Genomic DNA, 55944 nt, shown 5'->3' with positions numbered 1-55944 from the left:
TCCGTTGCCGTCCCGTTCGGTGACAGTTGTGTAGCCGCGGTCGAACACGTACTCCAGGTCCCGGTCAGGGATGCCCGGCCCGTCGTCTTCGACGTAGAAGCCGCGGTCATCAGCGAGTGCCCCGACGGTGACCGTCACAGCGTCGTCGCTGTGGACGACCGCATTGTCGAACAACTGGTTCAACAGCATCCGGAGTCGCTCCGGTTCGGCATAGACCTGCATCTCCTCGACAGTGAGGGCGTCCGCTGGGGCGTCGATAAACTCCCAGCACTCCTCGGCAATTGTCGCCAGTTCGAGTTCTGTCTGTGCCTCGAGTTCGCGGCCGGCCTTGACGAACAATAGTCCTTGGTCAGCCAGTGCTTCGAGTTGTGTCAGCGCCGACTCAACGTGGTCGATATGCTCGCTGTCACACTCCGTGCGGACCAGGTCGAGGCGCCCGGCAGCGATATTGATTGGATTGCCGAAGTCGTGAGACACCAGTGAGCGAAGTTGTTCCAGTCGCTCGCGCTCACGGGTGAGTTCTCGGGCAGTCTCTCGCTGTTCGAATCCTGTTGCGAGCAGCGCCGCTATCTCGTCGATGATCTCTGTCGACTCTGTCCCCGTGCAGTCGCCATCAGTGTAGAGATGGACCACGGCGTCGTTCTGCAGAGTCGGCAGGGGAATGACGATAGCCGTCGATGCCGGAGAAATTGCCCCGGTCTCGACGAGTTGTTGGTGTTCTGGACAATCTGCGGCCGCACAAATTTGTGGCGCGTCCGCGCTCAGCGCCTGTCGGGTAAGTCCATCCTCGACGCTGACCTGGTCAGGAAGCGAGTCCGACGCCGTCCGAATACGAATCGCTGCTGGCGAGCGTGTCGGATACCCAATCCACGCCGCCGTCTGCTCCGGGACCCCAACGAGTTCCGCCGGGAGCCGCGTGGCAAGTGTCGCCGCGTCGGTATCCTCGGCAACCACGCGAGAGACAGAGCGCAGCGTATCGAGCAGCCACCGGTCACCGGAGTCATCACGTCTCTCCATGCACTGTACTCCTGTCCCGACCGGCAAAATACTAGGCCTTCGGTTACCGCGAGCCGATCATCTCGAAAACGTCGTCCAAATTCTCGCGGTCCATCTCGCCAACCTGCTCGCGCGTCTCGTTGCGGAGGCGCTCGCGCTCCTCGAGGAGGCTGGCGTACTCCTCGTGATGGTCGAGTCGAGAGTCGGTCATCTCGTCTTCGAGGGTGGCGATTTTCTGTACGACCCGGTAGAGTTCGGCCAGCTGCTCGTCGTAGTGCTGGATATCGAGCAGTCGGTCGACGACCATCCGGAGGTCAGATTCGTCGACTGGCTTGGAGATGTAGTGGTCGAACTCCATGTCGACGATGTCGAACTCCGGGGCGACTGCGGTGACCATCGCCACACGACAACCGTACTCCGCCTCGCGGATCTGTTCGAGCACCTCGTCGCCGGACATGTCCGGCATATGCCGGTCGAGCAAGACCACGTCGACGGTGTCGTCGAGTTTCTCCAGCGCCTCCGTCCCGCCGGTGGCGGTCCGGACATCGTAGCCGTCGCCAAGCCAGATTTCGAAGGCCTGGACGACCCGCTTTTCGTCGTCAACTGCGAGGACAACCGGACGGTCTGCGTCGTCTGTCATGTCCGAACCTCGAACCGTGCACCGCCGTCTTCACTCTCTGTCGCGGTCACCTCCCAGCCGTGAGCTTCTGCGATTTCCGCGACGATACTCAGCCCAAAGCCTGTGCCATCCTCGTTTGTCGTGTAGCCGTAGGTGAACAGTTCAGCTGGGTCGGCGTCCTCAAAGCCTGGTCCGTCGTCGGCGACGTAGAAGCCAGGAGCCTCGTCAAGTTCAGCGACCGAAACGGTGGCCGACTCTGAGCCGTGTTCGAGTGCATTGCGAAACAGGTTCTCGAACAACGTTCTCAGTCGCTCGGTATCAGCCGAGACTGTCGGCAGTGAGTCCGCCAGCTCCAGCGTTGCACTCTCTGACCCTGCGGTCGACCACGCCGCTTCAGCGACAGTCGACAGTGGAATCGACTCCGTCTCACCGACGGACCGTCCCTGTTTGGCGAGAGTAAGCACATCCTCGATGAGCGCCTCCATCCGGTCGTGGATATCTTCGAGTTCTTCGAGCGCTTCCTCGTCGCCGGCCCGTGCGACCGCAGTCGTTGCCTTGGCTGCCTGTAACGGGTCCCGAAGGTCGTGGCTGACGAGACTCGCAAACTGCTCCAGTCGCTCGTTTTGCCGTTCGAGTTCCCGCTGCCGTTCGACCTCCTCGGAGATATCTCGCATAATCCCAGAAAAGATTCGTTTGCCTTCGTAGGTATGTTCCTCGAACGTGATCGACAGCGGCACTTCGTGACCGTCCTTGTGCTTGGCGGGCAGCCGAATGCTGTTCCAGTCTAGCTGGCGTTCGCCCGTATCGAGATATCGGTCGACTGCATTGAAGTGCTTGCTACGAAACCGCTCGGGCATGAGTACCGTCAACTCCTCGCCGACGAGTTCCTCCGGTTCGTAGCCGAACACCCGCTCGACAGCCTGATTGGCGTACAGAACTGTGCTCTCTGTGTCGATCGAGACAATCGCGTCAGAGCCATTTTCGACCAGCGAACGAAAGAAATCAGTATCGCGGACAAGCGAGTCGAGTTCTGGCGTTGACCCACCCAGATCTTCGGACGATGCCATTTCTGGCGGATCTACTTCCGCCAAGGGTATCAGGTTTTGGGGCGACACCGCTTAGACCGACCGATACGGCCCGAGTCGCGTGCCGTCGAGCAGATACGCCTCACCGTCGGCCAGCCCGTCAGGAAGAAACGGCGAGAGAAACTCCTGGCCCTCGACATTGATCCACGTGCCGCCCGAGCGGTGGTTGAACGCTGGAAACACGACTAGGTCACCGTCTGGGGTTGCGTCCGGAACCGCTTCGGCGAAGGCCTCGGGTGCGAGTTGTCCACGGAGCCAGGCGGGTTCCATTCGACTCCCGCCGACGCTGTCTTCCAGCCTGACGACGGGGTGTTCGTGGCCCTGACAGACAATTTCGGCGTCGAGCACATCCGGCGCAGGCCAGGTGTGGCCGTGGACGAACCCAATCGGCCCGATGCGTGTTCCCTGCGAATCGGTGACTGTAATCTGGTGGTCGATATCCTCGATGAACCCCTCGATGTCGCCGTCGTGATTGCCCTTGACCAGCGTCACCGGAACAGCAAGCGCAGCAAAGAGGTCGCGTAGTTCGTCGCGTTCGCTGTCCCACGGTTCTCCGACGGCGTGGAGCAAGTCCCCGATGATGACGAGCCGGTCGGCGTCAGTTTCGGCCAGCAAATCGAGCACGCGGTCGCGGCGTTGATCAGCCTGAGAATCCAGTTCGACCCCCTCAACGCGCAGGACGCTCTCGATACCGGCGTGGTAATCAGCGATGAGTAACAGCGTCTGCTCGCCAGTGTGGGCAACAGCAGCGCGTTCGTCGGGGATCGGTTCGACCGACATCAGATCGGCTTGAGGTGGTCGTCGTCGGGCTCGTAACACTGCCCGTCCATCAGCGCGCCCTGAATCGCCTCCTCGGTCGCCTCGCTGTCGAGACCGTAGCGCTCGTCCATCGCCGCAATCAGGTCCTCGCGGGCTGCGCCAACACCGTCGTCCAGCTCCGCCATCAGGTCGACAACTGCCTCTTGTGGGTCGTCGACAGCGTCTGCCGACTCACTTTCGTCTGTGTCAGACTCTGCGTCGCTCTCGTCTGCACCCTCCACAGTCGCTGTTGTCTCACTGGCAGTCTCGGCTCCGTCGCCGGGTTCGTCCTCGGCTCCGTCGTCGGTTTCCGCGCTGTCTGCTTGGGCTGCCGTCTCGTCGGCAAGTTCCTCGGGGTCCGGCGTGTCGATATCGGCGTTGCCGGGGTCGTCGACCTCTGACCCGGACTGAAATTCGGTGCCGAATTCTTCTTCGATTTCTTCGCGAGTGTCCTCCTCCAGCTCGAACTCCTCGGGCTCGAAGTCCCCGAGTTCGTCAGCGTCGCCCTCACCTGCGGCACCGGTCTCACCCGACGCGTCAGCGGCCGAGCTATCTTCGGACGCAGGCTCCGACGAGGAGTCAACCGCTGGCGAGTCGGCCTCCGCAGACACGGCTGACTCGCTCTGCTCCTCGTCGGTCTCAGTCGTGGCTGTCGGTTCTGGCTCCGGTTCAGGGTCTGACTCCGATTCCGGCTCCAGTTCAGGGTCTGACTCTGATTCCGGCTCCGGTTCAGGGTCTGACTCCGATTCCGGCTCCGGTTCAGGGTCTGGCTCTGTGTCATCCAGTGAGTCAGGTTCTGACGCTTCAGTCCCAGACGCTGCCGTCGATGTTGATTCGACCACTTCCGTTTCGCTCGTCTCCGCCGACGGTGCCGTCTCCGTGTCCGTCTCAACGTCAGCGACTGGTGATGTGTCAACGTCTGCGTCGTCGCCGGGAAGGGTGAGTTTCGCGGCGAGGTCGGCGACGGTCATATCGCCACCCGCGTCGGGTTGTGTGTTGAACTCGACCACTTCGTCGGCCTCGCCTGCAACGACCCGGGCCGCGTCGAGTGACAGTTCGTACAGTGTATCGAGATAGGTCGGTGTGGGGTCGTAGTGCTCGATTGCGAGCGCAATCCCGTGGGCGAGTCCGTCCTCCGAGCCGCGGGCGCGCAGTTCCGCGCGAAGGTCATCGGATTCGACTGTCTGTGCCGTCGTCATCCAGCGAATCCGGTCGACAGTCTGTTCGGCTGTCTGGACGGTCCAGCGGTCTCGTGTTTCGGCATCAACCTCGCTGATCGACTCCGGCCGAATCGAGGTGAACACCTGGTCCGAATCGTCGGGCTGGAAGGTCCGTGCTTTGCCCGTGACGGCAACAAACGCTGGTGGGTCGGCCCGTTCGAGGAAGGCCTGTTCGTCGGGCTGGTACTGGCCCGCGTACAGCACGAATGCGCCCGTCGGGTCGACAACACGAGCGCGGAGCACGTCCTCACTGACCTGCTCGATTTCAGTCAGGACGCCGACGACGAACAGCCGATTCGCCCGCGCGCCGGTCGGTGTGATTACGTAGTTTGGTGCCCGCTCCTCGTCGCTCTCGGAGAAATCGTAGTCAGCACCCTCGAACTCGGCGGCGAAGACGCGGTAAGCAACCTCGCGCTGGCCTGCGCCGCTGCCCTCAGAGCCACTCATGACTTGACCTCCGAGAGCAAGCGACGAGCACGTTCAGCTGGGTCCCCAGCGTGTTCGACAAACTCCGCGGCTTCGAGGTTCGCTCCGAAGTCGTCGACGGTCAGCGACCCCCGGACGCGGTACTCACGGCCGACGACGCCATCCGCAATCTGGTCAGCAACAACCTCGCGGTCCATCGCGTCGCGGGCGTGCTCTTTCGCCGCCTCAAGTCCACCGCCGTATACCTCCGCAGTCAGGTCGTCGTCGAGGATGACCGTCACGGTGCCAGTGCCATCGTCGAGGATTGCTTTCGTGCGAAGGTCATCTTCGCCCTCGACTGCGCCGTGGCTGCGACACTCCCCGTTTTGAGTGACGCGGCCACACTGCGGGCAGCGCTCGATGAGGCCGGAGCCATCGCGAATTTCGACGACGTTGCCGACCAGTTCCACGTCGTAGAGCCCACCGCTCTCGATAGCCTCTCGAATCGAGTGCCGAGGTGCTGTCTCGGAAATTTCGATATCGCGCGACAGCGACGTGACCGTCGAGAACTCTGAGATGTTGACCGAGGGGACACCGCGGAACTCCCGAACGAAGGCGTCTTCGATCCGAATGGTCTCGCCGGCCGCCACCTCATTTCGTGGTTCCCAGTCAGTGAAGGGAAGTTTCCCCGTCTCGTCGGCAAGTTCGCCACTCAGAATCTCTGTCTCACCGTCGCGGCCGTCGATGGTTTTCGACTCGGAGTCGAGAATTTCTGCTTCGACAGTGATACCGCGGTCGCCCGGCGTGAGTTCCGCCAGCGTCACCTCACCGCCCACGTCGAAGGGGACTTCGAGCGTCGAGTCGTCACGTTCGACTGTCGTCGACTCTCCGAGGTTCAGTTCGGGTTTGTCGTCCCACTCGCGGACGCCAGCGTTGCCGATTGTGAGCGTGTCGCCGGCCTCGAACCCGAACTCCTCCCACGAGGTGTAGGAGATTTTCCCCGTCTCGTCGGCCACTTCGCCTTCGAGAATGACGTGTTCCTCGTCGTTGTACTGAATCGAGCGTTTCCCTCTGGTCAGGACGCGGACCGTCACGGAGACGTTGCTGTCGCCAGTCGAAATCTCCTCGATGGTTTTCGTGGTGACTCCGCTTGCGCTGCTGTCGCTGCCATCGCCGTACTTCCGGCGAAGACTCTGTTTGGCTTCTTCGACCGGAACGCTGTAGGACAGCAGGTTGTCGAGATCGTCTCTGACCTCCTCTTTGTCAACGCCGAGGTCGGAGGCGAGTTCCTCGGCATGTGCTTCGAGCTCCATATCTCCCGGTTCGGCCCCCACTCCTAAAATCGTTCGTCCTCCCCCAGGACCGAACATAATCGGGACAGAGGTTTCGGTAGCTGGTCTGCTGTGTGAGAATATGTACCCGGAACTGGACCTCCAAGACGAGTCCGTCGATGCGTACTACGAACAGATTGTCGACGCAGTTCAGGCGTCTTCAGGACTCACCATTCTGGCCGACGAAGACCCAACAATCAGTCTTCGACGGTACGAAATTGAACATCGCCAGCAGTTACGGTGGGAGGTCGACACCGATGGAAGCGACTGGCAGGTCACTGTTGAAACGGCCGGCGAGATGGACGAATCACGCCCTGATTTTGATGTCCGGTCGATCCCACCACAACGCCGGCACACGGTGCTGACTGAAGCCTTCGACGCATTGACGCCGGATAGCGGCTTCGTACTGGTCAACGACCACGACCCCAAGCCGTTGTATCACGAACTGCGGTCAATATACGGCGACGTGGTCGACTGGGAGTACAACAGCCGCGGCGGCGAGGAGGGCTGGCGCGTCGAAATCACCAAAACGGCCGTCGGTGATGAGACTGACAGCGACGTGTATACGAAATTCGACGTCCGAGAGATTCCAAAGCCCGAGCGCCACCCGACAATTCACCACCGGTATGGTATGCTGCCCGAGGGTGAAGTGATGGAAATCGTCGCTCCACACGAGCCCCGACCACTGAAAGGGGAGTTCGACGAACAGTACGGCGACTCCTTCAGCTGGGAGGTTGTTGAAACGGAGCCGAACATGTGCCGCGTCCAGATCACGAAAGGCGGCGAGGACTCTCCTGACATCGAGGTGGCACGCGAACTCGATGTCCGCGACCTGCCGCCGGCACAGCGCCACGAACAGATCTTCGAGGCGTACGACGAACTCGACGAGCAAACCGGTTTCGTGCTGGTCAACGACCACGACCCAAAACCACTGTACCACCAGTTCGAGGCCGAGGCTGGCCCGGAATTCTACTGGGAGTACAAAAAAGAACAGCCCGGCGAGTTCCGCGTACTAATCGGCAAAGCTGAGGATGGGGTAGCGAGCGCCCCCGAAGAGACACAGGGAGCGCCGTTCTGAGTGCCAGAGACTTGGTCGTGAGAAACTGAGCCAATACGTTTATTTCGCCGCCTGAACGAGTTCAGAAGGAATGCTACAGTGTCCCCACTGTGGCTCCCCAGCCGACAGCCCGAAGTGTCCAAACTGCGGGCAGTCCTTCGAGGCCCTCCCCGACCCAGCGCGCACTACCCCAGAAAACGGTGCTGAGACACCGCCAGCAGCCGACGAACCGGACAAGATATCCAACGGTGAACGCCCCGACCAGCCTGCAGCCGAAGAGTCGCCAGAGACTGACGGGGTGAGACTCAGCCGCCGAGCACTACTCGGCGGGGCCGGTGCATCCCTTGCTGTCCTCGGTGCTAGCGGCGCTGGCTGGTGGTATCTCCAGGACGGCGGCGAGGGGAACCAGGTCGTGAAGTCCTACGTCAACTCGATAGCTGCGAACGACTGGGCGAGAATCGCCAACCTGTATCACGATGACGCGCCGCTGATGAAACAGATCGAAGAGGACGCGGACTTCGACAGCTACGAGGGATATCTCAGGCAACGAGAGAGACTGGAACGGTGGGAAACGCTCGACCCGACATTCCGAAACACTGTCGAAATCTTTCACATAACCGACGTCACCCGGGAATCACAGGAAAAACTCCGGCTGGGGATCGAAGGGAGCGCTGTGGAGACAATCGACGAATACAGGCGCGTCGTCGCGTTCGCTTCGGTATCAGTCGACGTGCTCAGAGACGACCAAGAGGACATCGCAAAGTACTACGACAACGGCACTGAGAAGATGGCATTTCCGTGTACCGTTGTCCTCGCAGACGGAAGTTGGCAGCTATGGACCGGTCGCCTGTCGCCATTGTGAGTATCCAATCGGTCCCAACGATTATCTACGGCTGGTCCCCGAACGCAGATAATGGCTGCACTAGAAGAGATTCGTGTCTACCCCGTCAAGGGACTCGACGGAATTAGTCTCGACCGCGCGGAGATAACCGAGGGTGGCACCCTCGCCTACGACCGGGAGTTCGCACTGTTCGAGGACGGAGAGATAATCAACGCGAAAGACAGCGAGAAGTTCCACGAACTCTCGACAGTCTTCGAGCCGGAAACCAGAGCGCTCCACGTGAGCGCACCGAACGGTTCGGAGTTGTCCTTCGCGCTGGGAGACGAGGCCGAGCAACAGCGCGCACAGGAGTGGTTCAGCGAGTACTTCGGGATGGAGCTGCGACTTCGGCGAAACACCGACCTCGGCTACGTCGACCGGCGACGGATGGGCCCGTCGGTCATCAGCACGGCAACGCTCGAGGCGGTGGCGTCGTGGTTCGAGGACCTCTCTGTAGCGGGAGCACGGCGACGATTGCGAGCGAACGTCGAGGTGTCTGGCGTCGAACCATTCTGGGAAGACCGCTTCGTCGGCGAGGACGCCCCCGCATTCACCGTTGGGAGCGTCCAATTCGAGGGTGTCACGCCGTGTGCGCGCTGTGTCGTCCCACAGCGAGACCCCGACACCGGCGAACCACTCGAGCAGTTCCGACAGCGATTCATCGAGAAGCGCCGTGAGACCTTCCCCGACTTCGCCGACGAGTCGGCGTTCGAGCACTTCTATACGCTGATGCTCATCAGCCAGATTCCCGAGGCCGAGCGGTCGAAGCCGCTGGTCGTCGGCGATACTGTCGAGCGAGTGACAGCGTAGCGGCCGCGCACCCGCAGTTTTTCGTACGGGGGCCTCGATAGGGAAGACGATGACAGCAGAGGACACAGATTACTTCGACCGACTGGTCGATGTCGACGCACTGGCCGAGTTTTTGACCGACAAGCTCGGGCCGACGGAGGACTACGACGTTTACCGCCACGAAGAGGGGCACTCGAACGAGACGCTGTTCGTCGAATGGGGGGGCAGAGAGCTCGTCATCCGGCGGCCGCCGCCCGGCGAGACTGCGGATACGGCCCACGATGTGCTCCGAGAGTACAAGGTCATCGACGCCTTGCAGGAGACGGACGTACCCGTCCCGCCAACAGTCGCCGCCACGGACGACCACAGCATCATCGGCAGTGATTTCTATGTGATGGACCGGCTTCGGGGGGAAGTACTGCGCGACGCAGAACCTGAGACGTTCGCCAACGAAGACGACCGGCACCGAGTCGGGACCGAACTCGTCGACACGCTGGCCTCGATTCACGAACTCGACTACGAAGCTGTTGGACTGTGCGAGTTTGGTCGGCCGGAGGGATACACGCAACGACAGGTCGACCGCTGGGGCAAACAGCTCTCGTGGGCCTTCGAGGTAACCACCGACGAGCGGGAGGTGCCCGTCCTCAGAGAAGTTGGCGACTGGCTTCAGGAGAACTGTCCCGAGGAGCACCCACAGACGCTGGTCCACGGCGACTTCAAACTCGACAACGTGATGTTCAGTTCCGAGTCGCCAGTCGACCTGATTGCGGTCTTCGACTGGGAGATGTCCACGCTCGGTGACCCACGGGCAGACCTGGGCTGGATGCTCTCCTATTGGCGCGAGCAGAGCGACCAGACGACCGACCGCGAGGAGTTTGTCAGCACGTTCATGACACACCCCGACTACCCGAGTCGAACGGAACTCGTCGAGCGGTGGGAAGACCAGACTGGCTACGAGTTCGTCCACGAGCGGTTCTATCGCGCGCTCGCGGTGTACAAACTCGCGGGTCTCGGTGAGATGTTCTTCCGGCGGTATCTCGAAGGCAACTCTGACGACCCGATGTATCCACGCATGGAACAGCAAGTCCCAGAACTCGCAGACCGTGCGCTCCGAATTATCGAAGGCGAAGAGCCGCTGTAAACACAGACTCAGGCAGGGTTTTCACGAGAAACTGACCAGTTCGAAGCGACTTGGCGGCCGGGCTGGGTGAAGTCGTCATGAAACAGGTCCAAAGGTACAAGCCCGATGGCGTCTCACTGTTTGCATATGCATACCCGGACAGCAGTCGTCCTCGCGGCCGGAAAAGGAACGCGGCTGCAACCGTTAACCCAGAACCGGCCCAAACCGATGCTTCCGGCGGCAAATCGCCCGATACTGGAACACGTTCTCGACGCACTCGTCGACGCGGGAATCGAACGAATTGTCCTCGTCGTCGGCTACCGCCGCGAACGAGTCCAGAGCTACGTCGGCCCGAGCTACCGCGACACGCCTGTCGAATACGTCGTTCAGGACAAACAGTTAGGCAGCGGTCACGCATTGCTCCAGGCAGAGTCGGAAATCACCGAGCCGATGCTGGTTGTCAACGGTGACCGCCTCATCGAACCGGCCGCAATCGAGGCCGTCGAGACTGCGTTCGCTGACTCTGACCGGCCCGCTGCGATGGCGGTGATCGAACGTGACGAAGCCAGTCGGTACGGCGTCGTGTCGCTCGATGGCGACGAAGTGGCCGAGTTAGTTGAGAAGCCAGAGACACAGGGCCATGGACTGATCAATGCTGGCATCTACGCCTTTGAAGAGAGCATTTTCGACGAGATTAGCGCCACCACCAGACAGTCCGGCGAACTGGCGCTGACAGATACGATTCAGCGACTCGTGGAGCGTCGGGATGTGACCGGCGTGCCAATCGACGGGCTCTGGGTCGACGCAACCTATCCGTGGGACCTGCTTTCGGTCGCACAGGAGGTGCTCAGCCGTGGACAGACGAGTGAACCAGAGACCAAGCCGGGCGTGTGGGTAGACGACGACGTCAGTATCCACGAGGACGCAACGCTGCAGTCGCCGGTGGTAGTCGGTCCAGACTGTGAGATTGCCGCCGGTGCCGTTGTCGGCCCAAATGTTGCACTCTCACGCAACGTCACTATCGGCCCGAACGCAACCGTCGAGCGGTCAGTCCTCGACGAAGACAGTCGTGTCGGCCACGGGTCGACGGTCATCGATTCTGTGCTTGGTCAAGATACACACCTCGGTGCTGGCACAGTTATTCCCGGCGGCACAGGCGATGTCCGCGTCGGGAACCAGGTCCACGAAGAGCAACATCTCGGTGCTGTGCTCGCAGACCGTGTCAAAGTCGCCGGCGGCGTCTCCTTCGAGACTGGTGCCCTCGTCGGAACAAAAGCGAAAATCCGAACGGGTGCACACGTCCGGGGCCACATTCCAATCGGCGCGGAGGTGGTTCGGTAATGTGTGGCATTATCGGCTGTGTTGGCCGGGGCGACGAGACGCTCGAGACGCTCGTCCACGGCCTCGAGAGTCTGGAGTACCGCGGCTACGACTCCGCTGGGGTCGCGCTCGGTGGCGATAGCTTCGGTGTGTGCAAGACCAGCGGCGAAATTGAACAGCTCCGCGCAGCGCTCGCTGAGCAGTCACTGTCGGGCTCGGTCGGTATCGGACACACTCGCTGGAGTACCCACGGGCCCCCAACCGACGAGAACGCTCACCCACACCAGGACTGTACGGGCGAGGTTGCCGTTGTGCACAACGGCATCATCGAGAACTACCAAGAGTTGCGCGACGACCTGACAGCGGCGGGCCACACCTTCAAGAGCGAGACCGACACCGAGGTTGTCCCTCACCTGATCGAAGACGAACTGGCCAGTGGCGCTGCCCCCGAGGCTGCAGTCAGGACAGCAGTCTCACAGCTCGAAGGAAGCTACGCTATCGCCGCGATTGTCGACGGCACTGACGCACTGTTTGCGGCGCGAAACGACTCGCCGCTGGTGATTGGTGTCGGCCTCGACGCGGAAGGTACCGGAAGCACCAACCTCGCCAACGGCCCCTATTTCATCGCCAGCGATGTCCCGGCATTCCGGAAGTATACCGCGCAAGTGATCTACCTCGAAGACGGTGAGTTCGCCCGACTGGACGGCAGTCTCACCGTGACCGGTGCTGACGGCCAGCCTGTCGAGAAGGCTGTCGAGACAATCGAGTGGGACCCTGAAGAGACGGGCAAGAGTGGCTACGACCACTACATGCTCAAAGAGATTAACGAGCAGCCTCGGGCACTCAGGCAGTGTCTCCGCGGCCGCGTCGACGAACTTGCGAGCACGGTCGACGTGGAATCGATTGGCGACCTCGACCCGTCAGGAATCCAGTTTGTCGCCTGCGGAACCTCGTATCACGCCGCGCTGTACGGGAGCCAGCTGTTCGAGCAAGCTGGCGTCCCGTCCCAGGCGTATCTCGCCAGCGAGTACGCCAGCTCACCACCGCCGATTGGCGACGACCTCGTCGTGGGAATTACCCAGAGCGGCGAGACAGCAGATACCCTCTCGGCACTCCGAGAGGCAAAACAGCGCGGCGCGGAAACACTGACCGTGACGAACACCGTCGGGTCGACTGCCACGCGGGAGTGTGACCACGCGCTGTACATCCGCTCTGGCCCGGAGATTGGGGTCGCAGCAACCAAGACCTTCGCTGGTCAGCTCGCGGCGCTCAATCTCTTTACGCTCGCCACCGTCGAGGACAGCCAGCGCCGCTCGTCGGTCATCCCCGCACTACGGGACCTACCCGGCGATATGCAGAGTGTGCTCGACAACTCGACAGCCGCCGAGGTAGCCGAAGAGTACGCAACCGCCGAGTCGTTTTTCTTCATCGGCCGACGCTACCAGTACCCCGTCGCGCTCGAAGGAGCACTGAAGCTCAAAGAGATCAGCTACGAGCACGCCGAAGGGTTCGCCGCAGGCGAACTCAAACACGGCCCGCTGGCGCTGGTCACCGACCAGACGCCGGTGTTCGCGCTGGTCGTCGGTGACGGCCCCATTGCCCGCAAGACTGTCGGTAACATCAAAGAAGTACAGGCCCGGGACGCGCCGGTCGTTGCCGTGACTGACGGCCAGAGCAACGCGGCCACCTACGCGGACCACGTGCTCGAAATTCCAGAGACGAACCCGCGGGCGGCGGCGCTGCTCACGAACGTACAACTGCAGTTAGTTGCGTATCACGTCGCCGACAACCTCGGCCGACCGATCGACAAACCGCGAAATCTCGCAAAAAGTGTGACTGTCGAGTAGGGCAGATTAGCTCGTGGCTCGGATGTGAGCCGGCTTCGCGATGACGGTCTTTTCCTTGCCGCCGTCGGTGATTTCGACTTTGTAAGCCTGGCCCTGTTCGCCGAGGACGGTCCCGACTTCGCCGTTGAATCGCGGGTGGAACCGGCCTTCCTGGACGCTCGGGTCCAGCGAGAGGTGCACGGTGTCGCCGGCGTCGAACTCCTCGACGGCCTGCTGTGGCGGGGAGGTGCCCTGGTCTCGTGGGTCGTTCTGAAGTTTGTGCCGGGTGCCCTGCTGTGGTCCATTTGAGTTTGGCATTCGTAGGGCCTTCTAATCCAGTCGGCGTTATAAAACGTGCGTTCCGTCCTTCGGCAGTGTTCGATGGGTTCAAGTAAGGTGACTGGATATCTGGAGGTGCGGGCTCGTAGATCAGTGGTAGATCATCCCCCTGGCACGGGGAAGGCCTCGGGTTCAAATCCCGACGAGTCCACTTCCTCACTTCGTTCGGTCGTTCCCTCGTCGACCTTCGCAAACGCGTAGCGTTTGCTCAGTCCCGACGAGTCCGCTGGAGCGAGCTTTTGCGAGCGAGAATGGTCAAGGCCGGGATTTGAATCACGCAAGACGAGCGTAGCGAGTCTTGCAATCAGGTTCAAATCCCGAGAGACACCGTCGGCGTCTCTCGACCTTCCCAAAACCTGCGGTTTTGCTCAGTCCCGACGAGTCCACTTCCCCACTTCGTTCGGTCGTTCCCTCGTCGACCCTCGAAAACGCTGCGCGTTTGCTCAGTCCCGACGAGTCCATCGGAGCGAACTTCACCATTGCTGTATCGCAGTGGTGAACAAACAGTTTCTCGGATGCACACGCTAGGGGCTCTGGAATCGAGCATATTCAAAAGTAAATATCGGCTAGGGTAGTTGTTATACTGGTCCCTGCAACGGTAGGGCATGAATTTACGCCAGACAATCAATTCCGTGCAAGCACACGAAAAAGAGCTGGCGCTTTTCAACATCGATGCTGACGAGCGGATAGACGAAGAACTGCGATCGTTCTTCCGGACGCAAAATGTCCGAATAACCACCGCACAGACTGCGTCGGGCTGTCCCGAAGAGATTGCAGTCTTGGCTGCTGGCGAGACAGTGCTCGCAGTTGTCGAGGTCGAGACACTCCGCGAACTCGTCGACGGAGCGGGGGCACAGTCACGTCGGCTCGGAGTCACAGATACGGCCTACAGCGAGGTGCTCTCACATCTCAAAGAGACGACGTTCACCTCGTGTGAGACAGCCGATATGCTCTATGCTTCCCGCGAAATCGAGGACCGCGCCCGGCGAAACGGAACAGGCACAGTCCACGCCGGCTTCCAGCGGTGCTCGACTATCGTGTCCCAGCAGGCAATCTACGAGGACCTGAGCCGAACAGGAGTCAGCGTGCACGCGTACGGCGTCCCCGACGTGACACCCCCAGAACTCGCCGGTGGTCAGGTGCACGCAGTCGGCGGCGAAATCGCCGACCTGTGGTTTGTCGTCTACGACGGCGGCAGTGAGGAAAGCCAAAAGAGCGCGCTACTCGCCGAAGAAGACAGTGCGGGGAGGTTCTACGGCTTCTGGACCTACGACAGCGCAATCGTCGATAGCGTCTGTCAGTACCTCACCGAGACGTATCTCGGTGGGAACGGACAATTTCCACAGTTCAGGGCCTGAGCAATCGACAACAGAGACCAGGTGAGAGCGCAAACCGCCGATGTCTATTTAATTCAGTGATAAATTATCTGAACTGATAATTCGGTCGGTGTCTCTATATACAAGGTTAGGGCTATCAGTCGTATGGAGAACGAGCCAGATCGTACTAAACAATCCGCTAAGGCATATGAGACCGTCGAGTGGGAGGATATCTCCGAGAAAGAGCAGGCTCAGTCGTCGGAGTACGGGCGGGAAGACTTCGGAAAGGGGGAGATGAACAAGCAGTTAGACGTCGACGGGTTACTGCAGGAAATCGACCTCGATTCGGCAGAGATAGCGTGGCGGAAGGATTTCATCGGGTTCGATAGCGAGGACGTCCAGCGACTCCAGAACTATCAGGGTGCATTCGCGGCGAACGCCGACCAGGTAGCTGAAGACTTTTACGAGAATATCACGGACCACGAGCAGACTGTCGAGATAATCGGGCGTTCGCCGAAGGGGCTCGAACAGCTCAAACGAACGCAGTCGGCGTATCTCGTTACCCTCGCCGAGGGCGACTACGGCGCAGACTACTTCCGAGACCGGGCACGCATCGGCAAGATTCACGATATGCTCGAGATGCCGATGAAGCACTACCTCGGGCAGTACAGTGTCTACTACGACCTGATTCTCCCACTGGTCGGTGACCGACTCGTCGATTCGATGACCGACAGGGTCGTCGACACCGTTGCGGAGGAGCAGTCCGAAGCAGACCAGGAGAGTGCTGGCGGGGACGTATCACGCTCGGAAATCGAAGCAGCCGTCGAGGAGGAGGTCACCGACACGATCGAGGATATGCTGTCGATTCTCCGGATCATCAATCTGGATATGCAGGTCGTCACCGACACGTACATCCACTCGTACAGCCAGCAACTCGAGGACGAGATCGGCCGCAACGAGGAGCTAATGACCGGTGTCGAGGCCGAGCTTCGCGACCCCATTCAGGACCTGCAGACCACCTCGAGCGACGTCGCAGAGAGTGCAACCAAGATCAGTGACGCGGCACAGGAGCAGTCCGAGCGGGTCGAGGAAATCTCCTCGGAGGTCTCGAACCTCTCTGCGACTGTCGAAGAGGTCGCGTCGACTGCCGACCAGGTCGAGAGTGCGAGCCAGCGGGCAGAGTCGACCGCCGAAGAGGGGAAAGATGCCGCCGAGGATGCTGCGAGCGTCATGAACGACATCGGTGGCGCAGTCGACGAGGTGACCGACGACGTCGACGCACTGCAAGACCGCGTGCAGCAGATCGACGAGTTCGTCGACGCCATCGACAACATCGCCGACCAGACGAACATGCTCGCATTGAACGCCTCTATCGAGGCCGCCCGCGCGGGAGAGGCGGGCGACGGGTTCGGCGTCGTTGCCGACGAAATCAAGGCCCTCGCGGAGGAGTCACAGCACCACGCCAGTGACATCGAGACGATGGTCGAAGAGATTCAAAACGAGACCGAAGCGACGGTCGAAAACCTCTCCCAGACCACGACCCAGATTGACCGCGGAACAGAGCGCGTGCAGGACGCGATGGGCAACCTGACCGAGATTGTCGAGGCAATCTCGGAGACAGCCAACGGTATCAGCGAGGTGTCGGAGGCGACCGACGACCAGGCGGCCGCAGCCGAGGAGATTGCCTCGATGGTCGACGAAGTCGTCGGACAGACCGACCGCGTCGCAGACGAAATCGAAGACCTGGCCGCCGCCAACCAGGAGCAGGCCGCGATGGTGACCGAAGTCGAAACCTCCGCCGCACAGCTCTCCAGCACGGAGGCCAAGACAGACGGCGGGGCGAGCGTCGGCTCCGACGGCGTCTCGATTCCCGGCGACTTGCCAGACAACATCCCCGACTTCGTCATCGAGATGCTGTCCGAGGAGCAACTCCACAAAGTTGCTCGCGGAGAGATCAAGCCCGACGACGTGCTGTAACGTCGGTGGTGAACCGAGAACTCCCTCCAGGTGATTGTTGGCAACACTGCTGACCCGCCGTGAGCGCGTTGTCTCGTCCCAGTAGCTGGAACAACAGAGGAACCTGAGCACTGCAGACGGTATCGAGGGGGGAGTCGGGTATTCGTTCTCCGAACGTGGTTCCAGTCCCCTGACGTTCACACTCGGTCGTCTCGACGTCCTTCGGTACAATTATCCCCGCGCTTGCCTACATATAGAGTATGACAGCACCCATTAGCGAACAACTCCCGGCTGAGGAACTACGGGAGGATGGACAGCGAAAGATGGAGTGGGCACGCCAGCACATGCCGATTCTCAAATCACTGCGTGCGGATTTCGAGGCGAACCAGCCCTTCGCGGGCGAGCGCATCGGAATGGCGATGCACGTCGAAGCGAAAACGGCGGTTCTCGCGGAGACACTCGCCGCCGGCGGTGCGGAGGTAGCCATCACTGGCTGTAATCCACTCTCGACACACGACGACGTGAGCGTTGCACTCGACGCCATCGACGGCGTCACGTCCTACGCCAAACGCGGCGTCGACGACGACGAGTACTACGACGCGATGGAAGCAGTCATCGACCACGAACCGACAATCACCGTCGACGACGGCGGTGACCTCGTCTTCGCAATCCACGAGGACCACCCCGAACTGATCGACACGATTCTGGGCGGGTGTGAGGAGACCACCACGGGTGTCCACCGACTGCGCGCGATGGACGCAGACGGCGCGCTCGACTACCCGATGTTTGCGGTCAACGACACGCCGATGAAACGACTGTTCGACAACGTCCACGGCACGGGCGAGTCCTCACTGGCCTCGATCGCGATGACGACGAACCTCTCGTGGGCCGGCAAGACAGTTGTCGTCGCTGGCTTTGGTCACTGTGGGAAAGGTGTCGCGAAGAAGGCCTCGGGCCAGAACGCGGACGTTATCGTCACCGAAATCGAGCCACGGCGGGCGCTCGAAGCCCACATGGAAGGCTACGACGTGATGCCAATGCAAGAGGCCGCCGCCGAGGGTGACGTATTCATCACGACGACCGGCAACCGAGATATCATCGTCGACGAGCACTTCGACGTGATGGACGACGGAGTCGTCCTCTCGAACGCCGGCCATTTCGATGTCGAGGTCGACCTGAAGGCGCTCGAAGCGAAGGCTGTCGACAGCTACGAAGCCCGTGAGGGAATGCAGGCCTACGAGATGGACGATGGCCGGCGGATTCACGTCCTCGCTGAGGGTCGACTGGTCAATCTCGCCGCGCCCGTCTCGCTGGGTCACCCGGTCGAAGTGATGGACCAGAGCTTCGGGATTCAGGCAGTCTGTGTGCGCGAACTGCTGGAAAGTAGCGACGAGTACGCGGCTGGCCTCCACGAAGTCCCAGACGAACTGGACCGGGAGGTTGCAGAGATCAAACTCGACGCCGAGGGCGTCGAGTTCGACGAGCTAACCGACGAGCAAAGCGAGTATATGGACTCCTGGCAGCACGGAACGTAACCACCTGCCGTGTCTTTTTGTAGGTCGGGACCAGAGTGTGAGACATGACACTTACGCTGTACCGACTGGAGGGCTGCCCGTTCTGTGAACTCGTCGTGGACAAACTGGATGACCTCGGACTGGAGTTCGAGAGCGTCTGGGTCGAAGGATTGCACTCACGGCGCGACGAAGTCAAGCGAGTCTCCGGCCAGCGCGCCGTTCCAGTGCTCATCGACGAAAATCAGGGCGTGACGATGGCCGAGTCCGAGCGCATCAACGAGTATCTGGAAGCGAGTTACGAGTAACCTACTCGCCGCGGGCGTCGTCGATTTCTTCGTCGCTGAGACTGTGTGGGTCGAGTCCAGGGTCTTCGACGCTCGGTGCACCGATTGCGAGAACAGTTCCCCCGTCTTCGCTGGTGCAGCGGTGGCCGTGGCCGATCATCGTCGAGGCGACCCACGCAGTCCCCGGCCCTGCCTCGATGAACTCTGCCTCGCCGGAGCGGCCGAGTTTCAGCGAAAACTCGCCCTCAAGCACGTAGTAGATTTCCTCCTGTTCGGAGTGGGCGTGGTACTGAATCTCCTCGTCTTCCTCGAAGTACCACAGTTTCAGCGAGACGTTCTCGGTCCCCAGCGCCTCGTCGAGCGCACGAATATCCAGGTCCGGCGGAATCTCTGCAATCTCCGAAAGGTCTGTGACCGGTACGTCCTCTGTGTCGGTGACATTGTACTCCATACGAATTGAGCCACGACGGGAGGGCCTAAATAGCTACGCTCGGCCACGACGAACAACGAAGCTTATGCCGCCTGACCCTCGGCGGTCTAGTATGAGCGATAATCGGCCGAAGCGGTCCCGACGGAAGCTACTGAAATACAGTGGTGTTGCCGTCGCAGCGGCACTTGCAGGCTGTAATGCGCCCAGCACAGACAGCGAGACAGATGGCAACGACAACCCCCCAGAAGACCCAGCAGCAGAGTTCGAGCTTGCTGGCGAAGGCTCGGTTGGGTTCCGGCCGTGGCTCAACCCGGAGTACACCCTCGAATCACCAACCGAAGGCGAGCAAAGTCAGCTCTACCAGTTCATCGACTACGGCCTGATTCCCGAGGGTGAGATGAGCCAGCAGGTACAGCGGCGAGAGAACTTTGCCGACCGGATTGGCGTCGAACCGACAAACATCCAGCGCGAACTGCTACTGGGTCCAATCGAGGGGAACCTCCCCTACAAGATACTGTTTGGGTCGTTCGACGCCACGGCACTCGCCACCACCTTCGAGAACACCGGCTTCGAGCGGACGAGCGAACCCGGCGACTTCGTCGTCTTCGACGGGCGCTTCGCAATCAGTGCCGACGCAATCATCGAACACCCAAACTGTGTCAGCCTCATCGAGCAGCACGAGGCAGGACAACAGCCCTTCGAGGGGTACGACGCGGAGATGCAGTTGCTCCTGGACTTGATTCCGGCTGGCCCGCAGGCCACAATCAGCAATCGCGGCGATATCGACGACATCGTCCTCGACGGGCTGACGATTCTCGAAGTGGCCGGACCAACTGCGACCCACGGTATTCGAACGCTCGTGTTCACCGACGAGTCCGCCGCCACACTGGAGCGTGCTCGTGAAATCGACATCGATAGCTCGGTTCGGAACACGGTGCTCAGCGAGGAAATTCACGGTCGGGTCGCGATGATCGAATCGCGGCGAGAGGAGTAGTTACAGCTGGTCGTCGAGTTGCGCCTGTGCCGCCTCGAAGTGTGTCGCCTCGACAGTAATTTCGTCGGTGTGGTCGGCCGCGGCAGATGGGTCGATTTCTGTCGCGACGTCTCGAACTGCGCGCATCGACGCCTCGCGAACGAGTGATTCGAGTTCCGCACCCGAGTAGCCCGCCGTCTGCTCGGCCAGCGCCTCGATATTGACATCCTCGCCCAGCGGCGTGTCCGCCGTGTGGACGCCGAGAATTTCGACACGGGCCGCCCGGTCAGGGTTGGGCACCTCGATATGCTGTTCGAGTCGGCCGGGCCGGACGAGCGCCGGGTCGAGGTGGTCGTAGCGGTTCGTCGCCGCGAGAACGACCAGATTCGGGTGGTCGGCCGCCCGGTCCAGTTCGGTGAGCAGTTGGGAGACAACGCGTTCAGTCACCTCGTGACCCTCCCCGCGTTTGTTCGCGACAGCGTCGATTTCGTCGAAGAAGACAATCGTGGGTGCGGTCTGTCTGGCGCGGTCGAACAATTCTCTGATTGTCTTTTCTGTTTCACCGACGTAACGGTCGAGCAGTTCTGGTCCGGCGACGCGGATGAAGTTGACGCCGCTCTCACCGGCAATCGCTTCGGCCAGCAGGGTCTTGCCGGTGCCCGGCGGGCCGTACAGCAACACACCGGAAGGCGGGTCGGTTGCGGCGGCGTCAAATAGCGGGCCGTAGGAAAGTGGCCACTCGACGGCCTCTCGAAGTTGCGCTTTCGTCTCGGCAAGCCCGCCAACGTCGGCGAACGTAGTGTCCGGTGATTCGGCGACGTACTCGCCCATTGCGGAGGGGTCGACGCCTGTGAGTGCAGCCTCGAAGTCCGCAGCCGTGACCGAGAGGGTGTCGACGGTATCGCCCTCCTCGTCGGAGTCTGAGCGTTCGATGCGGCGTAACGCCACCATCCCAGCTTCGCGGGCCAGTGAGCCGATATCAGCACCAACGAAGCCGTGGGTGCGGTCTGCGAGGGCGTCCAGGTCGACATCCTCGGCCAGCGGCATGTTTCTGGTGTGGACAGCGAGGATTTCGCGTCGGCCCTCCACGCCAGGCACACCGATTTCGATTTCGCGGTCGAAGCGCCCGCCACGGCGCAGCGCCGGGTCGATGGAGTCGACGCGGTTGGTCGCGCCAATGACGATGACTTCTTCGCGTTCTTCGAGGCCGTCAAGCAGTGTGAGTAACTGTGCGACAACCCGGTTTTCCATATCAGCGTCCTCGTCACGCGCGCCAGCGATGGAGTCGACTTCGTCGAGAAAGAGAATGGCGGGTGCGTTCTCGCGGGCACGCTCGAAGGCAGCGCGCAGTTGTTCCTCTGATTCACCCTTGTACTTCGAGACGATTTCGGGGCCATCGATAGTCTCGAAGTAGGCGTCAACTTCGTTGGCGACAGCACGGGCAATCAGCGTCTTTCCAGTCCCCGGCGGGCCGTACAGGAGCACGCCTTTGGGCGGGTCGATGCCGAGACGAGTGAACAGTTCTGGCTCCGACAGCGGCAGTTCGATCATCTCCCGCACCAACTCCAGTTCCTCGTCGAGGCCACCGATATCCTCGTAGGTCGTGTCAGCCTCTGTGTCGTCTTCGGCCTCGGCGTCGTCGGGTTCAGTCTCCGTCGGCGAGGCAATGTCCGGGTCGACGCTGACACTGGTCGAGCCGACAATGCGAACCGAGCCAGTGGGGGTGGCTTCTGTCACGACGTAGGGGCCGTATCCCTCGATTCGAACTTGCTTGCCGACGCTGACGAGACGGTCACGCAGGCGTTTTCCGAGTACCTGCTCGGCGGGCGCGTCGTCAGCATGTTCACTCGCGGGCTGGAGCGTTACCTGGCGGGCGTCCTCGACGGACGCTTTCCGGACGTGGACGCTGTCGCCAATGTTCACCCCGATACTCGCGCGGGTGTCGCCGTCGATTCGGATGACCGCTTCGGCGTCGTCGCTCGGCCAGACCTTCGCGACGGTCAGCTGGTCGGCTTCGATGATGATTGGGTCACCGCTAAGTACGCCGAGTTGGCGCTGGGTATTCGAGGAGAGGCGGGCAATGCCACGGCCAGCGTCGCGCTTGCGAGCACCCTCGACGCGGACCTCGACGGCTCCGTCACCGGCAGTCATGGCTCGGCGTAAGGCTGGCGGGCAGTTAAGCCCACCCGACTGTCTCCGGAGTAACGACTATATCAGAGACTGACAGAAATACAAGTATGGTCACGACCACGACGCGGGAGGAAACGACCTGGTACGAGTGTGAGACCTGTGGCATGTTGTTCGACGTCGAGGAGGACGCTCGCGAACACGAACGCAACTGCGACGAGGAAGACCCCTCGTATATTCAGTGATCGGCCGGCACGAGTTCGGCGGAGTGCTCGCTGAACTGGTCTTCCTCGAAGACGAACACCCGGCCCGAGAGGTCGCTCTCGACGACGATTTCGTCGCGCAACCCGCCGCCACGAACCGTGACGCCGGGAAACAGCGTCGTCTGCTCGTCGGCGTCGAGAAGGACGCGGCCCACGCCAGTGCCCTCGAGGATAGCCGCGTCCGTTCGGCGCTCGTTGACGTACAGCAGGACACCGCTCGTTTCGGACTCGTCGACGACGAGGACGTGCGTATCTTTTCCCGGCGTCGTCTGGTAGGGCGACTCCGCCACCGTCGGCACGCCACGATAGAGAATCTCTCTGCCGTCAGTGTACTCGACAGCAACACCCTCGTCGAGCAGTTCGACCGACAGCGTATCCGGCGCAACCTCCTCGAACCCATCCATACCTCGAAGTTGCCCGCCGACGGTAAAAACGACGCTGGTCTGGTGAGCGCGTGACCAGCCCACAATCATCACAGGTAAGTGCTGTCGTGTGAGAGAGTGAGACAGGATGGACGGGCAGGCAAAAGCACCAGCTGCGGGGACGGTCCTGAACGCGCTTGCGACCGGAACCGGTGCAGCCTTTGCAATCGAGGAGTACACGACCGCAACCGTCGAACTCGACGACGCGACCGGCGTAACAGGGCACATCGACGGTGTCGACGACGGCGATACACGGCTCATCGAGCGCTGTGTCGAACTCGTCGCTGAGCGCTTTGGCGACGGTCAGGGTGGCTACGTCGAGACGGCGAGTGACGTGCCGATGGCCTCCGGCCTGAAATCGTCGAGCGCCGCTGCGAACGCGACGGTGATGGCAACGCTTGCGGCCCTCGGTGCGACCGAGAGAGTCAGCCGAGAGGACGCTGCTCGAATTGGTGTCGAGGCGGCGCGAGACGTTGGCGTCACTGTCACCGGAGCGTTCGACGACGCGAGCGCGAGTATGCTCGGCGGCCTGACCGTCACGAACAACGACGAGGACGAACTGCTCGCGCGAGACACGCCAGACTGGGACGTGCTCGTCTGGACGCCACCAGAACAGTCCTTCAGCGCTGACGCCGATGTCGAGCGCTGCCGACAGATTGCGCCCATCGCGGAGGTGGTGGCTGACCTGGCTCTCGACGGGCAGTATCACGAGGCGATGAGTATCAACGGACTGGCCTTCTGTGCGGCGCTTGGCTTTCCAACTGAGCCGATGATGGAAGCGATGGACGCCGCGGGCGTCTCGCTGTCCGGCACCGGCCCGAGTTTCGTCGCCGTCGGCACGAGCGACCAACTTGCGCCCGTCCGTGACCGCTGGGAGCGCCGCGAGGGGACAGTCTGGCTGACACACACACAAACGGAGGGAACACTGACAGATGTCTAACAACGACGACACGCTCGAGGGAGGTATCGACCCACAGAACATGAGTCTCGACGAACTCCGCACCGAAATCCGCGGGATTGACCGCGAAATTGTGGAGCTAATCGCCCGGCGGACCTACGTCGCCGACACTATCGCAGAGGTCAAAGACGAACAGGGACTGCCGACGACCGACGAACAACAGGAACAGCAGGTCATGAACCGTGCTGGCGAGAACGCCGAGCAGTTTGATGTGGACGCCAACCTCGTGAAGGCGATTTTCCGCCTGCTGATCGAACTGAACAAGGTCGAACAGCGCGAGAACAGGTAGACGCACCTCCGTCGAGACCGTCATCTCGAGCAGGCGCTTCGAGACGACGCTGTTCCGTGGTAGCAATAAAATGGAGGAGCCGTCGTCAAGCCGTCTCGCGCGCTCCGGGCGTGAGCGTCGACAGGACAGTCGTGGCCACGTCTCGGGCAGACTGCTGTTCAACCCACGGAGCGCAGACAGTTTTCTCCACGACTCGATCAGTGGGAGAATCCCCAGTGTCGTTCGGTGTCATTGTCTGATGACAGCCCGAGAGGGACTGTTCGCCGACTCCGTTGGAGTTCGGTTGACTCCATCAGGAGTGGCGTCTCACGTCGGATAAGCCTTGGGTGAAGCAAAGGCGACAGTTCCGCCACATTTTACACTGGAGACCATAATCTCCAGAGAAGAGATGCCATCGGTGGTTCTGCTGGCCGGCGCCTTTCTCATCTCGTTTGTCGTTGCAGCGGTCACCGGTGCGAGCAGCGTCTCCGTCTCGATGGCACCGGCAATCGGGTCAAACTCTATTGGCGTGCTCCGAGGAGCGTTCGTGGTGGGGGCTGTCGGCTTCGTCGGTGCCGTCGTCCAGGGTGCGGCGGTGACACGCGGCGTGGGAACGAAGGTCGTCTCAGGACCGATCAACTTCGAGATGGGGACGGTCGCGTTGCTCGTGATTGGACTGTACGTCGGACTGGGCATCTACTTCGAGCACTCCATCCCTGTGGCGTTCTCAACGTTCGGTGCCGTTGCCGGAGTCGGGCTGGCAGCGGGATACAGCCCCTCTCTCGATTACTGGTCGCTCACGCTCACGTCGTGGGTAGCCTCGGGAATCGCTGCCATTGGGCTGGCGTACGCGATGGTGCTGCTCATACGGCGATACGTCCCCGTCTCGGACCGGATGGACCAGGCGATAGACAGGGCGGTCCTGTTCGCGGGAATCGTCTTCTCGTTCATCGGCGGCGGCAGTCAGGTCGGGCTGGCGGTCGGACCGCTGGTCGGCACGGTGAGTGAGCTCGGCTTCGGAATCTTGCCGCTGGTCGCGTTCGGTGGACTCGGAATTACGGTGGGGGCGTGGGTCAAAAGTCCAGTCATGCTCCAAGCCGTTGGCCGGCAGTACGCCAGCCTCGGCCAGCGAACCTCGCTGGCAGTCCTGCTAACTGCGATTCCGATGGTACAACTCATCGCAAATACGCTCGGCGTGCCGATATCGTACAATCACATCATCATCAACAGCATCGCCGGCTGTGGGTTCGCCGGGGCGGGAAGCGGCGTCGATACGCGCAAATACCTCGGAACGCTCACGAGCTGGGTCCTGACACTGTTCGGTTCGACCGGGACGGCGTACCTGTGCTATCTCACACTTACATACGTCTGACAGAACTGGACGTTCAGTCAGTTTAAGTCGGACTTACGCCAGGATACTACTAGGAATATTAGGGTAAACTGAAAGTGTATCCGGCCCCAACCGTGTGGTATGCGACCAACAGACACAGATTCAGACGTCGAAGTGTACGAATGTTTCGATTGTGGGCGTCGTGTAGAGGACCCGGGGACAACAGAGTGTGAAGAGTGTGGCGGGGAACTGCACAATCTCAGCAAGCCGCGAGACCTCTAATCCTCGCGCTCTCGTTTTTCCATCCGGGCAACCAGGTCGTACGGACTGTCACCCTGACGAATCCCATCGAGCAGTGCAAACGCGTCGCCCGGCGAGAGGAAGTGACTCGTCACCGCCCGGCCCAGCGACGTCGGTTCGAGGCTGTCGATGAAGTTGTATTCCAGCAGTTTCCCCAGCGCGTGTTTCGTCGGCACGTCACCGACCATCATCTCGTTGAGTCGCTTGGCTGCGCTCCCGCCGACAGTAACGTTTGCCAGCGTTTCCTCGACGGCAGCACCCTCGTCGTAGCGAGTCTGGACCGGTTCCATCTCGCCTTTGAGGAGTTTGAACGCCACCTCGTCCTCGGTCATCTCCTGGCTGCCGTGGTAGGAGCCGTCGGGTTCGATCAGCAGGTAGACCGTTCCTTTGTCGTGGTAATCCGGTCGGCCCGCCCGGCCGAGCATCTGGTGGAACTCCTGAACCGAGAGCCACTCGATACCCATCGCCAGCGAGTCGAAGATGACCTGTGACGCGGGGAAGTCGACACCCGCCGCGAGCGCTGCCGTCGTCACCACCGCGGAGAGTTCCTGGTCGGCGAACTGCTCTTCGACACGGGACCGGCGTCGGTTGTCCAGTCCGGCGTGATACGGAGCCGAGGAGTAGGTGAGTTTGCGCGAAATTTCGTGACACCGACGTCGGGAGTTGGTGAAGATAATCGTCTGCCCGCGGTAGCCCTTGCTCGATTTCTGGTCGAACGCGCGCTGTGTGAGTTTGTCCTCGACATCGAGTTTCTCCCGGCCGTCAAGGAAGGTAACGTGGCGTTCGATGGGCACAGGTCGTTCCTCGAACTCGATGAGCGTCGCCTCCAGTGCTCTGGCGAGCGTCCCGGGGTTACCGACCGTCGCCGAGAGGTAAATCCACTGCGTATCGCCGGCACTCTTCTCGCGACAGTAGTATTTCAGCCGGGAAATGAGTCCGTCGAGGCGATGGCCTCGTTCGCCCTCGCCGAGGGTGTGCACCTCGTCGATGACCACTGTTCCGATATCGCCGAGATTCTTGTGCGTTCGCAACGCGTGGTCGATACCCTCGTAGGTACCGACAATAATGTCGGCGCTGGGGTCGAAGCGTTCGCCGTCGTCGTTGACGCGGCTGGCGCCGACACGAAGGGTGACATCGGCGATGTCGCCGTACCGGTCCTGAAACTCACCGTATTTCTGGTTGGCGAGGGCGACCAGCGGGACGAGAAAGAGCATTTTCCCTTCGCCGTTGAGCACGCGGTCCAGGCCAGCCATCTCGCCGACGAGCGTCTTTCCTGTTGCTGTTGCGCTGACGACCAGTTGGTCCTGTCCCTCGGTTGCGCCGTTCTCGACAGCGAGACTCTGGACCGGCAACAGCGTATCGAAGCGGCCCTCGAGTTTCTGCTGAATGCCGGGATGTAGCGACAGCGAACTGACCGGCACGGGGTCGACATCCTCGACGGTTGGACTAATCTCGTCGAATTTCGTCAGTTCGGGGTCGAGGTCACCCTTGAGAAGGTTGATGATTCGTTCGAGGTCCTGCACCTCGAACAGCAGCGATTCGAGTCGTTCCTGGGCCGTTCCGGTAATATCGCCGTGGTAGGCAAGCTGTCGGTCGAGTTGCTCGCGGGCACAGTCCGGACAGACCGTCTCGGTTTCTGTCTCGATTGCCGTCTCGGAGGTGATCGGTGAGTAGACGCCGCTCTGGGCACAAAGCCGGCACGTCCGGACAACCTTGGCGTCGAGCTGGTAGCCGTCGAGCATCTCCTGCAGTTCGGTCCGTCCCCGCGAAGAAGTCTGCTGTGAGACGCGGATGCGGTTGGCGCGGCGGGCCAGTTCGACGAATTCGTCGGGGCTACGCAGTTCCTCACTGGCGCCGTCGACGATGCGAAGTCGGGCAGGTCGCGGGCCGGCGCTGGTCTCTTTCACTTCGAGAAAGCCGGTGAACACGCGACTACCGTCGCGTTGGACGACGACGCGGTACTGGTCGTCATCCTCGTGTAAAAATAACGTATCGACCTGGGCGACCTGCTGTGACACGTCCAACAGTAGGCGGAGGAAGTATTTGAGTTGTACGAACTGTGCTCACTCCACGAGCGTAATGGCGTCGTCGCCGGTCGGCACCGCACAGAGGAAAATACCGGGCTGGTCGCTCTCGTTTCGGTACCAGTGGACCGCACCGGCAGGAATGTGTATCGTGTCGCCAGCGGTGACAGTGTACTCCTCGTCTTCGATGCCGACAGTGTAGTTGCCTGCGATGACGTGCTGTTCGTGCTCGATGTCGTTGGTGTGTTTCGGAACGGTCCCGTCTGGTTCGAGGACGAACCGGCGCAGTGCAACGTTGGGCGCGCCGTACTCCTCGTTGACGAGGACGCCCTTCTGCATGCCGTCAGCGGCGTCGAGCGCTTCGTATTCGATATCTTTTGCCCGGCGGATCAGCGGCTTCGAGGCAGTCTCTCCCATACAGTTCTTTCGACGGCGGCTGATTAGGAGGTTTCGCCGGTCAGCCCTGCGGCGGCGTGAGGTTCTTCATCGAAAAGTCAGACTTGGGGACGTACTCGCCGGCAAGAACGGCGAGTTCGCGCGTCCGTTCGATATCAGCCAGGTTGTGCTCGAGCAGCGCCAGCCAGCGGCCCGCCTCCCACGCCTCGACGGCCGCACCGCTCTCCGCGAACGGGTCACAGTCTTCGTCGCCGATGAGTCGGTCGTACACCCCAACGAGGTCACCGACGTCGCCGGTATCGAAGCGCTGGATTGCCGCCATCGTATCCGCGTAGGGCACGTCGTCAAACGGCCACGCGACGCCATTTCTCAGACACGCCGAGCGCACGAACGGCAGGTCGAAGCCGCCGTTCCACGTCTCACCGTTGTACGCTGTCAGGTACGTTTCGTCAGCCAAGTGTTGGTCTGCGTACTCTCCGACGTGTTCCAGCAACGCTCGCTCGTCAGCAACGACGTGGAGGTGGACAGGCGCGTCCACGCACGCCTCCAACTCGGCACGGAGTTTCTGTTTGTCGGCGCTGCGACCCGCCGTGTTGAGCACCAGCCAGCTGCCGACCGAATTTCTGAAGCCGGCCACTGTGATGACAGCGTCGTCGCCCAGACCGGAGGTTTCGATGTCGAATGCAACTGGTGAAAGTCCACTCATACCAGCACCAACAGCCACAGGGGAAATACGACTGTGGGCGACGCTTCCGCGTTTCCGAGTACGGCACCGGAGCCAGCTGGCCTACTGGCTTTGCGTTCGATAGACGCGACTCGGCCCCTGTCCGTCGCTCTCGACCAGATTGTACTGTTCGAGTTTCCGGAGATACTTTCGGACAGTTCGTTTTGTCTTCGGGTCCTCGACGCGGTCGGAGTACCGCGTGCGAATCTCCTTGGGCATCAACTCGCCGTGCTCGCGCAGCACCTGATACACTGCGAGTTGGTCGTCACTCAGCCGGTCCAGACTCTTCTGGCGGAGTTGTGCCCGCGCTTCCGGGATTGCTGATTCAATATCGCCGTCACTAATCTGGGCAGAGTTGTCGTGTTCGGCTTGGCGGGCCGCCGACCGAAGGATACCGATGGCATCGCGGGCGTTGCCGCGAGCAGCCTCGGCAATACGTTCGAGTTGGGCTGTCGTCACGGCGTCCTCGACTAATCCCCACTCCGCCCGGTCGGAGAGGATTGCGACGAGTTCGTCTCGCGTGTATCTGTCGAACTCGATGGAGTCGCTGCTACGCAGGCGCGACTGCAGACGCTCGTCGAGCGGGTTGAACAGGTCGCGTTCGTGGTTGGTGACGAGAATCATCGTCACTTTTGGCGTGGCGTACAGCCGGCGCAACAGGTCCGGGTCGTCAATCTGGTCGGCCTCGTCGAAGACAATGAGATACGGTTTTTCGAGTTCGCGAAGCCGCCCCAGCAGTTCGTCCTGTGGCGTCGAGCGGTGGATGTCGTAGGTCGTTCCGAGATTTTCGAGCAGTTTGTACAGAATCCGGAAGTCGTTGGGATGGAGCCAACAGTCGACGTGGGCAGTGTGGACGTCAAGCACCTGCTCTTGCAGGCGGTCGAGGGTCGCCCGAGCGACACAGGTCTTCCCGGCCCCGGATGGCCCGGTAAGCAGGGCGTGCTGTGGCCGGTCGCCGTCGACGACTGGTTCGAGCGCCGTTGCAAGCCGGGTTGTCTCCTCGTGTCGATGGACAATCTCCCGGGGGAGATACTCGTCCTGCAACACCCGGGCGTCCTGAATCATACTCGTGTGATGTGAACGCGTCCTGATAAGCGGCGGGGCTAGGCTTCCGGGTTTCCGGGTCTGGGCTCGGACGGTCGTTAGCCGAACTGCGACAGCGATGTGTCGACGTGGTCGTGGAGGGCGGCCTCGATGTCCTCGACTCGCCAGCCACTGGGAGAGAGGACACTCTCAGCGGCCCGGAGGAGTCGCTCGCGGTAGAATGAACTGTCGACCGAGTCGACCGACTCGTGAGCGAGACGAACCCGGTCGCGGTCGTCGCGGTCATCGTCGACGACGACGTACTGCACGTCCTGTCCCGGCTGGTGGTCGAAGCCTGCCTGCCCAGAGCGTTCGAGGGCAGCGGTCGTTCGCGTCCGTCGTCGGTACTGTTGGGCTGGTTTCGACGTTCGTACAGTGATAGCGAGTCGCTCTGGCGAGACGGTTCCCGCTTCGAGACGGCGAAGCCACCGAGACAGTTCCAGACAGACAGCCTCCGGGTCTCGGGTGCGGTCGAACCGCTCGACCAGCGAGCGCTGGCAGTCCGCCACAAATTCGGATGTACTGCGCTGGCGACACTCGATTCCCCGGTACTTGTACGAGCCGTCTGTCCGCCGGCCGAAGTAGGTGGTGAGTGCTCCGGTGTCGTCGGACCGGCGCGGAACGAAGGCAATCCAGTCGTACTCGCCCTCGTACTCCAGTCGAATCTCTGTCGCTTGGGTTACGTCCGCAACAATCTGGTCGAGCGGTTGCTGGGTCGCGTCCTCGCGGGCCGTCACCCACAGGCTGTCGACAATGCCGTGAACAACGCGCCAGCCACCGTCCTCGAGTTGCGCTTTGGCGTCGAGCAGAATCTGGCGGGCAACGGCGTTGATGGCCTCGTGGCACTCGATACGGCCGAACTTCGCGTTCGAGAAGCCCTGATAGCCAAAACAAGAGACGAGAATCCACTTCAGCGCCGCCGACTGTCCGTCGAGGGCGGCGTTTCTGTCTGGTGAGTCTGCCTGTTCGAGTTGTGATTTAATCTCGTCGCGGTCGTCGATAATGGGTTGTAACACGTCGGGCAGATAGCCCGGCTCGGGACAGATGCTGTAACCGAGTCCCGGCACGTCGTCGGTGTCGTGACACGGACACCGGATGGTTTCGGGGCTAATGTTTCGCGTACAGATGATGTTCGGATACAGCGACGAGAAGTCGAGTTCGTGGACCTGCTCGTGGACGCCAACCTCGGGCGTGAAGGTGAAGCCACCACGGTCGGCTTCGTGGAGTTGGCGCATCGTTTTCGGAAACTCGTGGCGCCAGCTCTGCCACGGGACCAGCACACCGCGGGCCAGTGCCTCCCGAATCTGGATGGCTGTGAGCACGTTTCCGATAGAGGCCCACGACAGCTCCTGCAGTGGTTTCCGTGACCGTTCGACGAGGTCGAGGCAGCCAGCGAGATTCGCCTGCTCGTAGAAGAATGTGTTCGAGCGGTCGATGAGAACACGCCCCGGAACAGCGTATCGTGCCGGCGAGTGGGCAGTCTGGCCGTAGTGCTCGTACGTCGAGGCAGTCGCGAGTTGCTCGTAGCCCGGCCGCCGACCGAGGTGGAGTTGTTGCCCGTGTTCCGCCGCCGTCTCGGTCAGCGCTGGAACAAGTCCAGCCTCGGAGACGACGAGCACGTCGGGGTCGACATCAGTAAGTCGCTGTCGGAGGGTCTCGACAATAGTGGCCGCCCCCGCAACTGGCTCATCCTCAATCATCAACTCCTCGACCGGCGCTTCCGGATTTCCGGGGCCAGGGGCAGTGAGTTCGAGCGTTCGGAGCGGCCGGTCGGGAACCGGGTCGACTCCGCATTCGAGGCAGTAGCGGAACTCGGGTGAGAAATCGACGTTAAACAGCCGGTAGGTTCCCGGTCGCTCGCGGCGGCGAATCCAGCCAGCGACTGGTTGCACTCGGTCCATTGTGGTCACGTCGAGACGGCAAACAGTCTCGGCGTCGCGGCGGAACGCGGGGCGCCACGATTCACGTGACGTCTGGCAGACATCACCGCGAGCCGCGGCCGCGGCTTCGAGGTCAGCGAGCGCGTGCTCGCTGTCGGCGCTGGCGTAGATGGTTGGCGTGTACGCGTCGCGCTCGCGGCACTCTGTTCCAGATTCGGTTGCGTGCCACTCCAGTACGCGACCATCACGGAACTCAATCGTGAACGCCATCGGTTGTCTCGCGCGTCTCGACGCGCTCCCGAAGTGCGTCCAGTTCTCGCTCGTGAGCGAGCAACACCGACACGAGCAGCGGCACCATCGGGTCGGGGTGGTTGCGGTTGCTGGCGGCGTGGGCGTACTCCCGGCCGTGCTCGAACAGACGGTCGAATCGCGCCTGGGCTGGTCGCCGGAGTCCCCGGCGATACGAACTCCACTCGCCTTCGAGTGCGGTGAGTCGGTCACGGTAGGTCGGGTTAGTTCGCCCCATAGGCCACCTCCGGACTCGCCGTTTCAGTGTCGTACAGCGGTTTGCGGGCCGCGAGCACGCGCTCCCAGAACGACAGCGTCGTCTGAACCCACCCACCCTCGCGAGGGTAGACCAGCGTCTCGGTGTCGCCCGACTGGAATCGCGGGCCAAACGGCGTCGACTGACAGGCGAGCGTCTGCGACGCCGCCCGCTCGACCGGTTCGGTAAACCTATCCTCGCGTCGTGTCGTCACGAGAACTGGAATCTGGCGGCTCCGGGCGGTCGCGGCCAGCGCTGCGAGGCTTCCGAGTAACAACTCGCGGCCTTCGTCGGCGAGCAAGTCGTCGGCGCGGTAGTACCGGTCAATCTCCGGAACGACCACGAGTTCGGTTTGCTCGGCGTCAAGTGTCGGAAGCGAGCGAAGCAGAGCAAACTCCTGAAATGCTGTGAACGCTCGCGCAACACGGATGCGGTCGAGAATCCGGTCGGACGGAGCGAGGTCGACCAGCGGACTCGTCTGTGCGTGTGACCCAGGGTCGACCCAGTAGCCAGTCCCACCGGTCGAGAGGATGTGGTCGACAGCAAGCGCGTGTATTGCGTGGTCAGTCTCCTCGTCTGCAGACAGGAGCGTGAGTCCCGGTGACAACTCCGGGAGCGTCGGACTACTCGCGGTCGTCGAGTCGTGACGTGACATGTGTACCGACTCGGGAGGGGCTGGATTAAGCGAGCGGGCAGCGCTTCCGGGTTTCCGAGTTCGCTAATCTGCTGGCTCAGTCTCGTAACGCTGGATGAATCCGATCCTGCGTTCGCCGACAACGAGCAGCATTGCCAGTCCGGAGCCAACGAGCGCGAACGCCGCGAGCACGGCGAAGAAGACGCCGAAGGAGTACGAGCCAAGAACGAATCCGCCGATAGAGGTGCTCGCTGCGCCGAATCCGAACTCGCCGAGGTACGTGTAGCCGTAGGAGAGACCACGAGTCTCCGGCGGGGTATACTGGGCAACGGCAACCTGATAGAACGGCTGGATTGCAAAGAGGAAGAAACCAAGCAACACACAGAGGCCAATGATAACTCCGATTCCACCGGATGAAAGCGGAACGAAGACGAGAACGAGCGCCGCGAGGATTGCGAAGATGGCGACGAGGCCGCGTTCGACTGGAATCCGGTCGGTCAGTTTGCCGCCGACGTACTGGCCACTCATCCCGACGACGAGCAAGCCAACGAAGATGTAATCACCCGGGGAGAACCCTTCGAGTCCGGCCGCGAGCGTGATTCCACTCATCGCCGGCAGGCCCTGCAGAATCGTCGGGAGGAAGGTCAGCACACCGCGGTAGAACAATCCCTCGAAGGCAACGAGCACGAACACTACGAGAAAGGCGCTGCCGAGCAGGTGTCGGCTGTTCGTGAGAAACGCTGGAAGGGTGAGTGCCTCTTCGTCCTGTGCATCGACATCGGTATCGACAGCGGCGGTCGTATCGAAATCAGCGCTGAGTCCGTAGATGACGGCACCGAGGGCAGGCAGGGCGAGTAGCGCAGCAACGAGATGCCAGTCGAAGAAAATCAGCAGTGTCGCCGCCGCGAACGGACCGAGTGCGATACCGGCGTTACCGGCCATTCCGTGGTACGCAAAGATGGTGCCTTGTTCGGAGGCACCGGTGCTGATGAGTGCCATCCCGGCGGGGTGATAGACACTCGCGGCGATTCCCCAGCAGACCAGCGCCGCGCCGATCAGATAGATCGACGACGACGCGGCAATCCCGAGGAAGGCCACTCCCATCCCGGTGAAGCAGAGAAGCACGAGTCGTTTCGGCCCGAATCGGTCGGCCAGAATCCCGGCCGGAAGCGCGCCGATACCGAACAGTGCGTAGCCTATCGCCACCACTGTCCCGAGCAGTGCAATCGACCCATCGAAGCTATCTCGCCAGACGACGAGGAAGATCGGAATCGACATCTCGAACCAGTGGACGAGGGCGTGACCCAGCATCGTAAACCGGGCAATCGCTCGGTCGTTCGCGTTGAGAGCCATCGGCGTTACTGTCGACAAGGCCGCGGAATCACTTAGCCACACTGACTCGGACCGCGACAATATATAAATAAACTAGACGTACGTTCCTATCAATACCAAAATATATATTACGGTGTCTGATAGTTTGTATATAATATGTCCCCGCAGCAGCGCCACACACCGACGCGCAGGCGGTTTCTGCAGGTTGCCGCCGGTGCCCTCGGGTCGGCGGCAGTAGTCCAGACTGCCGAGGCCAACCAGGCCCAGGTCAGTCCGGACTGGCAGTTCGAGACCAACGGCGCAGTGTTTTCCTCCCCCACTGTCGTCAACAGTACAGTCTACATCGGCACGCAGGGCGGTAGTGTCTACGCGCTCGATACAGCGCAAGGCACCCAGCGCTGGCGATTCGATGCACCAGATTCCATCGACAGCTCTCCGTTCGTGGTTAGCTGGGGTGGCGAGTCGGGACCAGACCAGCTCGTGTTCGTCGGCTGTGAAGACCAGAATCTCTACGCACTGGACGCCACGACCGGCGATGTTGTGTGGAAGCTCACAACCGGCGGCGGAATCCAGAGTTCGCCGGCAGTCGGTGCGGAGACGGTGTTCGTCACCAGCGACAACGATGGGCTCTACGCGGTCGATACAACCACCGGCGAGGTAAGCTGGTTCACCGAGTACTCCCAAGCAAGCTACGCGTCACCGACAGTCATCGAGAATACCGTGTTCATGCGCGGGCAGTCCCTCCGCGCACTCGACCCACGGTCAGGCTGGGAGCGGTGGCGATTCGAACTCGGCAGCGGCACCTACTCCTCGCCGACAGTCGCGGATGGCACCGTCTACGTCGGCGACCGCGAGCGTAACGGTGGCCCGAACTCCGCCGGGAATCTCTACGCACTGGAGGCCGACTCTGGCCGCCTGCGGTGGACCTTCGACACAGACGAGTTCGTCGACTCCTCGCCGACAGTCGCAGATGGCTCTGTCTACGTCGGCGGCTGGAAGACCCGGTTCAGTTCGGAAGATATCGAGAGCGGGTCAGTGTTCGCGCTGGACGCCAACAGCGGCGACCGACAGTGGTCGTTCGAGACGGGTCACCGAGTGCTCTCCTCGCCAACAGTCGCCAACGGCACGCTTTACGTTGGCAGCTGGGACGAGACAGTGTACGGACTGGACGCAGCGACTGGGGAACACCTGCTTTCGTTGCAAACGAACGGCCGGGTGAGCTCGTCGCCGACGGTCGCTGACGGCACCCTCTACGTCGGCAGCAACGATGGCTCGGTCTACGCACTCTCGACAGGTGTCAGCGGAACGAGTTCCGACTCACGGGTCAAACTCGGAACGCTCGGCCATACCGGGAGTCGACGCTTGCCCAAACAGTTAGGCACAAAAAGTCGTCTCGACGGCCTCACCGCCCGGGCACTCGGCGCCGGCGGGGCGGTGGGGTTGCTCGCCGGCAGTGGACTGCTGTACCGCGGAAGCAACCGCCGAAACGCGTACGGCAACCGCAACTCGTAACGCTCAGACGTGCTCGTCGAGAAAGTCGACGACATCTGTGTAGGCCGCAATCTGGTTATCGAGTTTGGAGATACCGTGACCCTCGTCGTCGAAGATACGCTTGCGGACGGGAACGTGGTTGCTGGCCTGTTCGACAATCTGTTCGGCCTCGCCGACCGGGACTCGCGGGTCGTTCGCGCCGTGGAGCACGAACAGCGGCGCTTCGATGGCGTCAATGTTGTTCGTCGGACTGATCGATTCCAGAAACTCTCGGTCCTCGGCGAGTGAGCCGTACTCCGCCTCGCGGAGTTCCCGCCGCCACGAGCCGGTGTTTTCGAGGAACGTGACGAAGTTTGCAATCCCGACAATGTCGACGCCAGCGGCCCACCGCTGTGGGTACTCCGTCAGCGCCGCCAGCACCATGAAGCCGCCGTAGGAGCCGCCCTTGGCGACGATTCGCTCGGGGTCGACGACGTCGCGGTCGGTCAGCCACTCGACAGCGTAGTCGATGTCTTTCACCGAGTCCATCCGCTTTTCCACATCGTCGAGGTGGGTGTACTCGCGGCCGTAGCCGGACGAGCCCCGGACATTGGGTTCGAGTAACGCGTAGCCTTCCGAGAGGAAGTACTGGTTGAGTCCCGAAAATGAGGGGCGGCGCTGGCTCTCGGGGCCGCCGTGGATATCGACAATCACCGGCGCGCCCTCGTCGGGTACCGATTCGGGAACCGAGAAGAAGGCAGGAATCTCCCGGCCGTCGAACGTCTCGTAGCGGATTAGTTCTGGTTCGACAAACGTCTCTGCTGGGATGCCAGCAGTCGACGCCTCGGTCCACTTGGTGACTGCGCCGGTCGGGTCGCCGGCCAGCGCTGCCTCGTCGTCGGCGAGTTGCCGGAGCGCAGTCAGGTCCACAACGGAGACGTTTGTGTTTTCCCGGCGACCAGAGGAGGAGAGGGCGAACCGGTCGCCGTCGGGACCAAAACTGACGCCACCGGCGATGTTGCCGGGTAGTTCCGGGATGGGGAGTTCTTCGAGGCCATCGTCGGTCAGCTCTCCGAGCGTCAGGTCGGTGTAGCCGTCGACGTTGCGCGAGTAGACGAGCGTGCCAGTCTCTTCGTCGACGGCGACGCCGCCGACGTTCCACTCACCGCCTGAGCGGAGCTGTTCGAGGTCACCGGTTTCGGGGTCCATTCGAGCAAGGTAGAGTGTCTCGGAGCCGTCGTCAGTGACGAGATACAGCGCGTCGCCGTCAGGACCCCACTGCACGCTCGAATACCGGATATCGCCGTCGTGTGGTGTGAGGTGACGGCGTTCTCGTGTGTCGAGGTCGAGTACGTACACGTCCTGGTCGAAATTCGAGTACGCCTGCTGGAGCAGGAGTTCGTCGCCGTCGGGATGGAACCCGCCGACGCTCAGCCAGCCGTCGCCCTCGAAGACCAGTTCAGCCGCTTCGCCGGTCGCGTCGCGGTCCTGGACGTAGATGTCGAATACGGACTCGTCGCGGCGGTTCGAGGCGAAGGCGAACTGCTCGCCGTCGGCCCGCCAGCCACCCCAGCGGTGTTTCGCCTCGGGCATCCCCGTCAGATTGGTAATCGTTCCGTCATCGTCGAGACGAAACAACTGCATGCGCTCGTTGCCGCCCTCGTCCATCCCGAATATCAGTTCGGGGCGCTCAGGAGAGTAGCTCGCGAACGAGACAGGTTCGTCGTAGAAGGTGCGCTGGGTGGGCCACTCGCCCGGTTCGTCGAGGGTGTACACCTGCCCGACGCCGGTTGCGTCGTGTAAGAAGGCGAGTCGGCCGTCTGGCCCCAGTGACGCGCCATAGGCGCTGCGCACCGTCAGATATCGTTCGAGGTCGTAATCGCTCACGCCAGAGTCCAGCGGCGGCGGATACATAGCATTTGTGTGCAACGAGAGTGGCAACTATGTTTATCAGACATGGTGTCGAACTATCAGCTATGCCTACAATCGAACTCGACGAACAGACGGTCGAGCGCCTCGACAGCCTCCGTATCGAAGATGAGTCCTACGACGAAATCGTGACCGAACTCATCAACATCTACGAAGCCGAGGAGTTGACGCTGTTCAAGGCCGAGTAGCGTCGACAGTGTGTTCGGCCGCAACGCGGGCTGCTCGGTCGGCCAGGTCGCTGGGTTCAGCCTCGCGGATTCGTTCGAGCGGTGGTCGCGTCGCCGGTCTATCAGGCGCGAGCAGGTGACAGCCAGTGTTGATAGTCGAGTCTGGATAGGTGCCAATAGCTTGAGCGCGCTGGCTGATTGTCGACTTGTCGAGTGCGAGCAGCGGCCGGTGGACTGGCAGGTCGACAGCCGCGCCAGTGACGCCGAAGTTCGTCATAGTCTGGCTCGATTTCTGGCCAGCGGCTTCACCCGTTACGATTCCAACGGCGTCCAGTTCACCGGCGACTTCGGCTGCCACCTGCAGCATGAACCGCCGCACCGCGACCATCCGGTACATGTCGAGGTCGGCAGCTATGTCCTCGATAACCTCGCTGCCGTCAGCAACGCGGAGTCGAGTATCGAAGTTCGGGGCGTACTCGCCGAGTGTCGCGGTCGTCTCCTCTGCTCTGAGGCGGTGGTCCACGCCCCCGTACTCGCCCAGACCGATATACAGTGGATAGACTGGTGCGCCGCGTTTCATCGCCAGCCACGCCGCGACCGGTGAGTCGATGCCGCCGCTGACCAGTGCCACCAGTGGTTCCTGCGTCCCGAGCGGAAAGCCTCCCGGACCGGCCTGCTGGTCGAGATAAACGTAAGCGTCGTCTGGTCGACACTCGACGGAGAACGTCATTGCCGGGTCGTCCAACTCGACAGTCGGCTCGACAGCGGTGGGGGCAGCGTGAGCCACAGCGTCACCGCCCTCGCGTTCGAGTTCCGTGCTCGAGAATGGATGTGCCGAGGCGGGGCCAGCGCGGTCGACGCGGACGGCGTAGGGCTGGCCGCGGTAGTGTTCGCGGGCGGCGTCGGCGAGGGCGTCGGTAATCGCCCCGCGAGTTGGCGCAACGCGGCGGGCAGGGCTGGCCGAGACGACCCCAAACGTGTCGGCGGCGGCCGCGGCAACTGCCTCAATGTGGTCGGGATTCGTCTCGACGTACAGCCGCGTGTTCTCTCGGGTGACCTGCGCGTCGAGTCCGCGGTCGTCAAGAATGGCGAGCAGATTCTCCTGTAGCCGCTGTTCCATCCGGCCGCGGAGCTGGGCACTCTTAATTCCAATTTCCCCGTAGCGGACGAGGACCGTCCCGGCTCCCGGCGGGTGCATACCCGGCTTTGCCGGCGGCTGGATAAACTCGCTTCGGTCAGTTGGTGTTGCTCTTCGTGATGTCTGTCTTCGAGAGCAGACCAACAAGCTCTCCGGAGTCAGTGACGGGCACGTAGCTAATTCCCTCCTGTAGCATCGTCGACGCCGCGTCCTTGATATGCTGTGTTGGCTCGATGGTCGTCGTCACCTCAGTCACGGCCTCGTCGATATCGAGCTGTGAGGTGTCTTCGCCAGCCGCCACCTGGCTCACAATATCCGTACTCGTGACAATACCTGTCGGCTCACCGGTGACGATGACAGCCCCCATGTTCCCCGCTTCCATACGCTCGGCAGCCACAACCAGCGAGGCGTCCGGTTCGACCGTCTCGAAAGACTGTGACATGTATCGCTCAACAGTCGTATTCTGATGCTTGCTCACAGTACACAATGTGTAGGAACAATCATTATATTTTCCCCGTCGGCGGCGCTTCAGAACGTCGAGAGTTCGTTTTCGATGACTCGCTCGGTGATGTCGGTAACGTTTGCGAGTTCGTCGTCGACTGCCGCGACAATTTCCTCGCGGATGTCCCCAATCTCGACACCCTCTTCGGTGAGAACCTGCGCGTCAGCAACGTGTGGGTGGTCGATTGGCTGGCCAATCTGGCTCAGCAGGCGCATCTGGAGTTGCCTGATGCCGTCGACATCCTCGACGACAGACTGGGCGATTTCTGTCGAGAGCAGATTGTAGATTTTGCCGATGTGGTTGACCGGGTTCTTCCCGCTCGTGGCTTCCATACTCATCGGTCGGTTCGGCGTGATGAGTCCGTTCGCGCGGTTACCACGCCCGACAGAGCCGTCGTCACCCTGCTCGGCACTCGTGCCGGTCGTCGTCAGGTAGATTGAGCCCTCGTCGTAGTTGTCTGCGGTGTTGACGTAGACGGTCACGTCGCGGTCGGTGTACTGGCTGGCAAGCTCTTCGACGTGGGCTTCGACAGCTTCGACAGCCTGCTTGTAGGCCGCCAGGTCTTCGATGTGGTGGTCAACCATCGCAACTGCGACAGTTACGTCGATACGGTCGCCCTCACGTTTGCCCATCACCTTGATGTCCTGTCCAATCTCGGGGTTGTCGGCGGCGTAGCTGGTGTTCAGGTCGCGCTCGGTGTTGTAGACAATCTGTTCGGTCTCGGTCAGCGGGGCGTGGCCGACGCCGTAACTCGTGTCGTTTGCCATCGGGACGGCGGCGTCCTCACCGAAGACATCTTGCAGGTCACCGCTCCCTTCGCCGAGTTTGATGTCGACGATGATGTCCGTCCCGACATCGAGATTCGGGAACGTCTCGTCGAGATACTCACGGGCGGCCCTGAGTGCAATTGTCTCGGCCGGGATCCGCTGGCCGTCGTAGGTCTTCGTCGCGCGACCGACGATCAGCAGGTAGATCGGCTCGAGCATCTCGCCGCCGCCGAAAGCGGGTGCGGCCGTGCCGGCAACGAGTTGAGTCTCGTCGGTGTTGAAATGCAGCAGTCGTCCGAACCGGTCGAGATAGGTACGGGCCAGCGCCCGCGCTACCTCCTCGGCGACGCCGTCGCAGATGGAATCGGGATGGCCGATTCCCTTTCGTTCGACGATTTCGATGTGCTGGTCCTCGACTGCTCGGGCCGCTGCTGGCTCGACGTGAATATTCCGTTCGCTCATTATGTTGATATTCAACAGCACCGGGTCTATAACTTTCGGAAACAATCAGCCGGATTAGAATGTCCTGAGGTAATATCTATGGTCCACGTTACTCTTCAGCCAGCAACAATCCGAGATACGACGTTCGAATCTGCTCGTCGGTATCCAGTCCGAGGTCAGTCAAGACAGTCAGCACGCGGTCACGGGCGCTGTCGATGTCGTCCGCTGTTTCGAGTTCAGCCTCGACAAACTCGCCGAGTCCCTCCACTGTATCGAGGGTGACCGTAATGCCGTCGAGAGTGTATCGTTCCCGCTCTTTGTGAACGGTCGCAGCAGATTCATAACGCAACCCATCGAGAATCGAACGCAGTGCTTCTGGGTCGACAACTGCTGTCTCGGCCTCCTGTCGGGTCTTCGACTCACTGTCGACCAGCGGTCCCTTGTACGTGAGACGCGTATCGGTTGTCCCCTCCTGGTCCTCGTCAGCCCGACTCGTCGCGGAGCGTTCCTCCCGGATTCGGAGTGCCTCGTCAGTCTGTGCAAAATTCCGGTCCGGCGCGTCGTAGTAGGTGTCCTCCTGTTCGACGGCCTCGACATGTGTTGCCCCAGCAGAGTCGAGCGCATCGCGGACCGAGTCGTGGTTTGCGCGGACTTTGACCTCGACTTCGTACATACGTCAACATGCAGCCGAAGACCCATAAACGGTGCCGCAAGAGCCGTTAACCGTACTGAACGGGGCCACAACGAGCGTTAACCGCGAATCGATCGTAGGGAAACAATCGGAAATGTAGAATAGAGAACAGCCGCGAACGGACCTGAGACGGGGATATTGGAATTTTCGTAAACAGGTCGTATGCTCGGACGGGCGAAATTACCGTGAGACGCAGAAATTGAGTCGACGCGGAACTGTGGTCACTCCGCACTCTCACCGAACGCGACGAGGCCGTTACGGGTTGGGACTACGATGGCATCGTCAACGACAGCGACAGGCTGCCCGCGCGAAATACCACCCATCCCGTCAGTTTCGCCGACACCGACGGGAGAACCGTCAGCAGTGTCGAACGCAGCCAGCGCGTTTTCCGTTGGCTCGTCCGACGCGCCACCGGTGCCAGCGTAGACCGTATCACTGGCACCGACAACCGACGTTGCGAGTGTTTGAGACAGTGCAGATGCCCAGATTTCACTCCCGTCGGCGGTGTTGATAGCGACCATGCCGAACTCCGAATACCCGGTCGGATCGCCGCCTGTCGTCCGTGCGATTGCAAGCAGTCGTCCATCGACGAGGACGGGTAAGCCGTAGACGCCGGCAACCTGTGGACCGTCACCAGCGGCACTCGGCTCCGGTCGATAGCGCCACAGTTCATCCCCACTTGCTCGGTCGAGGGCGACTAATGCGGCATTATCGCCGTTGAGTGCCGCCGAGAAGCCACCTGCGACGTAGACACGCTGGTCGTCGACGACCGGAGTTCCCACAGGCGTCCTGCTGCCGGGCCGCAACGCACTCTCGGTACCAGCGTCTGTCCGCCAGCGCTCGGTGCCGTCAGCGCGGGCGAGCGCGACTACCTCGTTGCCGAGGCTGGCATAGACAGTATTCTCGGCTACCGCGACGGTGCTCGAACGAGAGACAGCACCCGGCGATACCGTCCACCGTTCGCTGCCGTCGGCGAGGGTGCGACATTCGACGCCACCGGCTGTTGGGAGATAAACGTCTGCATCGGTGGCAACTGGCGGCCCCGTGGCCACCTGTGCCGGGGTGGTTCGCCAGTCGCGCTCGCCAGTTCGGCGGAACGCTTGGAGTGTTCGACCGACCAGCAGAATCCGCTCGTCGGCGACAGCCGGGGTAACAGCGCTGCCAAGGGCAGGTCCGTCGTTGAAAGCGGTCCGCCAGACCGTCTCGCCGCTCGCAGGATCGATTGCAAACAGCGTGTTCAGTGGACTCGTCTCGTTGTTCGAGCGAAACATCGTGCCTGAGACGACAGTGTACAGGTACTGCCCATCGCTAACCACGCCGGAAATTTGACCGGTAAAAGTGGGATCGCCGTCTGCGTCTGGAAGTGATGGCTGCCAGCCCCACCGTCGTGGTAGGGTCCCGTTCGACGAACTGCTCTGAGGCGTCACCGCCGTCGGATGGTACACGTGGTTACGTGGTGTCCGACCGACAGAGCGCCACCCAGCGGCGTCGTCGGTGTCCGTTTGAGCACCGTCGTCCGGCTGCGTGTCGCCGCCGTCGAACACGTCGCTACAGCCAGCGAGGCCGACCACCGTGCTCGCCCCACCGAGCGCCAAGAACTGTCGTCGGTCCATACCGGATCAAGTAGGAGTAGAATAATATAGATTAGTGTCAGGTTATGTACGGAAACGTCTGTTTTCACGCGCGAAAACCGTTCAATCACGGTACCGTGACACACGATTTCGGCCGCCGAGCGTTGCGAAACGGTGTTCTTAAGAGTATTACGACTGACCCAAACGGTATGAGCAACGATTCCGAGGAGGAGTCATCGGAGAGCGAAGACGCACAGGAGGAGGAAGTACAGGGTCTGCAGGAGGGAGATTTCATCAAGCTCGATTACACCGCCCGAACGGTCGAGGACGACCGCCTGGTGGATACGACCGACCCTGAGGTCGCCGAAGAAGAGGGTATCGACGACGAGGATCAGGAGTTCGCGCCCCGGACGATTGTGCTGGGCGAAGGGCACATTTTCCCATCCGTCGAAGACGACATCATCGGCAAGGAAGTCGGTGACACGGGCAGCGTCGCCGTCGAAGCCGAAGAGGCATTCGGCGAGTACGACGACGATCAGGTCCGCACCATCAGCAAAGACAAGATTCCTGAAGACGACCGCTACCCTGGCGCACAGGTCCAGATCGACGGGCAGGAAGGATTCATCGAGACGATCATCGGCGGCCGCGCACGGGTCGACTTCAATCACCCGCTCGCGGGCGACGATGTCGAGTACGAGTACGAGATTGTCGGTGAGGTCGAGGACCGCGAAGAGCAGGCCCAGGGCCTGATCGACATGTTCCTCGGCATGGAGCTGAACATCTGGTTCCAGACCGACACCGTCGAAGAAGAGCAACTCGTCGAGGACGAGGATGACGAAGACGACGAGGACGACGAGGAATCCGAACCCGAGTTCGAGACGGTCGAAGTCGAGAAGGACTCGCTGTACATCGAAGCGACGCCACAGCTCACGATGAACCAGCAGTGGATGATGCAAAAACAGCAGATCGGCCAGCAGATGATGGAACTGATCGGTGTCGACCGGATCGTCATCGAGGAGATCATCGACGGCGCCGGCGGCATGGGCATGGGCGGCATGATGGGCGGTATGGGCGGCATGGGTGGCGGCGACATCGAAGAAGCACTCGAAGACGCAGACATCGACGCCGACGAACTCGCCGAAGAGATCGAATAACGAGGCGCTGTTTTATCGGTCCGGTTCGGCGACGATCCCGAGATGGTCGTCGTGGAACGGCTCCAACGATTCCGCGTACCGAACGGTGTACCCCTCAGCAAGTCGCTCTTTGACCTCTGCAAACACCGCCTCTGGGTCTCGCGTCACATCCTCGCTTCTGGCTTTCACCGAGAGCACGAGCCGCCCGTCTTCTTTCAGGAACTGCCTGTTCGCGAGCGCCACGTCAGCCTGCCCGCGGATTGCCACATCTTGAACAATTACGTCGACCGGTTCGACGACGTGAGCGTACGACTCTGGTTGTCGGGCGTCCTTCAGCAGCGGAAAGAGATTCTGTCGGTCCTCCGCAACTGTGAGTAGGTCACGCATCGGTCGCGGTGCGAATTCGACAGCGTAGGTCGGTCCTGCAAGGTCCGCAACGTGGCTGACTGTTGTCCCGCTCGCGGCACCGAGATACAGCACTGTTGAGCCCGCTTCGAGGCCGGTATCAACGCCACGGTCGAGCAAGACGGCGAGTTTCGAGCGTGAGCGGTCCCACAGCCGCCAGCCGTCAGCGGTTGGCTCGCCGTAGACTGGTTCGCCCCGTGTCGCCAGCCCGGTTTCGCCGCCGATACTCCGTTCTTCGAGGCCGTCAATCATGATCCACCACGAGTGCGGATGCGCTCGATTCGGTCGTCGAGTTCAGCCTCCAGTTCCGGGCGATACTCGCCGCTGTAGTTGTCCACTCGGGCGGCGATAGAGAGTTTACCTGCCAGCGCGCGAGCGGCCGACCCGCGCTCCTCGGGGTCCGTGCCGCGGACGTACTCGTGGGTGTAAATCACACCGTGTTTCGGCGAGGGCGCGCCGCCGCGGAGGTGAGCGAACAGCGCGTCCTCTGCGCCGAGTAGCTGCAGGGTGCCAGAGGGTTTCTTTGCGAGCGCGTCGAGACCACCAGCCAGCGCGATGAGTCGCGCGGCCAGTTCCGGGCCGGCCAGTGCAGAGAGGTTCGGTGCAACGGAGGTCGCCGTCGACTCGACGACCGCTTGCAGAGACTGGCTCTCCTCGCGGAGGTCCACAACGCGCTCGGCCAGTGAGTGCAGGCGAGCAGACATCGGGTTTGCTGGCTCGCTGTCAGCGAGGTCAGCAATCTCGGCCTCGCCCTCGAGACTGCCAGCCCACTCGGCGACGCGTTCGGCGAGTTCGTTCTCGACACGACGACAGTCATCGAGCGCGCGGACAGCGTGAATTAACTGCTGGTCGTCGGCCTGTTCGCGCTCGCGAACCGCTGCCCGGGTTGCCGTCGTCGTTGCCTCGTGTAACCGGTCGTAGTAGGCCGCCTCGGTGTCGGCGAATCCGGCAGCGACAGCCGCCGACGGCCACTCGCGTGCCTCGCCAGCGCTCCCATCGCGGATTGCCGTCGCCGCGGCCTCGGTGTCGTCCGGGTCGAGTCCCTCGAACCAGCCTGTTGGGTCGGACGCCTCATTCATGGCAGTTGGTACAACTGCGGGCCGTTTAGGTGGCGTGGTCCGGTCTCGCCGGAACAGCGGTCAGAGCGGCCCAGTGCTTGTGTACAGTCTAGAGACATGTTACCACAGCGTGTTGAAAAGACCGATCTTTTTGTAACAGAGTTTCGTAATCAGCAACAACATGGTTAATGAGATTCAGGAGCCAAGGTGGTTGGAGGCGGAACGAAACTACGAAGACCCGATGCGTGAGCGGGGGACAATTTCGGAGCTATTCGAGAAAAGTGCAGCAGCGAATCTCGATGGGGAAGCACAGATGTTCAAGGGAGGGATCTACGACCGGTCGATCGACCATCTGTTGCCCGACGCCCCGGCCGGAGAGTACGCGTCGATTTCCTACCGACAGATGCGACGGATCGTCCGCAACCTCGCGACCGGCTTTCGAGAGCTTGGTCTCGAGGCCAACGACCGGGTCGGGCTGTTCTGTAACACCCGCATGGAGTGGGCCCAGAGCGATTACGCCCTGCTCGCTGCTGGCTGTGTCGTCACGACGGTCTACACTGACTCGTCACCGAGTCAGGCAGAGTATCTGTTGAGCGACCCCGAGGCGAGCGCAGTCGTCGCCGAGAACGAGGAGATGCTCGAGAAGGTACTCGAAGTCGAGGATAGTCTCGACCTCGAATTTATGGTCGTCGTCGACGAGCCAGAGTCGAGTCACGACCGTGAAGATATCTACACACTCGGCGATGTTCACGACCTCGGCGAGGAGCACTACGACGAAGAGACCTACAAAGGATGGCTCGACGAGCGCCAACCAGAAGACCTGGCGAGTCTCGTCTACACTTCAGGAACGACTGGCCAGCCGAAAGGTGTCCGGCTAACTCACTGGAACTTCCGGTCGAACGTCCACATGATCCGGCGACGTGCTGGGCCGCGACCTGACGAACCAGACCGGCCGTGTGTCAGCAGCGACTCGCGGATGATTTCGTTCCTACCACTTGCACACGTCTTCGAGCGGACGATTGGCAGTTTCACCTCCTATGGCTCGGGAGCCACGGTCGGTTACGCCGAGAGTACCGACACTATCTCCGAGGATATCAAGAAGATTCAGCCGACGGGGGCGGCAAGCGTGCCGCGTGTCTACGAGCGTATCTTCGACAGTATGCGCGAGCAGGCCGCTGAGAGTCCGGTCAAAGAGCGCATCTTCAACTGGGGACTTGACGTCGCTATCAAGTACCAGAAGGCAGAGAATCCGGGCGCAGGGCTCCGGCTCAAACACTCCATCGCAGACAAACTCGTCTACTCGACGGTCAGAGAGGAACTCGGTGGCAATATCGAACTGATGGTCTCTGGTGGTGGCAGCCTCAGCACCGACCTCTGTCGAATCTTCAATGGTATTGGCCTCACCGTCACAGAGGGATACGGACTGACCGAGACATCGCCGGTCGTCTCGACGAACTCAGTCGACGACATCCGGCCCGGAACGCTCGGCGTCCCGGTTATCGGCGCCGAGATAACCCTCGACGAAACAGCCGTCAAACAGGAAGATGTCGACCGCGAGGTCGAGGGAAGCACCGTCGGCGAACTGCTCGTCAGCGGTGATAGCGTCACGGACGGCTACTGGAACAGACCTGGCGCGACCAAGCGCGCGTTTACTGACGACCCGAACAAGACGAACGAGGCCGATGACGAACAAGAGAGCATCGTGGCTGACGGGGCTGGCTCTGCTGCCGACATCGGCAAGTGGTTCCGGACCGGCGACCTGGTCGAACAGACGCCTGATGGCTTCCTGATTTTCCACGAGCGGCTCAAGCAGATCATCGTCCCTGACACCGGGAAAAATGTCGCGCCACAGCCAATCGAAGACCAGTTCTCGACGAACGACCGCGTCGAACAGATCATCGTCGTCGGCGACAACCAGAAATTCGTCGGCGCAATCATCGTCCCGAACTTCGAGTCGATGCGAAAGTGGGCCGACGAGGAAGGACTCGACCTGCCCAACAACGACCACGCGGCCGTCGAAGACGACCGCGTGAAGGAGTGGGTCGGGGAGGTCATCGACGACGCGAACGAGAACCTCGAGAAACACGAGAAGATCCGTGGCTTCGCGCTGGTCGGCGAGGAGTGGACGCCGGAGAACAACATGCTGACGCCGTCGATGAAGAAGGTCCGGAACACAATTCTGGACGTTCACGAAGAGAAGATGCAGGAGATTTACGGCGACGAGTACCGACCGAAAAACTAGCGCCGACGCGGTTTTCGACCCACACTGGTTTGTCAGTCCCATCCGTAGACGCCGCCATGGGTAGTGACGACGAGGCAAGTTCACACGAACAAATGCAGCGGTACGAAGAACTCGCCGAGCGCGAGCGAGAGTACCGCGCAGAGAAGCGAGCGGTGCTCGACGATGTCGGCGACGAACTCACCGGCGTTGTCGAACGAGCTATCGCGACAGAGGGAGCGAATGTCACCGTCGAGTCGACGAGTTCGGACGGCAAAATACAGCGACTCCGGCCACGACTCGACAAAGCCGCACTCGTTGCGGCCGTGACCGAGGAGCTTCCCGACGGATTCGCTGTCAAAAGCGTCAACGACGACGGGACGCTCTCGGTGGAGTGGTCCCGCCGGAAGACCTCCGCCGAACAGCGGGCGATGGTCATCCTCCAGACGGTTGTCGCAGAGGCGGTCATTACCGACGCTGACGAACTCATTGTCGAGGCTCCGACCCGGTCCGACGTGATCGACCGCGCGACTGAACTCGGCGTCGACCGAGAACTGGCCGGCGAACGGCTCCAGCGACTCGACGATATCGGGAAAGTCGACATCGAAGAAGGGCAGGTTTTCCCTGGCTGAGTTGTGTAAAGTATCTTTGTTTGTTTTCACCACAGGAGAGACATAGAAACCACTCGGCGCGCTCGACCCGAGCGAAGTGGGGGTATCTCGCTCAGCGGGAGCCGCGAGCATGCCGAGGGTTTTCGGTGCCCTCACGGCACCCAATACTCGCTTAACTCCAGTTATTTCAGGTAACCGGTGCACATTACTTCCCAGCACTACGAATGCAACTATGACCGATCAAGATCCAAGTGCCGACCTCACCCACGTCGAGGACGGCAACGCACAGATGGTCGATGTCGGTGACAAGGACGACAGTCAGCGCCGCGCAGTCGCGCGTGGCCGCATCGACCTCCAACCTTCGACCATCGAAGCGATCAGATCCGACGGCATCGAGAAAGGCGATGTGCTCGCAACCGCCCGTATCGGCGCGATTCAGGCTATAAAACACACGTGGGAAACAATTCCGATGTGCCACCAGATTCCGATCACGAACGTCGAGACGGAGTTCGACGTGGCCGACGAATCGGTGACGCTGACCGTCGCCGTCGAGACAGTCGGCAAGACTGGCTGTGAGATGGAGGCACTCGAAGGCGTGACGACGGGGCTAAACGTGGTCTGGGATATGGTCAAGGCTGCCGAGAAAGACGACGACGGCGAGTATCCCGCGACGCGAATCGACAACGTTGAAGTAATCGAGAAGTCAGTCGACCGCTGAGCAGCGCACGACCGGCCGAACAATGAAGCCAACCCGGCGCGAATGATTGGTATGCACGTTCTCTCGATTGTCGGCCATTCTACAACGGGGAAGACAACACTGACCGAGCGACTGACCGAACGGCTGTCCGAGCGGGGGCGGGTCGGGACGGTCAAACACATCGATGGCGGGTCAGGCTTCGACACTGATGGAAAGGACACACAGCGTCACCGTGAGGCGGGCGCAGTCCAGACCTACGGCATCAGCGAATCGGAGTGGTTCGCGACGGGCGACACGTCGGAACTGGACCTGCACGACGCGCTTGACCGACTCGGCGAGCGCTGTGACTACGGGCTGGTCGAAGGCGACGCTGACCTTGCGCTGCCGACCGTCGTACTGGGTGACCGCGACGTCGAACGCGGCGAGGTACTCGCTCGCGCACCGGACGCCGACAGCGTTGATCTTGAGGACGTTATCGAGGCACTGCACGACCGCGACCCCCACGAAACGCTCTCGTCGCTCGTGGCTGAACTCAAGCGCTCACCCGACGAAGTGTACAGCGGCGCGATTGCGACGTTCACCGGTCGCGTGCGGGCAAAAGAGGACCCCGAAGACGAACGGACCGAGTTTCTGGAGTTCGAGAAATACGACGAAGTGGCCGCACAGAAGATGGCCGAGATTCGCGATGAACTCGAAGCCCGAGATGGTGTCTACGAGGTTCGGCTCCACCACAAAACCGGCGTCGTCGAGGCTGGAGAAGATATTGTCTTCGTCGTCGTACTGGCAGGCCACCGGACAGAGGCCTTCCGGACTGTCGAAGATGGCATCAACCGACTGAAGGAAATCGTCCCGCTGTTCAAGAAGGAAGTGACCGTCGGCGAGGAGTTCTGGGCACACGAAGAGTGAGCGCCCGGCCGAATCGTTTTGTGCTGCGCTCACTCCCGCCCCGGTGACTCGGCGTCGTTGGGGTGGTTGATGGGGCCGTGCATCCGAATCGTCCCGGGTCGGTTCTAAACACAGATACCCGAGTTGAGACGTTCCTGCGGCCCGACTTCGACCGCTGAGCGTACATTTTTATTCCCCGTGACTGAATGAACAGATATGGCGGACGAGTGCGGGTATACGCACGACGTGTCGAGCGAGCGATTTGGGGATATACCCGGAGAACAATGGGAGTGCTCGCGGTCGGCAACGGCCGGTGGTTACTGTGTGTTTCACGCCGACTCGGACACTGTAAGCCACGAGACCGTTCGGGAATCGTTCCTGGGCGCCGTCGCAACCGAGAATGGGCCTGTCCGATTGATTGGCGCCAATCTCGGTTCACTGTCGGTCGACTACGCAATCTTGGACGGGCCGTCGAATCATCCAATCGACCTCAGGGAGACTGTAATTGGAGGAGACCTGTCGGCACGGTATGTGACGGTCAAGCGACCGCTACGCCTCGATGGTGCGCGACTGGACGGTCTCGTCGACTTCGAGGACGCAACGTTCTCGCGCCGTGTGGATTTCGGCGGTGCAGAGTTCCACGGCCGGGTTTCGTTCAGACTCGTGAACTTCGAGTCGTGGCTGGACCTGCGTGACGCTGAGTTCCACGACCCCGCGTATATGCGCCTCGCAGTCTTTCGGCGTGGGATTTACGCCGTCAATGTCATGTTCCATGCCGCCGCGGATTTCCTCAACACACGGTTCGAGGACGTGGGTAACTTCTACCGGGCCTCGTTCCACAGGGGCGCCATCTTCGATAGCAGTATATTCGCCGGTGGAAACGCACAGTTTTTCGAGGCAGAAATCGACGCTCCGGCAGTCAAACTCGACTCGGCGACGGGCAGCCCGCGGTCTGAACGCGAGCGCCGCGAGGGCGTTGCGTTATCGATGGATGGCGTCACCTGCGAGCGAGACCTTCGCCTGGCCGGCGCGACGTTAGCTGGCGACGTAGTGTTCACCGACGGCAATCTCGGACGAGATCTAAACTGCGGTGACCTTTCGACGACCGACCCTATCGTCGTGAACTGCTCGGGGACCGCTGTCGTCACTGGAGATATTGCGAGTAGTGACGGTCGCGTGACCTACGACCTGACGAACGCAACAGTTGGAGAACTGGACATAACTGACGACGCTTCCTTCGACGTGTTCCGTTTCGAAGAGACGACGTTCAGTGGATTCGATTTCGGAACGTACAAACAGGAACTTGCCGCCCGTGACTGGCGGCTGCACGACGCGGATACGGACTACTCGCCGACGACGCTAGAGAACCTCTATCTCCGTGCGAAAAACGGCGCGAACGAGATCGGCGAGACGCGAGCGTCAGCGGAGTTTTTTATCTACGAGATGCGTTACCGCCGCAGGAACCACCGTCAACTGGCACTGACCGGCTCTGGCGGTCGAGAGCGACTGCGAGGGGCATCAAGGTGGCTGTCGAACGCGGCGCTCCAGTTCTCGTGTGGCTACGGGGAGCGACCGTTCCGGCCAGTCGTGTTCTCGCTGATTCTTATCGCGGTTTTTGCCAGCGTATACGCGCTCGCAAACGCGCCGGTTGTCTACCCGGGTCTCCTCGGCTACCTGACGTTCAGCGTCGAGGGGTTCGTCTCGCTCGTACTCGGTCTGCCCGATGTCACCAGTCCCGTCCTCGGCTTTATTGTTGCGATAGAAGGATTCCTCGGTGGGTTCGTCATCGCGCTGTTTGTCTTCACGCTCACCCGCTCTATCAGCCGGTGACGGATAGAGAAGAGCCTTCAGGTGCCGCCGCTGTCGGCTGATTCGATGTTTGTCTGTTGTATTACCATTGGCTCGAACACGGCGACACTCCAGACAAGTCCAACAGATCCGAACCAGACTACTCCGAGACGTTGACTGTTAGCACCGGCACCGACGACTGCGTAACGACCTTCTGTGAGGTGCTTCCGAGAATATTTTCGGTGTAATCGTCACCCTGTGTGCCCATCGTAATAACGTCGACGTCAGTCGTCGCAGCGTACTCAACAATTTCTTCGGCTGGCCGACCGCGTCGCAGTGCCGTGGTTGTCTCCAGTCCGGCGGCGTCGGTTTCGGAAGCGACGGCGTCGAGTGCGCGTTCACCCTCGGCCTGCATCTCGGCCAGCACTTCGTCTTTCATCTCGTCGTCGAGCGTGAGAAACGCCTGGTCGTCGATGACGTACAGGACGTGCACTGTCGCGTCACGTCGGGTGGCAATATCGACTGTATGTTCGAGGACCGCCTCGATAGAGTCGCTCCCGTCAGTCGGTACGAGAATGTCGTCGTACATGCCTACGGCTATCTCCGGTACGTACACACGCCTTTCGGTTTCGGCCCGACACGACTCCCAAGATGTTGGAACCGTCCTCGTCACTTTTTATATCGGCCTACGAAGTGACACTGTGTACGAACATATTCTGCATCCGACGGACGGGAGTACCGGGTCTGCACACGTGACGCTGCAGGCAATCGACCTCGCCGAACAGTACGGAGCAACGGTTCACGCCGTCAACGTCGTCGACACAGACATCACCGGACTGTTCTCCGGCAGGGCAGAGACAGAGACGCTGTCGGACCGCGGCCAGCAGGCTGTCGACAGTGTGCAGAAGATGGCAGAGGCACATACTGTTCCGGTCGAAACAGCGGTGCTGGAGGGCGACCCCGCCGACCGAATCCTCGAGTACGCTGGCGAAATTGACGCAGATATCATCGTGTCGGGCACACACGGCCGCTCGGGGGTGCGCCGGCGGGTGCTCGGGAGTGTGGCCGAGCGGTTAGTGCGACACGCAACCCAGCCAGTGCTGACGGTGCGGCTTCCCGAGACAGACGTGACTGTCGAGGACAGCGACCAGGCGCGAGCACTCGCGGCTGACGCGCTGGCCGACGCTGGATACGACGCAACCATTACCGAAGTACAACGACAGCTGACAGTCTGGGTGGTCCAGGCCGAAGCCGACGACGAGCACCTGCTCGTCTATCTCGACCCCGAGACACAGCGGACGAGCATTATCGCATGAGGGAGTCCTCAGAGAGCGATAATAGCCCAGACATTCTTTGTAGGGGGGCAGTGTAGCGTCATATATGACTATCCTCGTCGCATACGATGGCTCCGAACAGTCGGAATACGCACTGGAAATGGCAACCGCAGCCTTTCCCGACGAACAGTTGTGTCTCGCACACGTCGTCGAACCCACAGCCAACTACGGCGAGGCCGGCGGGTTCAGTGCCACCCTCTACCGTCAGGAGTTCGACAGCGCCGAGAAGATGTTACAGGAAGTGGCTGAAGACCTCCCTGACGGCCAGTCAGCGACGACGGTAGTCAGGTACGGCCGCCCGGTCCACGAACTGCTCAGTATCGCCGAAGATGAGGATGCCGAGCATATCGTCATCGGGAGTCACGGTCGCGACGGCGCGAAACGGCTCCTGCTCGGCAGTGTCGCAGAGACGGTTGCCCGACGCTCGCCGGTACCGGTAACGGTCGTTCGCAACCAGCCCACAGCGACGTCACCCGAACGGGTGGTCGTCCCCTTCGACGACTCCGACCCCGCCAGAGCCGCGCTGTCCTTCGCGGCCGAACAGTACCCCGACGCAGATATGACCGCCCTCTACGCGGTGTACCCACCGTCGGAGGTGACCGGTGCCGGTGAGGCTGCGCTCGGCGATATCGAAGACTGGGCAGACCAACTCGAAGAGCACACCGAAACGGTGCTCGGTCATGCTGCGTCGGCGGTCGACCGGAAAATCACAACCGACACCGTCAGCGGCAACCCCGCGGATGCTATCGTCGAGTACGCAGACGACCACGCAGACCACATCGTGATGGGCAGTCACGGCCGTGATGGACTCTCGCGGCTCATCATGGGCAGCGTTGCAGAGACGGTTGTTCGGCGCGCGCCCACCTCGGTCACTGTTGTCCGAGGGCAAAGCGAAGAGTAACGTATACGACAATTCACTATGGTGTCCCGAACTCAGCAGCCCAACCGCAGAACGACAACCAATGACTGACGGGAGAGAGAAGACCGACGGCAACGGTAGAGGTGACGCTGGTGCAGTCTATAAATCGCAGTCACCAGTCAAGCCCAGCGTTGTCGTCGTCAACGACGAGGAACTGGCGTCAGAACTCGACTGTTGTGTGGTTCACAGCGCACCGGACGAACAGGCCGTCGGCGAGTACGAGGATGTCGACTGCGTGGTGCTCAGTGACCGACAGAGTGCAGATATCCCCGAGCGTATCGCGTCGCTGCAAGCGCAGTCGGAGGGGTCCGTGGCGCTCGTTGCCTTCAACGGCTCAGAAAAGCTTGCGAGCGAGGCGATTAGCGCGGGTGTAGACGAGTATATTCCAGTTGAGTCAGCACCATCAGACATCGAAGAACAGGTTGCACCGCTGTGTGCTGACGACGACGCGGGCATGAACGTCGACGGCGTTGCAGCAGCGGTCGAACACGCCGCTGACGCCGTCGTCATCACCGACAAAAACGGCGTCATCGAGTATGTCAACCCGGCGTTTGAGCAACTCTCCGGGTATAACAGCACGGAAGCGATCGGCTGCACGCCACGGATTCTCAAGTCCGGCGAACAGGGTCAACAGTACTACGAGCAGATGTGGGAGACAATCCTCGACGGCGAGGTCTGGGAAGAGCAGATTGTCAACGAAACCCAGACAGGGCGAACGTATACCGCCCACCAGACAATCGCGCCGGTTGTGGGCGAAGATGGCTCGATAGAGCGATTTGTCGGCATCCAGCGCGACATTACGAGACAGAAACGCCTCGAAGAACAACTTGCGCGGTCCAAACGGACGCTTTCGGAGTTGTACGACAGCACCGCCGACTCCGACGCTGACCTCGACACAAAGATTGCGGCGGTCCTCGAACTGGCAACAGAGAATCTCGGCTACGAGGTCGGCTATTTCACCCGTATTAGCGACGAGACGCAGCGAATTGTCGCAGCGACTGGCGACCACGACCCTATCGAGGCTGGGCGCGAAGACCCCCTCTGTCGAACCTACTGTCGGAAAACGATCGACAGCGACGAACCTGTCGTTATCGGGAACGCAGCCGCCGAAGGCTGGGCTGAGGACCCCGCCTACGAGAAGTTCGGCCTCGACTGCTATGCAGGTGCGCGTGTGCTCGTCGACAACGAGCTGTACGGGACGCTCTGTTTCGGCGGCACTGACGTGACAGACAGGCTCATACTCGACGCCCACAGGTCGACAATCCAGACGCTTGCGAACTGGGTCGGCTACGAAATCGAGCGCGACCAGTACGACCGAAAACTCGAACAACAGAACGAGCGACTCGAACGGTTCGCGGGCGCGGTGAGCCACGACCTCCGCAACCCGCTCGATGTTGCCCGGAGCTACCTGACTCTCGCAGTCGAAGACGAGAGCCTCGAATATCTCGACAACGTCGCAGACGCTCACGACCGGATGGAAGAGATTATCGAGGACACGCTGACTCTCGCTCGCGAGGGAGAACTCGTCGAAGAGCCGACGACTGTCTCGCTGTCCAGACTGGCGACCGACTGCTGGGAAACCGTCGATACTGCCGGCGCACAGCTCGACGTTGACTCGGATATGCAACTGCGTGCCGACCCCGACAAGCTCCGGCACGTCTTCGAGAATCTCTACCG

54 protein-coding genes and 1 tRNA gene (2 of these 55 only partly in view) are annotated in these 55944 nt (G+C 61.3%); 28 read left to right on the top strand and 27 right to left on the bottom strand.

The genetic code is table 11. The annotated features are described in order from the left end of the window. The 6 genes in view from ACMGFM_RS06195 to ACMGFM_RS06170 are tightly spaced (at most 51 nt apart) and all read right to left on the bottom strand, a layout consistent with a single transcriptional unit that may run on beyond the window. Positions 1-1017: the 5' portion of a sensor histidine kinase gene (locus ACMGFM_RS06195; protein ID WP_436901570.1), read on the bottom strand. Its footprint begins 102 nt before the window's first position; the window shows 1017 of its 1119 coding nt (coding positions 1-1017); its start codon is at positions 1015-1017; its stop codon lies off the left edge, out of view. Positions 1018-1060: 43 nt separating this feature from the next. Next, the gene (locus ACMGFM_RS06190) at positions 1061-1636 is read right to left on the bottom strand and encodes a response regulator (protein WP_436901569.1); all 576 of its coding nucleotides are present in this window, start codon (positions 1634-1636) and stop codon (positions 1061-1063) included. After that, positions 1633-2682, bottom strand: a complete 1050-nt coding sequence (locus ACMGFM_RS06185; RefSeq protein WP_436901568.1) for a PAS domain S-box protein — start codon at positions 2680-2682, stop codon at positions 1633-1635. The genes ACMGFM_RS06190 and ACMGFM_RS06185 overlap by 4 nt, the downstream gene beginning before the upstream one ends. Positions 2683-2733: 51 nt before the next feature. After that, positions 2734-3480: a metallophosphoesterase gene (locus tag ACMGFM_RS06180; protein ID WP_436901567.1), complete on the bottom strand. Its 747-nt coding sequence runs from the start codon at positions 3478-3480 to the stop codon at positions 2734-2736. After that, the gene (locus tag ACMGFM_RS06175) at positions 3480-5165 is read right to left on the bottom strand and encodes an RPA family protein (protein ID WP_436901566.1); all 1686 of its coding nucleotides are present in this window, start codon (positions 5163-5165) and stop codon (positions 3480-3482) included. The genes ACMGFM_RS06180 and ACMGFM_RS06175 overlap by 1 nt, the downstream gene beginning before the upstream one ends. Next, a complete protein-coding gene (locus ACMGFM_RS06170; protein WP_436901565.1) occupies positions 5162-6436 on the bottom strand; it encodes a Single-stranded DNA binding protein in 1275 nt (424 codons plus the stop codon). The genes ACMGFM_RS06175 and ACMGFM_RS06170 overlap by 4 nt, the downstream gene beginning before the upstream one ends. 100 nt (positions 6437-6536) lie before the next feature. On the opposite strand from ACMGFM_RS06170, the gene ACMGFM_RS06165 reads away from it, so the two are divergent. The 6 genes from ACMGFM_RS06165 to glmS all read left to right on the top strand — a co-directional run bounded on the left by ACMGFM_RS06165 (position 6537) and on the right by glmS (position 13467). After that, positions 6537-7532, top strand: a complete 996-nt coding sequence (locus ACMGFM_RS06165; protein WP_436901564.1) for a DUF2249 domain-containing protein — start codon at positions 6537-6539, stop codon at positions 7530-7532. Positions 7533-7602: 70 nt separating this feature from the next. Continuing rightward, positions 7603-8373: a nuclear transport factor 2 family protein gene (locus ACMGFM_RS06160; RefSeq protein WP_436901563.1), complete on the top strand. Its 771-nt coding sequence runs from the start codon at positions 7603-7605 to the stop codon at positions 8371-8373. A gap of 51 nt (positions 8374-8424) precedes the next feature. Beyond that, a complete protein-coding gene (locus ACMGFM_RS06155) occupies positions 8425-9201 on the top strand; it encodes an MOSC domain-containing protein (RefSeq protein ID WP_436901562.1) in 777 nt (258 codons plus the stop codon). Positions 9202-9250: 49 nt separating this feature from the next. Further along, positions 9251-10321 (top strand): phosphotransferase family protein, encoded by a 1071-nt coding sequence (locus ACMGFM_RS06150; protein ID WP_436901561.1) that lies wholly within the window; start codon positions 9251-9253, stop codon positions 10319-10321. 126 nt (positions 10322-10447) lie between these two features. Next, positions 10448-11641, top strand: a complete 1194-nt coding sequence (gene glmU / locus ACMGFM_RS06145; protein ID WP_436901560.1) for a bifunctional sugar-1-phosphate nucleotidylyltransferase/acetyltransferase — start codon at positions 10448-10450, stop codon at positions 11639-11641. After that, positions 11641-13467: a glutamine--fructose-6-phosphate transaminase (isomerizing) gene (gene glmS, locus ACMGFM_RS06140; protein ID WP_436901559.1), complete on the top strand. Its 1827-nt coding sequence runs from the start codon at positions 11641-11643 to the stop codon at positions 13465-13467. Before glmU ends, glmS begins: the two co-directional genes overlap by 1 nt. A 6-nt stretch (positions 13468-13473) precedes the next feature. Here glmS and ACMGFM_RS06135 read toward each other — a convergent pair whose 3' ends face one another. Then, positions 13474-13764 (bottom strand): 50S ribosomal protein L21e, encoded by a 291-nt coding sequence (locus ACMGFM_RS06135; protein WP_436901558.1) that lies wholly within the window; start codon positions 13762-13764, stop codon positions 13474-13476. Positions 13765-13864: 100 nt separating this feature from the next. On the opposite strand from ACMGFM_RS06135, the gene ACMGFM_RS06130 reads away from it, so the two are divergent. From ACMGFM_RS06130 to ACMGFM_RS06110, 5 genes are all read left to right on the top strand, one after another. Continuing rightward, positions 13865-13936, top strand: a tRNA-Ala gene (locus tag ACMGFM_RS06130). A 454-nt stretch (positions 13937-14390) separates the two neighbouring features. Next, positions 14391-15143, top strand: coding sequence for a DICT sensory domain-containing protein (locus tag ACMGFM_RS06125; RefSeq protein ID WP_436901557.1), 753 nt, complete (start codon positions 14391-14393; stop codon positions 15141-15143). A gap of 252 nt (positions 15144-15395) precedes the next feature. Beyond that, complete coding sequence (locus tag ACMGFM_RS06120) at positions 15396-17078, top strand: globin-coupled sensor protein (RefSeq protein WP_436901742.1); 1683 nt, start codon at positions 15396-15398, stop codon at positions 17076-17078. 239 nt (positions 17079-17317) lie between these two features. Continuing rightward, complete coding sequence (locus ACMGFM_RS06115; protein ID WP_436901556.1) at positions 17318-18592, top strand: adenosylhomocysteinase; 1275 nt, start codon at positions 17318-17320, stop codon at positions 18590-18592. 44 nt (positions 18593-18636) lie between these two features. After that, a complete protein-coding gene (locus ACMGFM_RS06110; RefSeq protein WP_436901555.1) occupies positions 18637-18876 on the top strand; it encodes a glutaredoxin family protein in 240 nt (79 codons plus the stop codon). Between the two features lies 1 nt (position 18877). On the opposite strand, the gene ACMGFM_RS06105 is transcribed toward ACMGFM_RS06110, so the two are convergent. Beyond that, positions 18878-19306, bottom strand: a complete 429-nt coding sequence (locus ACMGFM_RS06105) for a cupin domain-containing protein (protein ID WP_436901554.1) — start codon at positions 19304-19306, stop codon at positions 18878-18880. 91 nt (positions 19307-19397) lie between these two features. Between ACMGFM_RS06105 and ACMGFM_RS06100 the strand changes: the two genes are divergently transcribed. Beyond that, positions 19398-20279 carry a twin-arginine translocation signal domain-containing protein gene (locus ACMGFM_RS06100; RefSeq protein WP_436901553.1) on the top strand — a complete coding sequence of 294 codons (882 nt, stop codon included), beginning with the start codon at positions 19398-19400 and terminating at the stop codon, positions 20277-20279. Here ACMGFM_RS06100 and ACMGFM_RS06095 read toward each other — a convergent pair whose 3' ends face one another. Continuing rightward, entirely contained in the window at positions 20280-22409 is a 2130-nt protein-coding gene (locus tag ACMGFM_RS06095) for a CDC48 family AAA ATPase (protein WP_436901552.1), read from the bottom strand. It abuts the gene before it with no gap. Between the two features lie 86 nt (positions 22410-22495). Here ACMGFM_RS06095 and ACMGFM_RS06090 point away from each other — a divergent pair, with 86 nt between their 5' ends. Then, the gene (locus ACMGFM_RS06090; protein WP_436901551.1) at positions 22496-22630 is read left to right on the top strand and encodes a DUF7128 family protein; all 135 of its coding nucleotides are present in this window, start codon (positions 22496-22498) and stop codon (positions 22628-22630) included. Here ACMGFM_RS06090 and ACMGFM_RS06085 read toward each other — a convergent pair. Further along, positions 22624-23052, bottom strand: coding sequence for a DUF5796 family protein (locus ACMGFM_RS06085; RefSeq protein ID WP_436901550.1), 429 nt, complete (start codon positions 23050-23052; stop codon positions 22624-22626). The two genes, ACMGFM_RS06090 and ACMGFM_RS06085, sit on opposite strands and share 7 nt — an antisense overlap. A gap of 106 nt (positions 23053-23158) precedes the next feature. Between ACMGFM_RS06085 and ACMGFM_RS06080 the strand changes: the two genes are divergently transcribed. The 4 genes from ACMGFM_RS06080 to ACMGFM_RS06065 all read left to right on the top strand — a co-directional run bounded on the left by ACMGFM_RS06080 (position 23159) and on the right by ACMGFM_RS06065 (position 25908). After that, the gene (locus ACMGFM_RS06080; protein WP_436901549.1) at positions 23159-24010 is read left to right on the top strand and encodes a shikimate kinase; all 852 of its coding nucleotides are present in this window, start codon (positions 23159-23161) and stop codon (positions 24008-24010) included. After that, a complete protein-coding gene (locus ACMGFM_RS06075; protein WP_436901548.1) occupies positions 24003-24317 on the top strand; it encodes a chorismate mutase in 315 nt (104 codons plus the stop codon). The genes ACMGFM_RS06080 and ACMGFM_RS06075 overlap by 8 nt, the downstream gene beginning before the upstream one ends. 388 nt (positions 24318-24705) lie before the next feature. Next, a complete protein-coding gene (locus ACMGFM_RS06070; protein ID WP_436901547.1) occupies positions 24706-25668 on the top strand; it encodes an inorganic phosphate transporter in 963 nt (320 codons plus the stop codon). Positions 25669-25767: 99 nt separating this feature from the next. Beyond that, entirely contained in the window at positions 25768-25908 is a 141-nt protein-coding gene (locus ACMGFM_RS06065; RefSeq protein WP_436901546.1) for a rubrerythrin-like domain-containing protein, read from the top strand. Here the strand turns inward: ACMGFM_RS06065 and ACMGFM_RS06060 are convergent. The 8 genes from ACMGFM_RS06060 to ACMGFM_RS06025 all read right to left on the bottom strand — a co-directional run bounded on the left by ACMGFM_RS06060 (position 25905) and on the right by ACMGFM_RS06025 (position 34564). Then, positions 25905-27944 (bottom strand): DEAD/DEAH box helicase, encoded by a 2040-nt coding sequence (locus ACMGFM_RS06060; protein ID WP_436901545.1) that lies wholly within the window; start codon positions 27942-27944, stop codon positions 25905-25907. The genes ACMGFM_RS06065 and ACMGFM_RS06060 overlap by 4 nt on opposite strands. Before the next feature lie 45 nt (positions 27945-27989). After that, on the bottom strand, positions 27990-28367 hold the full coding sequence (locus ACMGFM_RS06055) for a cupin domain-containing protein (RefSeq protein ID WP_436901544.1): 378 nt from the start codon (positions 28365-28367) through the stop codon (positions 27990-27992). Between the two features lie 40 nt (positions 28368-28407). Beyond that, positions 28408-29052, bottom strand: coding sequence for a hypothetical protein (locus ACMGFM_RS06050; RefSeq protein WP_436901543.1), 645 nt, complete (start codon positions 29050-29052; stop codon positions 28408-28410). A gap of 81 nt (positions 29053-29133) precedes the next feature. Further along, positions 29134-30135, bottom strand: a complete 1002-nt coding sequence (locus tag ACMGFM_RS06045; RefSeq protein WP_436901542.1) for a Cdc6/Cdc18 family protein — start codon at positions 30133-30135, stop codon at positions 29134-29136. 77 nt (positions 30136-30212) lie between these two features. Next, positions 30213-32303: a type B DNA-directed DNA polymerase gene (locus ACMGFM_RS06040; protein WP_436901541.1), complete on the bottom strand. Its 2091-nt coding sequence runs from the start codon at positions 32301-32303 to the stop codon at positions 30213-30215. Further along, positions 32287-32559, bottom strand: coding sequence for a DUF8156 family protein (locus ACMGFM_RS06035; protein ID WP_436901540.1), 273 nt, complete (start codon positions 32557-32559; stop codon positions 32287-32289). The genes ACMGFM_RS06040 and ACMGFM_RS06035 overlap by 17 nt, the downstream gene beginning before the upstream one ends. Continuing rightward, positions 32546-33232, bottom strand: coding sequence for a hypothetical protein (locus ACMGFM_RS06030; RefSeq protein WP_436901539.1), 687 nt, complete (start codon positions 33230-33232; stop codon positions 32546-32548). Before ACMGFM_RS06030 ends, ACMGFM_RS06035 begins: the two co-directional genes overlap by 14 nt. 63 nt (positions 33233-33295) lie before the next feature. Then, positions 33296-34564: an MFS transporter gene (locus ACMGFM_RS06025; RefSeq protein WP_436901538.1), complete on the bottom strand. Its 1269-nt coding sequence runs from the start codon at positions 34562-34564 to the stop codon at positions 33296-33298. A 135-nt stretch (positions 34565-34699) separates the two neighbouring features. On the opposite strand from ACMGFM_RS06025, the gene ACMGFM_RS06020 reads away from it, so the two are divergent. Then, a complete protein-coding gene (locus ACMGFM_RS06020) occupies positions 34700-36055 on the top strand; it encodes an outer membrane protein assembly factor BamB family protein (protein ID WP_436901537.1) in 1356 nt (451 codons plus the stop codon). Positions 36056-36058: 3 nt separating this feature from the next. On the opposite strand, the gene ACMGFM_RS06015 is transcribed toward ACMGFM_RS06020, so the two are convergent. Continuing rightward, positions 36059-37900, bottom strand: a complete 1842-nt coding sequence (locus tag ACMGFM_RS06015; protein ID WP_436901741.1) for a S9 family peptidase — start codon at positions 37898-37900, stop codon at positions 36059-36061. An 89-nt stretch (positions 37901-37989) separates the two neighbouring features. On the opposite strand from ACMGFM_RS06015, the gene ACMGFM_RS06010 reads away from it, so the two are divergent. Beyond that, positions 37990-38130 (top strand): DUF7557 family protein, encoded by a 141-nt coding sequence (locus ACMGFM_RS06010; RefSeq protein ID WP_436901536.1) that lies wholly within the window; start codon positions 37990-37992, stop codon positions 38128-38130. Here ACMGFM_RS06010 and ACMGFM_RS06005 read toward each other — a convergent pair. The 5 genes from ACMGFM_RS06005 to ACMGFM_RS05985 all read right to left on the bottom strand — a co-directional run bounded on the left by ACMGFM_RS06005 (position 38117) and on the right by ACMGFM_RS05985 (position 43261). Further along, entirely contained in the window at positions 38117-39307 is a 1191-nt protein-coding gene (locus tag ACMGFM_RS06005; RefSeq protein ID WP_436901535.1) for a tRNA sulfurtransferase, read from the bottom strand. The genes ACMGFM_RS06010 and ACMGFM_RS06005 overlap by 14 nt on opposite strands. Before the next feature lie 37 nt (positions 39308-39344). After that, positions 39345-39725 (bottom strand): CBS domain-containing protein, encoded by a 381-nt coding sequence (locus ACMGFM_RS06000; RefSeq protein WP_436901534.1) that lies wholly within the window; start codon positions 39723-39725, stop codon positions 39345-39347. 50 nt (positions 39726-39775) lie between these two features. Further along, the gene (locus ACMGFM_RS05995; RefSeq protein ID WP_436901533.1) at positions 39776-40978 is read right to left on the bottom strand and encodes a methionine adenosyltransferase; all 1203 of its coding nucleotides are present in this window, start codon (positions 40976-40978) and stop codon (positions 39776-39778) included. Between the two features lie 88 nt (positions 40979-41066). Further along, on the bottom strand, positions 41067-41630 hold the full coding sequence (gene cyaB / locus ACMGFM_RS05990; RefSeq protein ID WP_436901532.1) for a class IV adenylate cyclase: 564 nt from the start codon (positions 41628-41630) through the stop codon (positions 41067-41069). 239 nt (positions 41631-41869) lie between these two features. Then, positions 41870-43261 carry a PQQ-like beta-propeller repeat protein gene (locus tag ACMGFM_RS05985; protein ID WP_436901531.1) on the bottom strand — a complete coding sequence of 464 codons (1392 nt, stop codon included), beginning with the start codon at positions 43259-43261 and terminating at the stop codon, positions 41870-41872. A gap of 167 nt (positions 43262-43428) precedes the next feature. Between ACMGFM_RS05985 and ACMGFM_RS05980 the strand changes: the two genes are divergently transcribed. Beyond that, positions 43429-44373 carry an FKBP-type peptidyl-prolyl cis-trans isomerase gene (locus ACMGFM_RS05980; RefSeq protein WP_436901530.1) on the top strand — a complete coding sequence of 315 codons (945 nt, stop codon included), beginning with the start codon at positions 43429-43431 and terminating at the stop codon, positions 44371-44373. A gap of 12 nt (positions 44374-44385) precedes the next feature. On the opposite strand, the gene ACMGFM_RS05975 is transcribed toward ACMGFM_RS05980, so the two are convergent. Beyond that, positions 44386-45009 (bottom strand): fibrillarin-like rRNA/tRNA 2'-O-methyltransferase, encoded by a 624-nt coding sequence (locus ACMGFM_RS05975; RefSeq protein WP_436901529.1) that lies wholly within the window; start codon positions 45007-45009, stop codon positions 44386-44388. Further along, complete coding sequence (locus ACMGFM_RS05970) at positions 45006-45836, bottom strand: NOP5/NOP56 family protein (protein ID WP_436901528.1); 831 nt, start codon at positions 45834-45836, stop codon at positions 45006-45008. Before ACMGFM_RS05970 ends, ACMGFM_RS05975 begins: the two co-directional genes overlap by 4 nt. A gap of 160 nt (positions 45837-45996) precedes the next feature. Between ACMGFM_RS05970 and ACMGFM_RS05965 the strand changes: the two genes are divergently transcribed. From ACMGFM_RS05965 to ACMGFM_RS05945, 5 genes are all read left to right on the top strand, one after another. Further along, positions 45997-48057 (top strand): AMP-dependent synthetase/ligase, encoded by a 2061-nt coding sequence (locus tag ACMGFM_RS05965; protein ID WP_436901527.1) that lies wholly within the window; start codon positions 45997-45999, stop codon positions 48055-48057. Between the two features lie 56 nt (positions 48058-48113). Then, on the top strand, positions 48114-48665 hold the full coding sequence (locus ACMGFM_RS05960; protein WP_436901526.1) for a hypothetical protein: 552 nt from the start codon (positions 48114-48116) through the stop codon (positions 48663-48665). A gap of 211 nt (positions 48666-48876) precedes the next feature. Next, positions 48877-49362 (top strand): cyclic pyranopterin monophosphate synthase MoaC, encoded by a 486-nt coding sequence (gene moaC / locus ACMGFM_RS05955; RefSeq protein ID WP_436901525.1) that lies wholly within the window; start codon positions 48877-48879, stop codon positions 49360-49362. A 51-nt stretch (positions 49363-49413) separates the two neighbouring features. Beyond that, positions 49414-50247: a molybdopterin synthase gene (locus ACMGFM_RS05950; protein ID WP_436901524.1), complete on the top strand. Its 834-nt coding sequence runs from the start codon at positions 49414-49416 to the stop codon at positions 50245-50247. 195 nt (positions 50248-50442) lie between these two features. Next, on the top strand, positions 50443-52056 hold the full coding sequence (locus ACMGFM_RS05945) for a pentapeptide repeat-containing protein (RefSeq protein ID WP_436901523.1): 1614 nt from the start codon (positions 50443-50445) through the stop codon (positions 52054-52056). A gap of 118 nt (positions 52057-52174) precedes the next feature. On the opposite strand, the gene ACMGFM_RS05940 is transcribed toward ACMGFM_RS05945, so the two are convergent. Further along, the gene (locus ACMGFM_RS05940) at positions 52175-52603 is read right to left on the bottom strand and encodes a universal stress protein (RefSeq protein WP_436901522.1); all 429 of its coding nucleotides are present in this window, start codon (positions 52601-52603) and stop codon (positions 52175-52177) included. A 112-nt stretch (positions 52604-52715) separates the two neighbouring features. On the opposite strand from ACMGFM_RS05940, the gene ACMGFM_RS05935 reads away from it, so the two are divergent. The 3 genes from ACMGFM_RS05935 to ACMGFM_RS05925 all read left to right on the top strand — a co-directional run. Next, positions 52716-53330 carry a universal stress protein gene (locus ACMGFM_RS05935; protein WP_436901521.1) on the top strand — a complete coding sequence of 205 codons (615 nt, stop codon included), beginning with the start codon at positions 52716-52718 and terminating at the stop codon, positions 53328-53330. Positions 53331-53394: 64 nt separating this feature from the next. Further along, positions 53395-54249, top strand: a complete 855-nt coding sequence (locus tag ACMGFM_RS05930) for a universal stress protein (RefSeq protein WP_436901520.1) — start codon at positions 53395-53397, stop codon at positions 54247-54249. A 61-nt stretch (positions 54250-54310) separates the two neighbouring features. Further along, on the top strand, positions 54311-55944 hold the 5' portion of the coding sequence (locus ACMGFM_RS05925) for a PAS domain S-box protein (protein ID WP_436901519.1). 295 nt of this gene lie beyond the right edge of the window; only the first 1634 of its 1929 coding nucleotides appear in the window; it begins with the start codon at positions 54311-54313; its stop codon lies beyond the right edge, outside the window.

This window comes from Halovenus halobia, assembly GCF_051414135.1.
GTDB classification, from domain to species: Archaea; Halobacteriota; Halobacteria; order Halobacteriales; family Haloarculaceae; genus Halovenus; species Halovenus halobia.
Note: the sequence above shows the minus strand (reverse complement) of the source record. Positions and strands in the feature narration are given on the sequence as shown.

What these genes read in the sequence shown, in the direction of transcription:
- ACMGFM_RS06190 (WP_436901569.1), bottom strand. Translation starts at nt 1,636, where the DNA reads ATGACAGACGACGCAGACCGTCCGGTTGTCCTCGCAGTTGACGACGAA.
- ACMGFM_RS06185 (WP_436901568.1), bottom strand. Translation starts at nt 2,682, where the DNA reads ATGGCATCGTCCGAAGATCTGGGTGGGTCAACGCCAGAACTCGACTCG.
- ACMGFM_RS06180 (WP_436901567.1), bottom strand. Translation starts at nt 3,480, where the DNA reads ATGTCGGTCGAACCGATCCCCGACGAACGCGCTGCTGTTGCCCACACT.
- ACMGFM_RS06175 (WP_436901566.1), bottom strand. Translation starts at nt 5,165, where the DNA reads ATGAGTGGCTCTGAGGGCAGCGGCGCAGGCCAGCGCGAGGTTGCTTAC.
- ACMGFM_RS06170 (WP_436901565.1), bottom strand. Translation starts at nt 6,436, where the DNA reads ATGGAGCTCGAAGCACATGCCGAGGAACTCGCCTCCGACCTCGGCGTT.
- ACMGFM_RS06165 (WP_436901564.1), top strand. Translation starts at nt 6,537, where the DNA reads ATGTACCCGGAACTGGACCTCCAAGACGAGTCCGTCGATGCGTACTAC.
- ACMGFM_RS06160 (WP_436901563.1), top strand. Translation starts at nt 7,603, where the DNA reads ATGCTACAGTGTCCCCACTGTGGCTCCCCAGCCGACAGCCCGAAGTGT.
- ACMGFM_RS06155 (WP_436901562.1), top strand. Translation starts at nt 8,425, where the DNA reads ATGGCTGCACTAGAAGAGATTCGTGTCTACCCCGTCAAGGGACTCGAC.
- ACMGFM_RS06150 (WP_436901561.1), top strand. Translation starts at nt 9,251, where the DNA reads ATGACAGCAGAGGACACAGATTACTTCGACCGACTGGTCGATGTCGAC.
- glmU (WP_436901560.1), top strand. Translation starts at nt 10,448, where the DNA reads ATGCATACCCGGACAGCAGTCGTCCTCGCGGCCGGAAAAGGAACGCGG.
- glmS (WP_436901559.1), top strand. Translation starts at nt 11,641, where the DNA reads ATGTGTGGCATTATCGGCTGTGTTGGCCGGGGCGACGAGACGCTCGAG.
- ACMGFM_RS06135 (WP_436901558.1), bottom strand. Translation starts at nt 13,764, where the DNA reads ATGCCAAACTCAAATGGACCACAGCAGGGCACCCGGCACAAACTTCAG.
- ACMGFM_RS06125 (WP_436901557.1), top strand. Translation starts at nt 14,391, where the DNA reads ATGAATTTACGCCAGACAATCAATTCCGTGCAAGCACACGAAAAAGAG.
- ACMGFM_RS06120 (WP_436901742.1), top strand. Translation starts at nt 15,396, where the DNA reads ATGAACAAGCAGTTAGACGTCGACGGGTTACTGCAGGAAATCGACCTC.
- ACMGFM_RS06115 (WP_436901556.1), top strand. Translation starts at nt 17,318, where the DNA reads ATGACAGCACCCATTAGCGAACAACTCCCGGCTGAGGAACTACGGGAG.
- ACMGFM_RS06110 (WP_436901555.1), top strand. Translation starts at nt 18,637, where the DNA reads ATGACACTTACGCTGTACCGACTGGAGGGCTGCCCGTTCTGTGAACTC.
- ACMGFM_RS06105 (WP_436901554.1), bottom strand. Translation starts at nt 19,306, where the DNA reads ATGGAGTACAATGTCACCGACACAGAGGACGTACCGGTCACAGACCTT.
- ACMGFM_RS06100 (WP_436901553.1), top strand. Translation starts at nt 19,398, where the DNA reads ATGAGCGATAATCGGCCGAAGCGGTCCCGACGGAAGCTACTGAAATAC.
- ACMGFM_RS06095 (WP_436901552.1), bottom strand. Translation starts at nt 22,409, where the DNA reads ATGACTGCCGGTGACGGAGCCGTCGAGGTCCGCGTCGAGGGTGCTCGC.
- ACMGFM_RS06090 (WP_436901551.1), top strand. Translation starts at nt 22,496, where the DNA reads ATGGTCACGACCACGACGCGGGAGGAAACGACCTGGTACGAGTGTGAG.
- ACMGFM_RS06085 (WP_436901550.1), bottom strand. Translation starts at nt 23,052, where the DNA reads ATGGATGGGTTCGAGGAGGTTGCGCCGGATACGCTGTCGGTCGAACTG.
- ACMGFM_RS06080 (WP_436901549.1), top strand. Translation starts at nt 23,159, where the DNA reads ATGGACGGGCAGGCAAAAGCACCAGCTGCGGGGACGGTCCTGAACGCG.
- ACMGFM_RS06075 (WP_436901548.1), top strand. Translation starts at nt 24,003, where the DNA reads ATGTCTAACAACGACGACACGCTCGAGGGAGGTATCGACCCACAGAAC.
- ACMGFM_RS06070 (WP_436901547.1), top strand. Translation starts at nt 24,706, where the DNA reads ATGCCATCGGTGGTTCTGCTGGCCGGCGCCTTTCTCATCTCGTTTGTC.
- ACMGFM_RS06065 (WP_436901546.1), top strand. Translation starts at nt 25,768, where the DNA reads ATGCGACCAACAGACACAGATTCAGACGTCGAAGTGTACGAATGTTTC.
- ACMGFM_RS06055 (WP_436901544.1), bottom strand. Translation starts at nt 28,367, where the DNA reads ATGGGAGAGACTGCCTCGAAGCCGCTGATCCGCCGGGCAAAAGATATC.
- ACMGFM_RS06050 (WP_436901543.1), bottom strand. Translation starts at nt 29,052, where the DNA reads ATGAGTGGACTTTCACCAGTTGCATTCGACATCGAAACCTCCGGTCTG.
- ACMGFM_RS06045 (WP_436901542.1), bottom strand. Translation starts at nt 30,135, where the DNA reads ATGATTCAGGACGCCCGGGTGTTGCAGGACGAGTATCTCCCCCGGGAG.
- ACMGFM_RS06040 (WP_436901541.1), bottom strand. Translation starts at nt 32,303, where the DNA reads ATGGCGTTCACGATTGAGTTCCGTGATGGTCGCGTACTGGAGTGGCAC.
- ACMGFM_RS06035 (WP_436901540.1), bottom strand. Translation starts at nt 32,559, where the DNA reads ATGGGGCGAACTAACCCGACCTACCGTGACCGACTCACCGCACTCGAA.
- ACMGFM_RS06030 (WP_436901539.1), bottom strand. Translation starts at nt 33,232, where the DNA reads ATGTCACGTCACGACTCGACGACCGCGAGTAGTCCGACGCTCCCGGAG.
- ACMGFM_RS06025 (WP_436901538.1), bottom strand. Translation starts at nt 34,564, where the DNA reads ATGGCTCTCAACGCGAACGACCGAGCGATTGCCCGGTTTACGATGCTG.
- ACMGFM_RS06020 (WP_436901537.1), top strand. Translation starts at nt 34,700, where the DNA reads ATGTCCCCGCAGCAGCGCCACACACCGACGCGCAGGCGGTTTCTGCAG.
- ACMGFM_RS06010 (WP_436901536.1), top strand. Translation starts at nt 37,990, where the DNA reads ATGCCTACAATCGAACTCGACGAACAGACGGTCGAGCGCCTCGACAGC.
- ACMGFM_RS06005 (WP_436901535.1), bottom strand. Translation starts at nt 39,307, where the DNA reads ATGCACCCGCCGGGAGCCGGGACGGTCCTCGTCCGCTACGGGGAAATT.
- ACMGFM_RS05995 (WP_436901533.1), bottom strand. Translation starts at nt 40,978, where the DNA reads ATGAGCGAACGGAATATTCACGTCGAGCCAGCAGCGGCCCGAGCAGTC.
- cyaB (WP_436901532.1), bottom strand. Translation starts at nt 41,630, where the DNA reads ATGTACGAAGTCGAGGTCAAAGTCCGCGCAAACCACGACTCGGTCCGC.
- ACMGFM_RS05985 (WP_436901531.1), bottom strand. Translation starts at nt 43,261, where the DNA reads ATGGACCGACGACAGTTCTTGGCGCTCGGTGGGGCGAGCACGGTGGTC.
- ACMGFM_RS05980 (WP_436901530.1), top strand. Translation starts at nt 43,429, where the DNA reads ATGAGCAACGATTCCGAGGAGGAGTCATCGGAGAGCGAAGACGCACAG.
- ACMGFM_RS05975 (WP_436901529.1), bottom strand. Translation starts at nt 45,009, where the DNA reads ATGATTGACGGCCTCGAAGAACGGAGTATCGGCGGCGAAACCGGGCTG.
- ACMGFM_RS05970 (WP_436901528.1), bottom strand. Translation starts at nt 45,836, where the DNA reads ATGAATGAGGCGTCCGACCCAACAGGCTGGTTCGAGGGACTCGACCCG.
- ACMGFM_RS05965 (WP_436901527.1), top strand. Translation starts at nt 45,997, where the DNA reads ATGGTTAATGAGATTCAGGAGCCAAGGTGGTTGGAGGCGGAACGAAAC.
- ACMGFM_RS05960 (WP_436901526.1), top strand. Translation starts at nt 48,114, where the DNA reads ATGGGTAGTGACGACGAGGCAAGTTCACACGAACAAATGCAGCGGTAC.
- moaC (WP_436901525.1), top strand. Translation starts at nt 48,877, where the DNA reads ATGACCGATCAAGATCCAAGTGCCGACCTCACCCACGTCGAGGACGGC.
- ACMGFM_RS05950 (WP_436901524.1), top strand. Translation starts at nt 49,414, where the DNA reads ATGCACGTTCTCTCGATTGTCGGCCATTCTACAACGGGGAAGACAACA.
- ACMGFM_RS05945 (WP_436901523.1), top strand. Translation starts at nt 50,443, where the DNA reads ATGGCGGACGAGTGCGGGTATACGCACGACGTGTCGAGCGAGCGATTT.
- ACMGFM_RS05940 (WP_436901522.1), bottom strand. Translation starts at nt 52,603, where the DNA reads ATGTACGACGACATTCTCGTACCGACTGACGGGAGCGACTCTATCGAG.
- ACMGFM_RS05930 (WP_436901520.1), top strand. Translation starts at nt 53,395, where the DNA reads ATGACTATCCTCGTCGCATACGATGGCTCCGAACAGTCGGAATACGCA.